This window comes from Albibacterium profundi, assembly GCF_042159835.1.
In the GTDB taxonomy this organism is placed as follows: Bacteria; Bacteroidota; Bacteroidia; order Sphingobacteriales; family Sphingobacteriaceae; genus Albibacterium; species Albibacterium profundi.
Map to the genome: position 1 here is coordinate 1,153,430 of NZ_JBBVGT010000002.1, position 57,671 is coordinate 1,211,100.

Here is a 57,671-nt window from a genome sequence, read left to right on the forward strand (position 1 = left end):
TCCTGATGACCAAGCTGAAACGATCAGCACTGTAGGTCAAGCTGTGACCTATTTAGAAAAGAATGTAAAATAACTAATTTCATTAAGCCAAAATTTATACATGGAGCTTAAAAGAGTAGTTGTAACTGGGCTCGGTGCACTTACTCCAATTGGTAATACTGTTCCAGAATACTGGAACAGTTTAGCAAATGGAGTAAGTGGTGCCGCTCCAATCACTCGTTTTGATGCTAGTAAATTTAAGACCAGGTTTGCGTGTGAAGTAAAGGACTTCAATGCTGAAGACTTTATGGATCGTAAAGAAGCACGCAAGTTGGATCCTTTCGTTCATTATGCATTAGCCTCAACCGATGAAGCTGTTAAAGATGCGGAATTGGATTTTGAGAAACTCGATACAAACCGTATCGGTGTTATTTGGGGTTCGGGAATTGGAGGCCTAAAAACATTCTTAGATGAAGTGACAAACTTCTCCAATGGTGATGGGTCACCACGGTTCAACCCCTTTTTTATACCAAAAATGATTTTGGATATAGCACCGGGGCATATCTCGATGAGATATGGTTTACATGGACCTAACTTTTCAACTGTTTCTGCATGTGCTTCATCAACCAATGCGCTAATTGATTCACTAAACTACATTCGTTGTGGTTATGCGGATATGATTATCAGCGGAGGATCAGAGGCAATCATCAATGAGGCAGGTATTGGCGGTTTCAATGCGATGCACGCACTTTCAACCAGAAACGACGATCCAGCAACTGCGTCACGTCCGTTCGATAAAGATCGCGACGGGTTTGTAGCAGGCGAAGGATCCGGAACCATTATTCTGGAGAGCTTGGAACATGCAAAGGCTCGAGGAGCCAAAATTTATGCTGAATTGGTTGGAGGCGGCATGAGTGCAGACGCCCACCATATTACAGCATCACATCCGGAAGGTTTGGGCGCACGTTTAGCCATGGTTAATGCTATGCGTGATGCACACATTTCTACGGACAACATTGACTATATCAATGTTCATGGTACATCTACGCCCGTAGGTGATATCAGTGAAACAAAGGCCATTATGGATCTTTTTGGACAACATGCATTTGAGTTGAACATTAGTTCAACAAAATCAATGACGGGACATCTATTGGGTGCAGCTGGTGCAGCTGAATCAATAGCCTGTATATTGGCAATTAAGAATAGCGTTGTTCCTCCTACAATCAACCATTTTACTGATGACCCTGCTTTGGACCCAAAGCTAAATTTCACGTTTAATACGGCACAGAAACGGGATATCCAGTATGCCCAAAGTAATACCTTTGGTTTTGGTGGTCATAATGCTTCGGTTGTCTTTAAAAAATACGAGGAGTAAAATGATCTAAAGGCTATGCCTATTTCCAGAATCTATAAACTCCATATTTCTTCTGAACGCGAATACATTCGAGCTTTAAGAAATCTTTTGGGGTTTGTCCCGGGAAATGTACGCCTTTATCGAATGGCTTTTAGACATAAATCTGCTGCCATTGTCATCAACGAGAATGAAAGCGCGAAGAATAGTAATGAGCGTCTAGAATTTTTGGGTGACGCTATCCTTGGTTCAGTAGTAGCAACCTTGCTCTTTAAAAAGTACCCATTTAAAGGTGAGGGTTTTCTAACGGAAATGCGCTCTAAAATTGTAAGTCGCGCAAACCTAAACATCCTTGCAAGGAAACTGGGTCTTAATGAATTAATAGAGTACGATATGCGAGTGATGACCTATCCGCATAGGCAAAGTTCATTATTGGGGGACGCATTTGAGGCTTTGATCGGGGCCGTCTATCTAGATAAAGGCTACGAGAAAACGCAACGATTTATTTTAACTCGGATTATAGCCCCTTTTGTTGATATCCAACAACTCGAGAATACGGAAATGAATTTCAAGAGTCGCCTTATTGAGTGGTGTCAACAGAATAATAAGGAAATCCAATTTGTGAAAGTAAAGAACAATGAGGAAGATCATTCACGTTTGTTCACTGTGGATGTCCTGATCGACGGTGAAGTGCGAGGAACGGGCCAAGATTACAACAAGAAAAATGCAGAAAAAATAGCTGCAGAGAAAGCCTACGAAGCGTTAGCCGCTCAATAGCCATACTTGTCTTTCCAATTATTCCTTAGTTTTTCACGTAGTCTATTTTCGGCTGAATTATTACCAGGCTCGTATAGCTTAGTACTGCTGACTTTTTCTGGCATAAACTCTTGCTGTACGAAATTACCCTCATATGCGTGTGAATATTGATAATCTTTCCCGTAACCAATGTCTTTCATTAATTTAGTCGGCGCATTCCGAAGATGCAAAGGAACAGGCAGATCACCTGTCTGACGGACTAAAGCTTGCGCCTTATTAATAGCCTCATACGAGGCATTACTCTTGTCGCTAGACGCTAAATAGGTGACAGTTTGTGAAAGGATAATTCGAGACTCCGGCCAGCCGATAACAGAGACTGCCTGAAAGCAATTGTTTGCTAAAAGAAGCGCATTGGGGTTCGCATTTCCAATATCCTCTGATGCCAAGATCAACAACCGACGAGCGATAAATTTAGGATCTTCTCCGCCTTCGATCATTCTAGCCAACCAGTAAACAGCTGCATTCGGGTCGCTTCCACGAATCGATTTGATAAATGCAGAAATAATATCATAATGTTGCTCTCCGGATTTATCATAAAAGGCTAGATTTTGTTGAACTAATTTCAACACGAGAGCATTGTCAACAGGAGAGGATTCGATTTCTTTCGCGTTAGACACAAGCTCTAACAAATTTAAAAGTTTACGGGCATCACCACCCGATATGCGTAATAATGCATCGTACTCTGTAATTTGTAGTGACTTATTTTTTAAAATTTCATCTTTTTTAATGGCACTATCTATTAGATGGATCAGATCTCGCTCATCGATAGACTTCAAGATATATACCTGACAACGCGATAGTAAGGCTGAAATGACTTCAAAAGAAGGATTTTCTGTAGTCGCACCAATCAAGGTCACCAGGCCACTTTCAACAGCCCCAAGGAGTGAATCTTGTTGTGATTTCGAGAACCGATGGATCTCGTCGATAAATAGAATGGGCTGCTCGGTTTGAGCTTGACGAATAGCTTTCGCTTTACTGATAACATCTCTGATATCCTTTACACCTGCATTAATGGCACTCAGGTTAAAAAATGGACGACCTAACGTTTCTGCGATAATATTTGCCAAGGTTGTCTTGCCCACACCTGGTGGCCCCCAGAGAATCATAGAAGGTATATTGCTATTTTCTATAGCGTTGCGTAATACTGCATTAGGGCCCACGATGTGTGTCTGTCCAATATACTCATCCAAGGACTTAGGGCGGAGTCGTTCTGCTAAAGGAGGTAAAGTTGCCATCTTTAAGCAAAAATAGTTATTTTTTTCCCGAAAGCACCTGTCTATCACGCGGAGACAGCGGGTAGAAAAAATTTGCATTATATTTGTAAGTATTAGTTATTATAAAACAGGTATTGGTTTAACAGGTGTATGTATGAAAAATGGGTTATGGGTTTATTGTTTGATACTTCTTTTAAGTTTATCAGCATTTGAAAGTAAGGGTCAGACGAAGTTTAGCCAACCTTCTAATTATAATGAACAATTCTCTGGCATCGGTCCCAAAGTATATATCTTACCTCCTCCTAAAACAAAAATAGAGATCATTCAAGGTCAGTATTCTGCAAAAAAGAAGGAACAAAGTGAATTGCTTTCCTTGATTGAACGTCAACAACTGTTCGAGAGGTTAAAAAAAGTGGACAATGGCGAGCTGCCCTTTAAAATAACAAAGGACACCTCAGTTGTTAGTCGCGAGGAACAAGTGACGGCAGCCATAAATTATTATAATCAGATTAATAATCTTGATTCTGTATGGGCCTGGCAGAACCACTTGGGAATCATCAAGCTGTTAAAAGGGGATCACGATTCGGCACGAGAGCTGTTTTTAGAGGTGACAATAGAATACGAGCTATTGGGTGACAATAGAAAAAACGTTGCCATCCTCAATAACTTGGCGATTCTTGAGAATGATGCGGGAAATTTAACCAACTCATTGAGGTATTACGATAAATTAATTGCCATAGCGAAAGCGAACAAAGATATTTTGGCAGAAGGTTTATATACATTGGCAATCGCTAATATCGAGGCTAAACTGGGCAATTATCAAGCCGCGCATAATGTAGTCCTAACTCGCAGCTTTCCACTCTTGCAGAAATCGAAGAGTTATCCAGATATTGTAGACGCTTTAAACACCTTGGCTTTAATCAAGGAAAACGAAGAAAAATTTGTAGAAGCAAAATGGATTTACCTACAGGCAGCGGATGTGGCGACCATGCACAAAGATGAAAAAGGATTGGCAGAGAGCTTATTTAAGATAGCTGAGTTAAAGAATAAAATCGGGGACGGAGCTTTAGCAATAGATGACTATAAGCATGCGAAAGAACTGGCCATTAAACATCAGATGGAAGCATTGTTAATTGAAATAGAAGATGGAATTGGCGATGCTTATCTTAATACAGGGAAATACACAGAGGCCGCTTTAGCTTTAAATTCTTATAATATCCTCAAAGTGGAATTTATTAACAAACAAATTCTAATGTAAAAAAGTCAATACTATGTGAGGATTCTTTTTAATCTCTCACAAATATCATAGGGCTCTCGCTAAAAGTGGATTTTATTTTGTTAATTTACAGTAGGAGCTTTATAAATTTATCAAGTTTATAAAATGAGTTACAAATCGTTTCAAGAAATGTTAAAAAAAGTATTTTTAGCCATATTTATAGCTGCGGCTATTTCATGCAGTGCGGGTGCGCGTGTAGATTTAAATGGGGAGGAACCGGGTACACTGCAACCTAACGCGGCACAAAGTGTAATCGTTAAGGACTTAGTGAGCCTGTTCGAAACTGTTCATTATAAGAAAGTTCCTTTTAATGACTCTCTCTCATCAGAAATATATGATGTATACATTAAGACGCTTGACGAAGGGAAGAACTATTTCTTAAAAAGTGATATTCAAAGCTTCGAACAGTATCGTCCAGTTTTGTTAAAGGACTTAACTGAAGGGGACCTGAGCGCTATGTTTCACATTTTTAATGTATATCAAACGCGGTATCTTGAAAGGCTGAACTATGCGGTTTCTTTAGTTGATACAGAATTCGACTTCACCAAAGACGAGGAATACATATATAATAGAAAGGACGAGGACTGGTTTGGATCTGAAGAAGAAGCTGAAGACACATGGAGAAAGCGTGTGAAATATGATATGCTTACGCTAAAGATTAGAGAGGAAGAGGGAAAAGAGGATCGGCAAAAAAGGATTGAAACCTTAACCGACCGATACAACAACCTGATATCACAAGCAGAAAAGACTAATAATGATGATGCATTTCAAATCATTATGAATGCGTTCACAGGTGCCATTGACCCGCATACGAATTATTTTAACCCTTCTTTTGCACAGGCATTCAACGAAGACATGGCTAGGACCTTTGAAGGGATTGGCGCACGCCTGATGATGGATAATGAGGTTGTTAAAATTTCAGAAGTTTTGCCGGGCGGACCTGCGTTCAAAGATAAAACGCTACAGGTCGATGATCGGATCATCGGTGTAGCCCAAGGAGATGACGAGTTTGTCGACATCGTCGGATGGCGCTTGGATAATGCTGTTTCAAAAATTAAGGGTCCGAAGGGCACTGTAGTTCGGCTAAAGATTATTCCGGCTGGACAAGAACTAACTTCACAGCCAACGATTGTATCTCTCACCCGTGACAAAATTGTAATGGAAGAGTCTTCAGCGAAGAAGGAAACAAAAACCGTTACCGGACAGGATGGGAAAACCTACAAAGTTGGAGTTATAAAGATTCCTGGCTTCTATATTGACTTCGAAGCTTATAATGCAAAGGATCCTAACTATAAGAGCACAACACGGGATGTTAAACTTATTTTGGACACACTTAAACAAGAAAATGTGGACGCAATCTTAGTAGATCTACGCGGTAATGGTGGCGGATCACTAATGGAAGCGATTGAGCTTACCGGATTGTTTATTAAAAGCGGACCAGTGGTGCAAGTTAGAGACACACGGAATCGGATCGAAGTAGATAGTGATGACGATCCAAGCATTTTATGGGATGGGCCTATGGGTGTAATGATCGATCGCTTTAGTGCATCAGCATCCGAGATATTTGCTGGGGCTATTCAAGATTATGGACGTGGGTTGATTCTTGGTACCCAAAGTTATGGAAAAGGGACTGTGCAGTCGGCAATAGACATGGCGCGTGTCATCAGTCCGGCTAACCGTCTATTACTTAAAGCACAAAGTTCCACTGCTACGAATGATGCCGAGCTGCTTGCAGACGGCGCGCCGGCCTTTGGCCAGATTAATATTACGATGGCTAAATTTTATCGTATAACCGGTAGCAGTACGCAACACAAAGGAGTAATACCTGATATCAAGTTCCCGATGATCTATCCAGCAGACAAGTTTGGCGAGAGCTCAGAACCGGCTGCCTTACCTTGGGATCAGATCAACGCAACTAAGTACTCGCCAGTGGCAGATTTAGGTCCGATCATCGACAGCTTAAATATCAGTCATGAGAGCCGTATGGAAAAATCGCCGGAATACGAAAATCTATTGGAGGATATTGCATATCTAAAGGAGAGAGAAGGTGAAACCAGCGTTTCTCTACAGGAAACAAAGCTTCGGGCCGAACGGGCAGAGAACGAAAAACGATCAAAAGCTAGACGGGAAGCACGCCAAGCATCCTTAGGCTTACCGGAGGATTCAGAAGAAGGCTCAACGACGGATGTAGATTTTATTGAAGAGGAGAGCTTGAAAGTGATGGCTGATATGATTGGCCTTATCAGCTAACTTGCTTAGAAATAATTAATCACGAATAATAAAGGGGCGGTATCGATCGATACCGCCCCTTTCACTATTAACAACAAATCAAAACATGCTTATTTGATAGGGCCAGCTTCTGAAATTTCTTTCATCAGTGCGTTATCCCACTCACCCTCAGCCTTAACTTGTGCTACTGCACCAAAGGCTACTGCTTCAATCAAATTGTGATTCAAGAAGGTATATGTTCCTGGCTCTCTGAACTTATACAAGGCTGCTGCTGCTGATCCACCCGGAATTGCCCAAGTCTCAAAATCCGTATAAGGGGTATTGCTAAATTTACCTCCTGGCCAGAACAAGTCGGCGTGGCCTCCAATTAGGTGAAGACGAGTATCTCGATTCGCTTGACCGCTAATGAATAATACATTATCCCCAACATTTACGCTCATTGCATTTTTACCTGTAAGCGAGTTTCTTCTTCCATTGAATACAATGTGTGTTGGTATCAACGTTCGGATCGATTGTTCCATTTCCGACATGCTTTCATTGGCAGTCGCTATGCTCTTAAATGAACCGTCTTCATTTTTCGGCAAATAGTAATCTTGTTCCATAACGTAGAACGCTTTATCGTATTTCACCAATTTGCCCTTCTCATCTTTCAGTCCTTCTCGTGGCAATACCATAATTGCGCCGTTCATCCCTGAGACAACGTGCATCGGTGTCATCATACCTCCAGGTGCACAATGGTATACAAACACACCTGCTCTAGTTGCTCTAAAACGGAAGGTTACTTCTTCGCCTGGGTTCACCTTCGAGATGTCTGCACCCCCTTCATGTCCGGTCGCGGAATGAAAGTCGATGTTGTGCATCATTGTATTCGTCGCAGGGTTTTTTAATGTTAACTCGACGAAGTCATTCTGATGAACGACGATCAATGGTCCCGGTACTGAACCGTTAAATGTTAAAGCCCAGATAGAGTCGCCAGGTGCTACCTCCATTTTCTTTTCTTCAATTTCAACTGTTACTTCAACTACCTTAGGTCCGCCAGTCGCAACTTGTTCGTGTTCGGGGACAAGCGGCGGCATTACCATCTCCTGCGTTATTCTTTCTAAATCATCTCCCTCACCTTCAAAGGTTGCTTCCATCACGCCTGGACCGCTGCTTTGTCCACTACACGCAGCGAACAATGCAGTCATGGCAACGATACCGATTGGAACGAGCTTTTTGACTAAATGTTGGATGTTTACTTTTTTCATAACCAATTAATTAAATTTTATTTATTGTTGCTTTTCTTTTAAGACAAAAATACCATAATAGTTAACAATAAACAGTGACTAGTATCATTTCCGTAGTTGATTTTAAGTACTAAAACCCAAGCTGTTCGCGCCCTGCCGCTGATATCTCTTCAAATGTCCATACTGGATCCCAAACTATTTCTACAATAACATTTGCATTGGGAAATTTTTCATTCACAGCATTTTTGACACCCTGTTCTATCGCATGTCCTAAAGGGCAGCCCTTCGACGTGAGTGTCATAACTACTTTGATCTGCCCGGGAATCGACAGGTCGATATCATAAACCAAACCAAGATCAATGATATTAACCATAAGTTCAGGATCATTAACCTGATAAAGGGCCGTCATGATCTCTGATTTCTCTGAGAAATAGGGATCGCTAATTTGTAATTCCATGACTAATGGGTTTGTGAAAGAAAACTTTAGCTACGTTTACAACATACAATATAGCCACGAGTATCCACAAGATGAGACTAGCTTTTATAACAACCGTGATGCTGAGAACGACGCCAATACTGAGTGAAATAAGTGCAATTATGAATAATATAAACTGGTATCGAAGATATTTTTCATTATATAGATGCTTTGGTAATGGGATGCCTTTACGCCCGTGAGAGTTTTCATAATGTTTGTTCCAAACTATGAAAGGTAAGGTCTTAAATGTCTTGCCAAATATAATACCGCTTACCCATCCAAGGATGATAAATACTCCGTATAGAATACTCCATTGGTTAGCTGAAACGTTTGCTAAAACAGGAACCAGAAAAATAGCTCCAATCAAAGATAGTAATGAAATTAACGTATACTTCATTTGCATATCAACCCGCTTTTTTACTCGATTAAGGAATACATCACCAAGATAATAAATCCATGTAACAATACCTACGACAATAATGATGAAATAAAAATACATCCTAAATGAGCTCCCAAAACATAACTGATCAATAGCGAAACCGACAAGACCTATGTTTTGAAACATAAGAGATATCTTTAGTAGATATTCTTTCTTAGATTTCCCAAATAAAAACATCGGTACGAGCTTAGAGCTAACGCCCGTAATTAGCTGAAGGAACCAACCGGCAAAACCCATATGCGCATGAGCTTTAAGAATTTCCATGTGGCTTACCGGTAGGTATGGAGTGTAAAGATTGACGGCGAGCATGAGGCCGACTGACACAGTCAAAAACAACCAAATTCCCGAAATCACAAGAAAATAACGTTGGATATTTGTTTCTGCCTTTTTCGACGTGCGTATTACATTAATATTGTACAACAAGACTCCGATGAGAATCATTGTTCCGCCGACGATCATAGGTGAACCAATTAAAAACTGCCAAAAAGAAAAAACAAGAAAAAGCGTCCCAAACAAGAGAAACCAATAAGATGCATAAGCTAAGCTCGAACTATAAAGAGGCTTACCGAAAATAACGGGAAGCAGCTGATAGGCTGCTCCAAAAATAATCATCGTCCCCCATCCTAAAACAGCTAAATGAACGAGGGCCAAAGTTTCAGCTTTAAAAAAATGATCTTCAAATCGGTCTGCAGCAATAAACATTAAAACGCTCAATAGAAAGAAAAAGATAGCCGCTGTACCATAAAATGGCAAAATAGTTGAGTAATCTGTTGTTTTTGAGTTTCCGGATATCATAGGGGATCTGTTGGCAATACTTTCGCTAAAATTCAAAATAAGCACCCCCTGTCTCGAGGATGCTTAATGGTAAATAAAACATTAAAAGGAAACCTTAAATGCCGTTAAATGTTTGATTTAGTTTTGAGTTTCTAAATCAATCGCCTTTGGAAATAAAATATTATTTTCCAAATGGATATGTTTAAAAGTATCATCTTCAAACTCTTTTAACTTTTCAAATAAATACATATACGAATTACATGCTTCAGCCGGCAATGTGTAATCATCCGTAAGTTTTCGAAGTTGGCGCAAATCTTCACCGGTATGATCATGATCTTCATGCATCATTTTTATAATCATTTCTATTGAAGGTTTTTCTGTCCGCTTGCCATTCTTGCTGAGTTCTTTTATTGCCGGAAACAATATAGTATCTTCTTTAGAAATATGATCTAATAAATCATTCATTAAGGCTTCAACTTTTTTGTTTACTGACCATAGCTCGGGATGTTGAGCACCATGATGTTGAGCTACTTTGTTTGCTAGACCCATAATCACGGTTGAATTTTCTTTTACATATTGATGGTGCGTATTAGAAATAAAGTCAGCAAGAAAATCGATTTTCCATTTGTTGTAATCTTGCGACGCTGCAGTGGTAACCGTATCGGCTTCCTCTAATTCCGTTTTTAATTCTTCTTCTGAGATTCCTGCTTCTTCACTAGCCTCTTTTAACGTCTTTTCGCCACCACAACAAAAATCTATTCCGAATTTCTTAAAAACTTCTGCCTTGCGATAATCTTTTGCGGCAATTGAGCCTACCGTTTCCGCATTGGTATTACTATCCAACTTGTTCTTAGCAATTTTTACGAGCCAAGAGGTTGGCCCTTGCTCTAGATACTCCCAGGTAAAAATCGCTCCTCGCTCTCCCAATAATTGATAATAAAGTGGTTTAGGATCATGATCATTGTGAATAATAAAGTTTTCACCGGGACGGAGGGCATCAAAATATTGAAAAATAGTCGGATGCTTTAACCTAGGCTCAATTGTTGTAACATCGAGTGTTTCTGAAGTAATCATAATAATGTCTTTTTAATTCTATTAACTTGTTGATTTAACAATTCAAAAGTAATGTATTTGAAATAATAAAAGATGTTTTTGTCTTTTATTATTTCAAATACTGCTGTTTTTTACAATAGAATGAAAATAAACCTAAAAAATACGCTGTCAGCTATCAGCTTAGTGGCTTATTGCTGGACTGAAAATACTTTATTTTGGTTTCGAACATTAAAGCCATCTTATCAGCTCTCCATTTTGCCTCATCTGCTATCTTACCCGCAAAAAGGTCGTCTACCGTTGCATTAAATAACCTAAGCCAGGCTTGAAAATGATGATGATCTACAGGTAAATTGGCATGAGGAACGAATGGGCTTCCATAATAGGTATGCTCTCCCAACAAGACTGTCTGCCAAAACGTGTACATTATATTCAGATGTTGTGGCCATCGATCTTGAATAATTCCATTAAAAATAGGTGCTAGTAGCTCATCCTCCCGCACCTTATCATAGAAGACATCGACTAATTTCTTGATGTCATCTAGGTTTTCGATATCTTTTTTTTCAACTGTCATTATACTAGCAAATTTTAGTGGGAAATAAGCGAAGGTATGCTTCCTTATTCTTAAGCAATTCGTTATAGTCTGTTATTTTAGAAGATGTTAACATAGAGGACATGTCATTTCTAATCTTCTTGAACTCGCTATGGATAGGACATGGATGAACTTCAGAACAGTACCCCAAACCCAAACCACAGTTTACAAATAGCTTGTCGCCGTCAATTGCACGAACCACGTCAGCTAATGTTACTGATGAGTCACTATCGATAAAGAAGCCACCATTCGGCCCTTTAAAAGATCTTATCAAAGTCTTACGGCTCAAGTCCTGCAGAATCTTTGCAATAAAATGCTCAGGTGAATCTATCCCTTTCGCAACCTCCTTAACGCCAACTTTGAGACCTTCATTCGATTTTTGAGAAATAAAAATCATCGCCCGAATGGCGTATTCACATGTTTTAGAAAATATCATCTTTTAAAATATAGTACAAAGGTAAACATTTTTAACAGAAGAGTTTTTTATCCTCTTTAGGCACAAAAAAAGCGACAGCCCTATAAGGGGGCTGTCGCTTAATAACATTTAAGGAAGATCGTACTTCCTGAAAACTAACTAGTTTGCATCGTTGGCGTGGAAGAAGCTGACAATAGAAAGAGCATCATCGTCGCTCAATGCCTGATCTGGCATTCTAACCATACACACTTCCAGTTGTTCTTGTAAAGCTGGATCAAGATCAATCATTTCGTCGGTATTGGTTAAGAAGTTCATGATCCATACTGGCGTTCTCCGTTCACTTACTCCTGCAAATCCAGGACCTACGAGTTGTTCATCTGTTAACTTGTGACAGCTTTGACACTTTGCACTATAGATAGCGTTACCTTTTTCAGTGAGTTGCGGTTCCATTGCAAACTCAAAATTCTCTTCGGTAAATTTGCCGTGACCGACTACTTCGTCGTATTCGATTTGAGCGGCTTCTGGAGTATCCTCTTCAGTGGCCGTTTCTGCCGTACCCGCTGTATTATCCGTGTTGTTACTCTCACTATTAGAATTGTTACCACAAGCGTAAGCAAACACCACCATAAGAGCCAAATAACATAGTTTTTTCATAATTTCGATAATTTTACTTTAGTATGATATTTAACAAATATAGAAATCAATTGTTTATTTTAATATGATATATATCACAATCTTGGATGTTTGTTTAAACTTCTACTAATTCCAAAAAGATTATATTTGGGACAAAACCATTAATTTGAAAACAAACCCACCTATTATGACTATTAAAAGATGGATTAAAATCACGGTTTTTAGTATTTTCCTCGTTGCCGTTCTTGGAGTTTTATTGCGTTACAAAATCACATTTTCCTTACCGGTCATAAACCAAAAATATCTACAGCATAGCCATTCACATTTTGCGATGGCCGGGTGGATTACGCAAATAATCATGATATTTCTGTCACACAACATTTCTACATTATTCGGCGAAGAACATTTCAAGAAATATAATTTCGTTTTATTTTTCAATCTCGTTTCCGCATATGGGATGCTGGTTTCATTTCTGTTCCAAGGCTATGGCGCTGTTTCGATCTTCTTTTCCACATGTTCGATTTTAGCCCTGTACTATTTTGCGGTTCAGCTTTGGAGGGATATGTCGAAAGCTCCCATCAAGTTGCCTAGTTTTCGCTGGTTTAAAGCCTCACTCGTTTTCGCAGCTTTGTCAACGCTAGGAATCGTGTTTCTTGTCTACCTTATGATGTCAAAGAACAGAGACATTAATGTGCAGCAAGCAACAACCTATTATTTTCTTCATTTTCAATATAATGGTTTCTTCTTTTTCGCCTGTTTTGGTCTGTTCTTAAATATACTGCGAGAAAAAGCGATAAGCATACAGAATTTGAGTAAATTCTTCTGGGTTTACAGCATTGCGACGACGATATCATACTTTCTTTCAACACTGTGGATGCACTTTACGACAGGTGTCTATTTAGTTATCGCAGTTTCAGGGATTGTATTGACCCTCGGCTGGCTGTGGTTTTTAAAGAAACTAAAACCCCACTTGACACAACTGAACAAAAGCATCTCTTCGCAAGTTAAATGGCTATTATTGTTATCGGCGACAGCCTATACAATCAAAGTAGTTCTCCAAACAGGCTCTATCGTTCCGTCATTAAATAACATGGCGTTTGGATACCGTCCCATCGTTATCGGCTACCTTCACTTAGTCTTTCTCGCAGTAATTACAATTTTTATTTTAGCCTATCTATTAGACAGGCAATATATACGCTATAGCAAATTACTTTGGATCGGAATTGTTATCTTTATCGTTGGCATTATCGCCAATGAAATAGCGTTAATGCTTCAAGGACTATCTGCTATGCGCTATAAACTGTTGCCATTTATTAACGAAATTCTGTTTGCTATAACGGCATTAATGCTGATCGGCACATGCATCATTAACATAGCTATACAAAAGAAAATAAACGAAACCGGAAAATAATCAACTTATTATACTATTAGCCTTATTAATTGCGTTATTGGTATTGATATTATCGTAAAATCTTTTCATGAAAGACAAATTAGTTCGACTACTTCTTATTATCTCGATTTCTTATACTGGTTGCTCTCCGAAGGTGGGACAGAAAGTAACTTCCCATCCAAATGAAGTAAATTTAAATGAATGGACGCCTCGAGGTCCATTGTTTTTTGTCGCACCATCCGGAGTATATAAGGGTGCCATTCCTTGCAGCGATTGTCCGGGTGTGGAGGTTACGCTAAACTTTAAGGATGATAACTCACTTGTCAAATCACAACGATACATTCAAAGTAAGACAAAGAAAACCTCTAAGCACACCGGTAGCTGGGTTGTTATTGAAGATAATATCGTACGTGTAACTTTTTCAGACAATAGTCCGCAAGAGTTTTATAAAGCTCAAAATGGAGGACACTTAATCTTGTTGAACAATGAAAAGGAGCTGAAAATTGATCCTGCACAAGCTCAGTTTTTCATATTTAACCCAGACTAAAAAGAGAAACCCGAACAAGCAAACAATCTAATCTATCTGGCGTTTAATTCATATTATAACTTTATATATTATACTATGAGTACTTCTGCTTCAATGACCCCTCTATCTCTTGTGATGAACCGGCTAACGGAAAAAGGATACGGAAATGAATTTAAAATTGGCCGAGATGGCGCCTATCTGGATGGTAAAAGTAAACGATATAATCCCCAAGAACTAACCATCGTCAAAACATATAGATTTGAAGGGACTTCTGATCCAGCAGACATGGGTGTGCTTTATGCAGTTGAAGGAGATGACGGCCAACAGGGTATGATCCTAAATGCGTATGGCACCTATTCCGATCAAGATCAGGAGTTCTACGATAAATTTATTCTTGAGGTAAAGGTAGACGAACGTGATGACTTAATTGTGGATTAATCCTTTCACTTGAAACAAGCCCAGAATAGCTTTTTAAATCCGATAATTGAATCTTGGCGAATCTCAATACGTTCGTTTTCCAAAAATTCTTGGACTCTGGTAGACCTACAACTTATCCTGCCACTGCTGCTGACTACCCTATGTGCTGGTACCGGAGGCTGTACATCGCCCGAGATACGCATAGCGTACCCTACTCGACGCGATGCTTTAGGTTCACCCATCGCTTTCGCAATAGCGCCATATGTCGTTATCCGTCCCTCCGGAACTTGACGAACAAGTTGATAAACACATTGGCAAAACTCCTCTTTGGACCTCATCTCGGTTAAAATTAAAAACAAAAGTGCTTTTTATTTTAAATCTATGTAATATTTACATTACATTTAAACATCTTGAGTAGCACTCCGTCAAAAACTCAATATTTACAATCATGAACTTCAATCTACTCTCAATTGTTTTCTCTGTTTGCTTACTAGTAAGTTCGACTGCATCTGCACAAGAACTACTTCCATGGAAGCAAGATATTAAAATCGATGCTAGTTTCGTCGACTGGCAGGAGGATAGTCTTCGCTATTTTTATGAGGAGCAAGGGCTGAAGTATGCTATCTCAAACGATGAAAGCTATTTATATATATTTATTAAGGTGCCGCACCAAGGTCAACAGTTAAAGGCCATTTATAATGGGTTTAACATTACCATCAGCGAAAGTCCAAAAGAAGAATCGGGCTCGTCTGTCATATTCCCCTTGCCCGACAAAGCAGCATTGCAAGCCGTCAATGCAGAAACAAATTTTGAAAAAGCTGCTAATCGCCGTCAATTTGGATTGGAGACCATTCGTGCCATTTACGTACGTGGCTTCGATGAGATCGTTGACGGTATGATTTCAATCCGCAACACATACGGCGTAAAGCCGGCAATAAGAATCGACTCGTCGGATGTATTAAACTACGAACTGGCAATACCTCTAAATAAACTAAAAATCGATACTAATACTTCTTTTGCGATAAACTTGCGCATTAACGAAATCATAACTACTCGTTACACGGATCCAGGATTTAGACGATATCGATATGGCTACCCCTACTACGGTCGAAGTCCGTACGGTCTGACAAGACCAAGATCGGGTATTTCCAGAAAAGAAGTTCCGGGTGTCTGGCATACGGTAAAATTGGCAAGTCACTCTAGTCAGTAATAAATGCAAAAGTGAATATATACCAGGCGAACTTCTACCGTACTCAACAAACGCTTGTCTGATCGAAATAGCCTATCATATGCGTTCAACTTTATTTTTTAACTTTGTCCGCTAATGGATCATCATATTCTCACTTTAGAAAACGGCCTGCGAGTCGTTTTTAACCCCACTCGATCAGTTATCACTCACGCTTGTATGGTCGTTAATGTTGGGACCAGAGATGAGCCGTCAGGAGAATTTGGCATTGCCCATTTTATAGAACATTTACTCTTTAAACGAACAAAAAGGAGAAACACCAACCAAATATTAAACCGACTGGAGTTAGTTGGTGCCGACTTAAATGCATATACGACAAAGGAATATACATGCATTCATGCGTCTTTTCTTCACACGCATCTAACAAGGGCGATCGACTTGTTCGAAGATATACTATTTAACTCCACGTTCCCATCAGATGAAATCGAAAAAGAAAAAAATGTAATACTTGATGAGATTAGCTCCTATCAAGATAGTCCGGAAGAAGCGATTGCAGACGACTTCGAAGATATGATTTTTTCTGAAAGCGGACTGGGTCATAATATTCTCGGTACCGAAAAAGACTTAGCTTCACTCAACAAAACTAAAATAGCAGTTTTCGTAGAAAAATATTACCAGCCTGAGAATATGGTACTCGGAATAACGGGCGACTATACCCTTAACCAAGTTAAACGAATTGTTGACCGATATTTCGGCAATCGTAAAAGCAAAAGCGTAACGCATATCCGTACTCCACCATCAGAGCCTTTATCTCAGAAAGTGACCCTAACTAGACCGATAAACCAAGCACATTATATGCTCGGCACAAGCGCCTACCCGATAAGTCATGAGAAAAAGATGCCGCTCATGGTATTAAATAACTTTTTAGGCGGCATGGGGATGAGCTCACGCCTTAATTTACTCGTTAGAGAGAAGCATGGAATCGCATATATCATTGAATCCAACTATACCGCGTATTCTGACACCGGAATCTTCTCTATATATTTTGGAACCGAACATGAGAAAGGAAGAAAGGCATTAGCCTTGGTACATGGCGAATTGAAAAAAACTCGAAACAAAAAGATGGGAAGTGTCCTGTTAAAACAGGCAAAAAATAAATTTATTGGCCAAATAGCATTAGGAGAAGAGAATAGGATGTCATTGATCATCGCAATGACGAAAAACTTAATGGATCTAGGATATGTTCAGACATTGGATGAACTTTACAATCAAATTGAGGCAGTAACAGCTGAAAATATATGGGAAGTAGCGAACGATATCTTCGCTCCGGACCGAATAAACACCTTGGTTTTTGAGCCTTCATTTGATAAAATTTAATAAATTAGCACTTTAAAAGTTAAACAATTTAATGAAATTACCGATCATTGCTTACGGCGATCCCGTGTTAAGACAGAAAGCGAAAGAAATTGATGAGGATTATCCAGAGTTGGATAGCCTTATTGCTAATATGTTTGAAACAATGTATGCAGCATCAGGGGTTGGCATCGCAGCACCACAGATAGGGAAATCAATTCGTTTGTTTGTAATAGACGCATCTCCATATGAAGAAGATGAACCACAATTGAAGGATTTTAAGAAAGTATTCATTAACCCGATTATTGTACAAGAGGACGGAGAAAAGTGGGCTTCAAGCGAGGGCTGTCTAAGTATTCCCGACATACGCGAAGATGTTTACCGACTCCCCACGTTAACTATCAACTACTTGGACGAAAACTGGGAAGAGCATGAAGAAACATTTGACGGCCTAGCCGCTCGCATCATCCAGCATGAATATGACCATATTGAAGGAAAGTTATTTACCGACAGGATTACCCCACTTCGTAAAGCATTGCTAAAAAGCAAATTAGACGCAATCGCGAAGGGGAAGGTTAACGTTGATTACAAGATGAAGTTTCCTGTTCTAAAACGAAAGAAGAGATTTTAATCCTCTTTATCTTTATTTATCTCACCGAATAGCTTATCAATGTGCTCTCGATATTCTTGACTATCGTCAACAAAAAACTCTAAGTTAGGAACACTTTTCGCTTGATTTTTAATTTTGTTTCCTAATTTATAGCGAATTTCGCTGGTTCGGGATCGAATCTGATCAATTGCTTCTTGCGAAGATTTGGCACTTAAGAAGCTTAAATAAACTCGAGCAATTCCTAAATCTGAGGTTACCCTTACGTTAGTAACCGTTATCATAACGCCAGGCAACCAACTCCCTCCTTCACGAAGAAAAATATCACCTAGGTCTTGTTGAATTATCTTACCAAATTTTTGCTGCCTTTTACTTTCTGTTGTCATAATGATAACTTATTAAGATATAGTTTTTTAATACAAAAGGTTGTCGTGAGGATAACGGGACTTGTGTATTGTCACTACCTCCTTGTAGACCAAATGTCTTAACTCTTCAATATTATCCCGCTCGGTAGCGGATATAAAAATCGCTGGGCTCGAATTCTTCTTCATCCAACTGTTTTCAAAATCTTTAATCGTATAATCTTGACCCGACTCATCCTTCCGATCGTTCTGAAAAATATCTATCTTATTAAAAACTGTAATAATAGGTTTATCTAAAGCGCCAATATCTTTCAGCGTCTCGTTTACCGCACTAATTTGATCCTCAAAATTGGGATGAGAGATATCAACCACGTGAAGTAAAACGTCGGCTTCTCTGACTTCATCTAGTGTTGACTTAAAACACTCGACCAAATGATGTGGCAATTTTCTAATAAAACCCACCGTGTCTGATAACAAAAAGGGGAGGTTATCGATGACGACTTTTCTCACGGTCGTGTCAAGCGTAGCAAATAATTTATCCTCCGCAAAGACATCCGACTTAGAAAGCATATTCATAATCGTCGATTTCCCGACATTCGTGTAACCTACTAAAGCTACACGAACTAATTGTCCCCGATTCTTTCGTTGTGTCTCATTTTGCTTATCAATAGCCTTTAGCTTGTCTTTTAGAAGCGAAACTTTGTTTAAAATTAAACGCCTGTCAGTCTCTATTTGGCTCTCACCCGGACCGCGCATCCCAATTCCGCCTCGCTGTCGCTCAAGGTGAGTCCACAAGCGGGTAAGACGAGGAAGTAGATATTGCAATTGAGCCAATTCAACTTGTGTTTTTGCCTGAGCGCTCTTGGCTCGTTTAGCAAAAATATCCAGGATCAGATTACTTCGATCGAGAATTTTAACTTTCAGTTCTCTCTCAATATTCCGTAACTGCGTGGGCGACAGTTCGTCATCAAACACAACGATGTCAATTCCCTCCGCATTTACGTAATCTTTAATCTCATCAAGTTTCCCACTCCCTACAAAAGTAGACCGATCTGGCTTTTGCACCTTTTGCGTAAAAGAAAAAACGGTCTCTCCGCCGGCAGTATCCACTAAAAATGCTAATTCTTCTAAATACTCACGCTCCAATTCTTCATCCTCTGCCGGTGTAATGATACCGACAAGCACTGCTCTCTCAGGCTGTATTGCCGTGTCAAAATATTTTGCTCTCGCCATTAATTTAATTTTTCTCGATGTCACCATCCATATGATGGTATCTTATTAGATATCTAATATCTTAACAAAGCATAAAGATAGGTGTTTTCTTAAGATATTTTTTCCCAGCCAATACCACCTGATTTCTGTGTGAGAAGTGTCTTTATCAACACATTCTCCTTCTTTTCCAAACTCGGATCTTCATCGAATATTCGCATAACCTCAGTTCTTACCATTTGTAATAGCTGTTGATCGGTTGTTAAATCAGCAATTTTCAAATCGACAATGCCGCTTTGCTGTAAACCTGCAATATCGCCTGGACCTCGTAATTGCAAATCTGTCTCTGCAATTTCGAACCCATCGTTTGTTCTAACCATCGTCTCCAATCTGATTTTGCTTTCTTTACTAAGCTTATCTTTTGACATTAAGACACAGAACGATTGTTCCGCACCACGTCCTACTCTGCCCCTTAATTGGTGCAACTGTGACAGTCCGAACCGTTCAGCGTTTTCAATAACCATAACGGAAGCGTTAGGCACATTGACCCCTACTTCAATGACCGTCGTGGCGACCAAAATCTGAGTTTCCCCCTTTGCAAAGCGATCCATTTCCGATTCCTTTTCTTTGGGAGTCAACCGTCCATGCACAATTCCGATTTTATAGGTAGGCAAAGGAAACTCTCTTTCCAAAGCCTCCATACCTGCTTCTAAGTATAATAAATCGAGCTTCTCGCTTTCTTCGATCAACGGATAGACTACATACACCTGACGTCCTTTAGATATCTCTTCTCGCAACAGGCCGAACATTCGTAAACGCTGATCTTCTTTTAAATGCACCGTTACAATCGGTCGTCGTCCGGCAGGCAACTCATCAATAACAGAGATATCTAAATCACCATATAAGGTCATTGCTAAAGTACGCGGTATTGGTGTTGCAGTCATGACCAACATATGTGGCGGAATCGTATTTTTCCTCCATAGCTTAGCTCGTTGCTGCACCCCAAACCTGTGTTGTTCATCAATGATAGCTAAACCTAGGTTATCAAACTGAACCTTGTCTTCTAGTAGCGCATGGGTACCTACAAGGATCTGCAGCTCACCCTGCTCTAAACTACTGTAGATTTCCTTTCTCAACTTCTGTTTTGTAGACCCCGTCAGCAATTCAATTGCAATATCGTTTCCCACCAGACTTTTCAATCCTTGATAATGTTGTTGTGCCAAGATTTCCGTTGGTGCCATCAAACAAGCTTGATAACCATTGTCTATGGCCAGCAACATACTCATCAGAGCCACAATAGTCTTCCCACTTCCCACATCGCCTTGGAGAAGCCTATTCATTTGAGCACCATGAACAGTATCCTTCCGGATTTCCTTTAACACACGCTTCTGTGCGTTCGTCAACTCAAATGGGAGCTTCTTTTTGTAAAACAAATTAAAATATGCTCCCACTTTTTCGAATACAGGCCCCGCGAATCGATTACTGCTCGCCATTTTAGTTTTTAATACCTTCAACTGAAGAATAAATAATTCCTCGAACTTCAGTCGATACTTTGCTAGGGCAAGGGTTGTTGGGTCTTTAGGGAAATGGATATGGTGCAATGCCGTCTTAAGAGGTACCAGGTTGTGCTTGTTAACTATCTCTGGAGGTAAGCTTTCCTCAATTTTAAGCAATTCAATTAACACGCCAATCAACTTCGATATACCTTTACTGTCTAAAGACAATCGCTTTAATTTCTCTGTAGAGCTATATACCGGTTGAAATGCACGTTCGGCTCGTTTAGCTTTATAAACTTCCACTTCTGGGTGGGAAATGGAAATTTGACCATTAAATAAACTTGGCTTACCATAAATGATGTAAACCTGACCAACCGTGAGCGACTTCTCAATCCATCTAAGACCCTGAAACCAAACTAATTGTGCTAGCCCGGTATTGTCCTTTACGGTTGCAATTAGTCGCTTGCTCCGCTTCTCTCCCTGAATACTGTAATTTATAAGACGACCAACGAACTGCACGCCGAGTGCATAGGGATCGATGTTATTAATTTTATGAAATATTGTGCGGTCTACATATCTAAATGGATAAAAGTGTAATAAATCTCCGAAGGTGAAAATATTCAATTCCTTGTTTAGGACTTCGGCACGATGCGGCCCTACTCCAGTCAAGTATCCAATAGGAGTCTTCAAATTGAATTCTGTTACCATCAATTTTATGAAGTTTAATAGGTATTTCCGAGGGAAACAAACTTTGCGAGCAATGCTAATTACTCTTGCTTGAACGCAATCGCAGATATTTCCACTCTTACATTTTTCGGCAAAGTTTTCACTGCTACAGTCTCGCGTGCGGGTGCCTCGTCATCGAAATACCCACCATACACGCGGTTAACATCATTGAAATGGCTCATATCCGATAAAAATATGGTCGTCTTAACTACATCTTGAAAGCTACAACCTGCTTTGGACAGGATTGCATTTATGTTTTCCATCACCTGCTTGGTCTCGGCTTCAATATCGTCGACGATGATTTCACCACTACTAACAGACAATGGAATTTGACCAGATATGTATAAGGTACCTCCCGCCTTGACTGCTTGATTATAAGGGCCAATGGGAGCTGGCGCCTTAGATGTATTAACTATTGATTTCATTTTGATAATCTAAAAGAATAAATACTCTATTAATTTATATAGGAGTCCTACAATAAACACGATGATTGCAATCTTATTAAAAGTATGCATCACCTTTAAGTTGAAACTTTTAGGCCTATTCTCTTTTCTCTTTCCAAAAAAATACATAGAACGAAGTTACATTTGATTGTGGAATATTCAAAGGAAGGACTCTATAAATAAAGAAGGGTTCAGCGAAATTCGCTGAACCCTTCTTTATTATTATTTAATACTACTGTATTAAAATTCAACTATTTGCTGAATTCTACACGACGGTTCTGGATACGTCCTGATTCAGTAGCGTTAGATGCAACTGGTTGAGTTTCACCGTAACCAACTACTTCTAATTTGTTAGCATCAACGCCAGAGTTTACTAAGTAGTTTTTCACAGCGTTTGCACGGTCTTTCGACAATTGCATGTTATAATCTTCAGTACCTTCAGCAGAAGCATGTCCTTCTAAAGTAAGAGCATTTCCACTGTCACGTAGATCTTGTGATACTTTATCTAACGTTGGGTAAGAAGACGTTTTCAATACATAGCTATCAAATTCAAACTGAATTGGAGAATAATCACCAACTACTGCTTCCTGAGTTTCAGGGAATTTGATTGGGCAACCTGATCCGTCAACTACAGTTCCTGCAGGAGTATCTTGACATTTGTCAAATCTGTCAGCAACACCGTCACCGTCAGAATCTCTTCCTAACTCATCAACAGTACCTTCTAATGTAGTTACACGTTGTTTTAAAGCTTCAACTTCGTTTCTCAATTCTGGGTCTCTCAACTCATCATAAAGATTAGCAACTGGGTTGTTCCACTCTAAAGAAGGTTTGTCTTTGCTTCCTAAGATGAATTCTAATCCAGCATAACCGTAGCTATAGTGGTCTAATGAACCGTTATTAGCCCATACTCCATCTAAGTTATCAGCATTTAAGAAGTTCATTTTGTAACCTAAATCTAAGTTAACAACACCTCCTAATTTGAACTTAACACCACCACCTACAGGGATTACTTGTTCAGTTCTGTCTTGTCCGTCAACATTTGGACCTTCAACAACTTCGTAATTTGCGATGTTATAACCAGCAGATAAGTAAAAACCTACTGAATTTTCACGACGCAAGAAGTCGATAGCTCCAAAGTGGAAGTTACCGGTTAAACCTGTTTGCCAGTTAAGATCTGTCTTGTAGGCGTCACCGTACTGCCAGTTATCATTAACTTCTGAAGGCTCACCAGACGCTTCCAATGATCCTCTTAAGAAATCAGCTTGCATTGAGAAGTGTGGAGAGAATTGCTTACGGATGTTAGCTCCATATCCTAATGTGATTTCAGGATGAGAGTTATCTCTCAAACCACCGATAACTACAGCTGGTGATAAAGCTCCAGCGTTAACGCCGATAGACCAAGTTCTGTATTGGCTTCTTCCGCCAAAAACTTTTGCTGGCTCCTGTGCATTAGCAACGTCAGCATAACCTATCGCGGCTACCAACGTGCAAGCTAATGCTGCTTTTTTAATTGTAGAATAGTTCATACTCTGTTTTTTTTTAAGGTTAAAAATTTTAATTGTATAATTTTTATACAAAAATAGTTAATAGTTTGATTTACGCAACAAAAACAAAATCCGTACCAATCTTCACTTTCCCTACAAAAACCTTGCTTTTAGTATGAAAAACTTAAATCAAACAAGGACGTATTTTATAAAATATACGTTAATGCCATCATTACGCATATTTATACGCCTTGAAACAATAATCATTCCAATAGACACCCACTCGTCAAAATTTTAAGAAAAACATCTATTTATGGTTAATTTGATTATATTTTATTTTTGATGGAGGTCTTTTCAGCACAAATGTCCACTATATAAGCCACACACTCTGATGAAATTAGTAATTAGCTGCAATAAAACGGTACAAATTAAAATCTGGTTCTTTGTTTTGTTCTTCTAATTTCTTGGCCAAAGCTATTTTGTCAATCGCTCTGACCTGTTTGTGTATTATAAGACGCCAAGCCCGTTCCGTCATGACAAGCAAAGCTTTCTCTCGGTCGATAATCAATGGACTTTCAATCCATTCGAACAACTCGTGTGTACCAACTTCTTCCTCTGCATTGGTTTTAAGAACTCCAATATTCTTATTATTCTGAAGCAACGCCTTTTTCAGAGACGAGAAGAAAAGATCTGCGCCCGGCCGATCAGCCTTATTTATCACAAACAAGTCGGCTATCTCCATAATGCCAGATTTAGAATGTTGAATTTCATCCCCACTCTCCGGCACCAAAACCACAACGACCCGGTCCGCTAGTCCAATAACATCCACCTCTGACTGCCCTACACCAACGGTTTCGAGAATAATGGCATCAAAATTCGAAGATCGCAAAAGGTCTACAATCTCGATTGTTTTGTAAGACAACCCACCAAGTGCACCACGGCTCGACAGTGAACGAATATAGACGTCTGGATGATTGAACAATGCTCCCAGTCGTATCCTGTCTCCTAATAAGGCGCCTTGATTAAAAGGAGAGCTAGGATCTACTGCTACCACTGCCACACGTTTCTTCTTTTTAACGTAATTTTCTACCGTCGCGCGAATTAGAGTACTTTTCCCCGCACCGGGTGGACCTGTAAATCCTATGACTGGTATTTCTGCTGATATCTTAACTTGCTCGAGTATATCCAAAGACATAGAATTATCGTTTTCCACCATGCTAATAGCACGAGCCAAAACCGAATAATTCCCCTTCGTAATACCATCTACATAATATGCGATATTAGGCTCCAAGACTACTTCCTATTAATCGATCGTATCTTCCTTAGCAAACGAACCTTCAAATAAATAAGCAGGGCTAGTCCAGGTACTATTCCTGCCAACAATATATACTGCTTGGTATTTATAGCGATAAAGCCACAGTATAAAAGTACCATTATCCCTACGTTGAGGAATGTGCTGTATAATAGTTTCTTTACCATAATTAATAAACAATCATATCAGGATCGAATTGATCCTTCCATGCAAGAATCCCCCCCTCGAGGTTCGCCAAGTTGGTATATCCCTGTCCTTCGAGCAGCTTAATAGCCTGTGCGCTGCGCTTCCCACTTCGACAATGTACAACAACCGGCTTATCCGTAGCAACCTTATCTTTTTCCAAGAGAATGTTAGCGAGGGGTATGTTGACGCCATTTAAATTAGATGTTTCATATTCAAAGGCTTCTCGAACGTCCACTAATTGAAAATCTTCATTGTCGTCAATTTTTTTCTTTAATTCATCTACTGTTACTGTCTTCATTATTTTTGGCTTTTTATCAAAGATATGTTTTTTATGTCCATTATTCTGCAACTAGAGAGACAAATACTTCTCAACCAACCGTATGTTCAAGCTTCATCACATGAACTTTCGGCGTTATAAATAAAATAATAATTGATATTACTCTCTTTTTTTATATTTTTGGTAAATCATCCTGTAAATTATTAAATTTATAATTTATAGAGTGCTTTAGTGCCAAATAATGGAATAATTACAGGAGTACAGAACCACCTTAGTAACCGTCAATTTATGGAAAAGAAAAATTCGAATTTTGAATTAGACAACTTGGATATTCAAATTCTATCGATCCTCATGAACGATGCATCAGTGCCTTACACAGAGATTGCAAAAAAGCTAGTTGTCTCGGGAGGCACAATCCATGTGAGGATGAAGAAAATGGAGGATTTAGGTATTATCCGAAGCTCAAACCTCACGATAAATCCTCAAAAGATTGGATTCGATATAACCGCTTTTCTCGGTATATATTTAGAAAGGGGTTCACAATACAATCATGCGGTTGAAGAGCTGCGTAAAGTGAAAGAAGTAGTCGAGCTCCATTATTGCACAGGCTCCTACAGTATGTTTGCCAAAATAATTTGTCGTGATACCGACCATCTTCGACAAGTACTTAACGAAGGCATACAAGGAATCAAAGGCATACAACGAACCGAAACCATTATCTCACTTGAAGAAAGTATCAGACGCCAAATCAGTCTTATCGACTAATTCAAACACAATAGTGGTTATCAGAACAGCTCGAAAATAGCTGTTTATTGAATATTTATTGCATTTCTTCACGTTCTTGTACAGATTCCTTACTCGTCGAAGCCGCAACTCTTTATCAAAGAATAGAAGTAAAATTAATCTAATGGCGAATATCATTTTAAATAAAAAGCTCGGTAACCTACCGAGCTTTCTATTTAAAATGATATAAAACTGAGAATTAGAACCCTTAAATCTTTTGCTTGTTACTTAACTTTATATAAAACTTCCTTAACAGCCTTAACCACCTTAGAAACAGAAGGCAAAGCCGCCTCTAACAAAGTCGGCGCGTAAGGAATAGGGACGTCTGCCGAAGTGATCCTCACAACGGGAGCATCCATATAGTCGAAAGCTTCGCTTTGAACCTTATAGGCTATCTCAGCTGAGATCGATGCTAATGGCCACGCCTCTTCGACAACGACTAATCGGTTTGTCTTTTTTATGGAGTTAAGAATTGCATTATAATCGATAGGTCTTACAGAACGTAAATCGATTAATTCAGCATCGATCCCTTCCTTCTCAAGTTCTTCTAATGCCGGAATCACAACTCTAGGCACCATTTTACCAAAACTTACGATGGTAACATCCTTGCCCTCCTTTACAATATTCGCTTTTCCAATTTCCAGGTAATACTCATCTTCCGGCACATCACCTTTGTCACCGTACATCACTTCTGATTCCATAAAAATAACGGGATCTGGGTCAATTATGGATTGCTTTAATAAGCCTTTAGCGTCGTATGGATTTGACGGAACTACTACTTTCAACCCCGGTGTGTTAGCATACCAGTTTTCAAAGTTTTGAGAGTGCTGTGCGGCAAGTTGCCCAGCATTTCCTGTCGGCCCACGGAAAACAATCGGTAGAGGAAACTGCCCACCACTCATTGAGTTCATTTTTGCTGCAGAGTTAATCACTTGATCTATCGCAACCAAGGAAAAATTGAAAGTCATAAATTCGATGATGGGTTTTAAGCCATTCATAGCAGCTCCAACGCCGATACCAGCAAAGCCGAGCTCGGCTATCGGTGTATCAATAATACGCTTCTCACCAAACTCATCAAGCATACCTTGACTCACTTTGTAAGCTCCGTTGTACTCAGCGACTTCCTCGCCCATTAAAAAAATCTTGTCATCTTTCCGCATCTCTTCGTTCATCGCTTCACGAAGGGCCTCTCTGAACTGTATTTCTCTCATATTATTAAGAATGTAAAGTCATATTCATGGAAGAGCAAATATAACGTTTATTTATGAAGTTTTGGTTTTAGTATAATGAAAAATAACGTTACGGGAAAAGTATTGTCTCAACGTTAGAATGGCCACTTTCGTTCTTCATTCGATCAATGCTCGTTATAACATAGGTGTAGCTAGTATTTTTTCGGACGGCATCGTCGGTGTACGTAGTATAACGGTTGTTATATGAGATATGGAGTATATTTTGCGGATCGTTTATATCGATCGGCTCGCCAGATTCGAAACGATAAATCACATAACCATACGCAGTATCACCATCAAGAGCGGAATCTGGCTTCTGCCAGTGAAGAGTAATCGCTTTCCCACCGGTTATTCGCAACGTCAAACCTCTTGGATTCAATGGCTTTATATTGTCAAGCCAAGGCATCGTTGGGGGCAAGGCTTTATACCTATAATGATTATATTGTAGAGAATCGCGAAAGTTTCTCAGGTTATTTGTTAATGACTTTGAGCTGAAAAAGATGCTCCCATTTACGTTTTCATTTTTTCTGAGATAATGAATTTGCCTAGAAAGTTGGTCTGGTTCTCTCCACCCCGTACCTCGCTCAGTTGCTCGATAAGCTGCTTGACCGATATATAAATGGCGACCGTAGCTATGCCCAGCCCACCAATCCAATAAAACCTCAAACGCGGCGGCTCTATAGTTAAACGGAAAGTAAAGTTGAGGACTATTATAGTCTACCCAACCTTCTTCTGTCCATTTTTTCGCATCTGCATATAATTGCCTGTAACCACTAAACCCAGCTGTTTCCGAACCGTCTGGGTGATCTCTTTTATTATCCCAGATTCCAAAAGGACTTACGCCGAATTTCACATAAGGCTTTACAGATTTAATGCTATCCGATACCCCTTTAATTAAGAGATTGACATTATCACGGCGCCAATCGTCGATTGATGAGAATCCTCGGCTATGATTATTAAATGTAGCTACATCAGGCAACGGGCTTTTAGTCGGATAAGGATAGAAATAATCATCGAAATGAACACCGTCGATATCGTATCCACGTACGATATCCATCACAACCGATGTTATGTATGAACGCACTTCTGGTAATCCAGGGTTAAACAGCTTTTTGCCTCCATAACTGAAAAACCACTCGGGGTGTCGATTGGTAATATGATCTCTGGCTATACTACTGCTATTGCTGAACGTAGCTCGATATGGATTAATCCAAGCATGTAACTCCATCCCCCGAGCGTGGGCCTCCTCAATGGCAAATGCTAGCGGGTCATAAGCAGGATTAGGCTCTCTGCCTTGAACTCCTGTTAAATACTCACTCCATGGTTCCCGCGACTTTGCATAAAGAGCATCTGCGGCCGGCCTAATCTGAAAGATTATAGCATTAATTCCCGCGCGTTGATGTGTATCAAAAATCTGTATGAGTTCCGCCTTCTGTTGGCCAACACTAAGCCCAGGTTTAGAAGGCCAGTCAATATTAACAACCGTCGCAACCCAAACGCCCCTAAACTCACGCTTAGGCATTAAACCACTTTGTGCCGTCGCGGTCAAATTAGAAAAGACAACTAAAAACAGACAAATAAGTATTCTTAAACTATTTTTACCCATATGTGAAATTTTATACGAGCCAAAGATAACTAAAGCTCTAATTAACAACGAAAAATGACTCCATTTATTTGGAACAATTTTTGCTTCAGTCAATTACAGTTTTCAAACGACGGTACTATGCTATGGAAATAAAGAACGGGAAATTAATCCTAGATGACGAGAAAGCGCAGGACGAGAAACCAAAAAATTCTAGTAAAATATATTTTTTTATTCTTGCTATAGTTGCTTTGTTAGCAACAAACGCATATTATGCAATAAGATATAAAAACTTGGGCAAACAAGTCGAGGTATTAAATTCAGAAAAAAGTCAGCTTGAAATAGAAATAGACCGCATCGAGGCTGAGTTGAACCGCGTTACTGGCGAAAATCTGGAATTAGCTGCTGAATTCCAAGAAGAGCATGATTCTGCTCGAGCGCTTATTGCAGAACTCAGAAGTCAATTAGATGCCGATCCGAACATTAGTCAAGACGATTTGTTAAAAACTCAGCAGGAAATCAGAAGACTACGCTCATTGGTGGAGCAATATAGCACTGACTTGGAAAGCCTAAAAGATGAAAACCGTGAACTTTCAGCAGAGCGCGACAATCTACAAAATTCTATCAGCAGTATAACGGAACGCGTTGGCGAATTGGAAGCCGAAAATAGTGGGCTCGAAGAAATGGTTAAATCCGCGTCAGTTTTAAAAGTTTCTTCCATGAATATTACGCCGCAGCGCGCAAACGACAACGAACAATCTGATGCGGAAACACGAGCAAGAAGAACAGACAAATTCCGAATACACTTCACGATCGCTAACAACCCTTTGGCGGCAACCGGTACTCATACTATTTATTATAGAATAACAGAGCCTAGCGGGAATCTTCTTACCGACGGGAGTATCTTTGAGGTTAATAACGAAGAGATTCAATACACGGAAGCAGGCATAATTGATTTCCAAAACGATGGCAAACAACATTCGATCGAGTGGGAGCCGCAGGACTATAAATTCCAAAAGGGAACCTATACAGTTATTCTATATACAACCGAAAGTATTTTGGGTAGAGCTGCCATCGTACTAAAATAAATTAGCGATTCTTGATCGGCATTGTAATATAAAATATTGTACCGACGCCCTTCTTCGTTTTAAAAGTAATTGTGCCTTTCATGGTTTCAATAGCCTGCTTTACGAAGGCTAACCCCAGTCCCGTTCCAGAGCTCTTCGTTGTAAAGTTAGGCTGGAATATTCTATCTCTAACTAACTCATCTATTCCTTTCCCAAAATCTTGAAACGTTATAGTTAAATAACCCGGCCTTTGTATCTCTACCATAATTCTAATTCTACACTGAGGTTTTCCTGCCGCCGCCTCGATTGAGTTCTTGATCAAATTATTGAACGATCTAAGTAATTGGTCTTGATCTCCATGTACTAGAACTTCACGGTCTTCTCGCACGACCAGCTCAATATTGATCCTCGGATTATCACTATATAAATCAATTGATTTTTCTATCATATCGATGATTTTGACATCATCTAGTCTAGTATCAGGCATTTTAGCGAAATTGGAGAATTCGGAAGCTATGCGGTTTAGGCTTTCAATCTGCTCTATAAAAGACTTCGTAAACCGATTGAATTTCTCATCAAAACGCGGATCTTGTTCCTTCCAAGAACGTTCTAATAATTGTACTCCGAGCCTTAAGGGAGTTAAAGGATTTTTAATTTCATGTGCCACCTGTTTTGCCATTTCTCTCCAAGCAGATTCACGCTCTGATCTCATAATCTGATCGGCACTGTTATCTAACGCAACCAGCATATTATTATACTCTTTAATAAGAGACCCTATCTCATCATTACGCTTCCAGAATATTGGCTCATTCTTTCTACCAATATTAGTTTTAGCAAGACTCTTCTGGACCATCGTTAGTGGTGCAGTTATCTTGTTGGCAACGAAAACCGCGAAAAGTCCTAATATCACTAAAACTAGAGCATAAACGTTAATAATCGTGTTGAGCAATAGCCCAACTTGTTGATCGAGGTCTTTTTGATTCGAATAGTAAGGCATGCCTAAATAGGCAATTATTTCGCTTTTCTCGTTCCGAATAGGGGTGTAGGCTATTAAGAAGACTAGTTCGCCGATATTCTCGTGATGAACAAACTCTTCACGTTTATAATCGTGCATATTTAGCCATGCATTGGCATTTATATATCTTGATATAAGTCCCAAGTCAAAAATTTTACGCTGAGTACTATACAGAATTTCTCCGTTTAGATCATATAGATTTAATTCTATCGCGTTCATCTCTGCTGCAGCGCTAAACTGCTGCTCTCCATCCAACGATTCTATACCTTGATTTCCAGCAGCAAATTGCGCTTCCATTCCTCTAGCTACTTGAGATATTTTTCTGATCATTGTGCTCTCTTGACGATCCTTATATTGCCCGCTTAGACTAAAGAATGAAATAAAACCAACGATAACCAATGTGCCCACTACGGCTAATACAACAAAGGCTTGGATACGCGTGCTATATAGAACCCTGTTCTGTAATATCATTACAGACCAACGAAAATTCCGAAGACTAAAGTCATAGTCGCTTAAAACAGAGACAACCCATTGGACGGTGTAGAGTAGAATAGAAAAAACTAAAAAGACTAAAAATAAAAAGGATAGAGAAGCCAACTGCTGCCAACCACTTTGGGCTCGGCTGCTCAGTATTAAAAGGTCATTCCCATTGGGGCTATTAAAAATATGATTATATCCTTCCGAAGTATATTGCATATATTTCCCTGCCTCGGGAGGCGAAAAGGTAGTTGAAATTGGATACTTGTAAGCTCCATGTTGCGTTCTTAAGACGTCTTGATTATAATATGCATAAGAATAATTTTCATACTCATTAGGATTGTCTACGCTACCCGCAAACAATAGTTCAAGCGAAGACGTATATCTCCCTAATGATTTATTTTTCAACTCAATGAGATAAGTACCGATCACTTCATCATCATGACGTACAGGCAACAGGGCGAAATAGTTTACATGCCCGATATTGTGCGATAGACGATAGAAATTCTTGGAGATCTTTCGTGAACCACTAATAACTCGATCTTTATAATAGGTAAACTTAGAAATTGCATCGGCGTTGTTTAATGCAGAATCGACAGAGATAGCATAACCGTTGAATTCATATTTAGTGAGGTAGCCCCCCAAATATACATTCCGGAGCTCTTTGGCTAATTGTTGTTGATCTTTCCGGTTATATAGGAAATAGTTGATTAATGTCTCGTCGTTAACGATTTCTTCTTCTATTTCCATAAACAACAGCACTGCGTCGGGGTCTTCCGAAGACTCCAGCTTTTGTAATGCAATAAGTTGTTTGCTCTGATTTTTTATGTTTTGAAAGACGCTTTGTTTTAAAGACGCAATTCCAGCAAATAGAAAAAGAATCACAACAAACAGTGCGAGATTAAATCGATTATTGATATGAGCTGTCCAGCTCTTCAGAAAAACGATTGCTATGAACAAAAATGTGGATATCGTTAATTCGTCTAATCTTAATTTCAAGGAAAGACAGAGCAATACGGTGATAGCAGAAAAAAGGAATAACTCCTTTTGGGTCATCTTCAAACGCTTAATAACTGATATGATAGCTTCGAGAAGAAGATAAAGACAGAATAATACTAAGCAAAGTAGAATAATGCCCGACCAGCTGTAGATATTGAGATTTAACAGATTATTTACCTCAAAACTTATACTGGAGTCTACGACGAGGCTTTCGAAAATGTAAACTGCGACCTCGCAACAAAAATAAAGTACCGCACCGGAAAGCAAAAAAGCGAGTATTTGAGTCAATCGCGATGTCTTCTCTCTATCTTTGAAAAGACCTAGATCAAACCGACAATAGTAAATATAACATATTATCCAAGTTGCAGCGATAACGTGTAAAGCCAAAGAACCTAATGAAGGCAGAATTTCACTTGAAGCATAGACTCTCGGATCAAAGAACCCCGAATAAAAGTTTTCGGCCAGCCACTGTGTTTTTAGATCGAAATAACGCACCCCAAAGAGATATATCGCTAATAAAACTATCGAAAGTTTAACAAAGCCTTTTTTTGCGATCCACGTGCATATTGAAGTCATCAATACAGTGGCCGTAAAGACAAAGAGCAGCCACATAATCAATTCTAAGCGGGAATAAAATGTATTGAAGGTACTCGACTTAAGTTTCAACGATAACAAATACTGTCCGTCGCTATTGCGCAAGTTATAGACAAAACGGTCGCTATAAGAAGCAACATCCAAATTTGGGCTCGTAATTAGATCGGCAGAAAACTCGTTCACTAAATATCTGTTGGACAACGCATAATTTGCCTTTATTGGAATCAAACAAAGTACAGAGAATCCACCGGAACTTTTTTTACGTGCTTCATACCAACCATTGTTCCATGAAATCACGCTGCTGCCTTCACGGATGCCTGCGTCTGACCTCGGGACAATTTGCTCAGAGCCCCAGAACACTAAGTCATTGTTCGCATAGGTATATAAATAGATATTCTGCTTGCCCCCTAAGTCATTGATAACAAAATCTTTCAATCGATAATCATCTTCAATTGACCTCAATTGATCTAGGAATGTTGGATCATCAAACAAGGACTCAACAACCGACTCCTTCCTGTGCAAGTTTTCCTCAACTTCATTTCCGTCAATAAGCAGTATCTCTTTCTCTTGATATGTTAGGTTTATCGTTATTGCTGTGCCCGCAAAACAAAGTGTTAGCAGCAGAAGAAGAATTCGTATCTTTAATATATTATTCACTCAGGTAAGATCAGTTCACATAAAAGTAATAAAAAAAGCTCCACAGAACTAAAAATCTACGGAGCTAATAAATATTCTATCGAGTGGCTTTTATAATGTCGCTGCAGAAGTATCTGCTTTCCTGTCTACTTTTTTAACTAGCCCTTGGAGTACATTTCCGGGTCCCACCTCAATAAATTTCGTTGCACCGTCTTCAATCATTGCTGACAGAATCTGAGACCATTTAACCGGTCCAGTAAGTTGTTCTATCAGGTTGCTTTTGATTATGTCTGCATCTATATATGGTCTCGCATCTACATTTTGATATATTGGACATATCGGCGTATTAAATGTTGTTGCAGCGATAGCCTTCTCCAATTCAACACGAGCCGATTCCATTAATGGCGAGTGGAAAGCCCCACCAACGTTTAACTTTAAAACCCGTCGTGCGCCGGCTTCCTCTAAAAGCTCACATGCTCGGTCGATACCCGCAATGCTACCGGAAAGCACGAGTTGTCCCGGACAGTTATAGTTAGCAGGCACAACCACGTCACTTACTCGCTGGCAAATATCTTCAACGATAAAATCATCCAATCCTAATATTGCAGCCATTGTCGAAGGTTGTATTTCACAAGCCTTCTGCATAGCATTAGCTCTCGCAGCCACCAATTTCAAACCAGCCTCAAAATCTAAAACACCTGCGCTTACCAAGGCAGAAAACTCTCCCAGTGAATGTCCCGCAACCATGTCTGGCTTAAACGAATCACCTAGAGCCTTAGCCAAAATGACAGAATGTATAAAAATGGATGGTTGAGTAACCTTTGTTTGTTTCAACTCTTCATCCGTTCCGTTGAACATGATGTCGGTAATTCGAAACCCAAGAATTTCATTTGCTTGCTCAAAGAGGTCCTTGCTCTGGATGCTATGATTATAAACATCCTGACCCATTCCAACAAATTGAGCTCCCTGACCGGGGAAAAGATACGCTGCTTTCATAATCTAGTAATTCGTTTAATCTAAACTTGCCGTTATTAATCTTAAAAATTCGTTCCTTGTTCGTTCCTTCGCAAACTCGCCTGTAAATGCCGATGTTGTGGTGACTGAATTCTGTTTTTGCACGCCACGCATCGACATACATAGATGCCGACACTCCATAACAACAGCTACGCCCAACGGCGCCAATGTATTATGAATACAATCTCTGATTTCATTAGTTAGTCTTTCTTGTACCTGCAGACGCCGCGCGAAGGCATCAACAATACGAGGAATTTTACTTAAACCAACAATATGTCCATTTGGAATGTAAGCTATATGCGCTTTTCCAAAAAAGGGAAGCATATGATGCTCACATAAAGAATAAACTTCAATATCCTTGACTACAACCATCTGACTATACTCTTCCGCGAACATAGCACCTTTAAGTATTTCTGCGGGATTAATATCGTACCCGTGGGTTAAAAATTGTAAAGACTTAGCCACTCTCTCGGGGGTCTTCAGCAAACCTTCGCGTTTTGGATCTTCTCCTAAAGCAGCTAAAATATCCCCATAATGATCTGCAATTCTATTGACCGTATCGACATTATATCGATCGATCTTCATATATCCCTCTGTATCGGCTTGCTCAACAATGATTTCTTTGTCTGTTTTATCCATTTTGTGTTGTCTAAGCTGTGTTACGTTTATTTACCAAAGTATTCGATAAAATTATTCTCTGTTTCACAGAGCTTAATAGAATGGAGTGTAGCACCTTCTTCTTGTATCTTCGGTGCCAAGATATTAAATATCTCGACAGCCATTACCTCGGTTGACGCCATCTTGCCCTGCATAAAATCTACGTCTATATTAACGTTCCTGTGATCAAGTTTGTCTATTACCTCTACTAAGATAATCTCCTTTAAAACCCTTAAATCAATTAAGAACCCCGTTTCTGGATTAATATCACCTTTTACTGTGACAAACAATTCATAATTGTGCCCATGCCAGTTAGGGTTAGAGCACTTTCCAAAAACTTCCAAGTTCTTGTCCATTGACCAGTCTGATCGATACAGCTTATGGGCAGCAGAAAAACGTTCCCTTCTTGTAATGTGAATCATAGTGCAAAGATACTATATTGAACCGAATATAGCCGGCGATTATCCATTTTTCAGAAATTCTGCCTTATATTGTATATTCGCCATAAGTTATATAATGAAGATACTGATTGTTGCTGCTACCGAATTTGAAGTTTCAGCTTATCACTCCAAAATCAAGGACGATAAGCTCCCAGTTGATATTATAATCACAGGGGCAGGCATGGTCCCTACTGCATTTAAACTGGGTCAACATTTCGCAACGGCAGCCTATACTTATGACCTAATCATTAACGTAGGTATAGCAGGGAGTTTTCGAAGAGACATTAGGCTAGGAGCAGTCGTGCGAATTAACAAAGACCAGTTTAGCGAACTAGGAGCCGAAGACGGGGATGATTTCTTAACATTCGAAGATATTGGGTTAGGGGAAAGTCAGTACGTTGACAAGTTGCCCGAGACATTCGAAAGGTATTCTTCTATAAGCAAACTTGAATCCTTCAAGGGAGTTACCGTAAACACAGTACACGGGAACAGTAAAAGTATAGAAACATTCACGAGCCGCGTCGATGCAGACCTAGAGAGTATGGAAGGAGCCGCAGTATTTTATGTTGCCAATGCACTAAATATACCTGTCTTGCAAGTAAGATCAATCTCAAATTACGTGGAAACCAGAAATCGAGACAGCTGGGATGTACGCCTCGCGATTACTAATTTGAATAATTGGTTACTTAATCTAACGAAGGACATCTATGATTAGCATTCACGGCTAAGACAACGATTATAGCTTTACTATTTAAACAATTGATAGATGACATTAACATTAGGATTCTCGCCGTGCCCCAACGATACCTTTATTTTTGACGCACTGATTCATAAAAAGATCGACACCGCCGGTCTTGATTTCGATGTAGTGTACGAAGACGTTGAAACTCTCAACAAGATGACTTTTGACAACCATCTTGACATCACAAAGCTGAGCTTTCATGCATTTGCATTCGCTTTGAAGAATTACGCTCTTCTTGATTCAGGGAGTGCTTTAGGTCATGGAGTGGGGCCGTTGCTTATTACTGCGGACGAAAGCCGTACACCGGAATTTGTGCTTGAACACGCACCAGAACTGACCGTAGCGATACCAGGAACGTACACGACAGCTAATTTTCTCCTAAATCTGGCGTTCCCATTGTTGCAACAGAAGAGGGTCCACCTCTTCTCAGACATAGAGAATGCAGTTTCGAATAACAAAGTCGACTTAGGTTTAATTATCCATGAATCTCGTTTTACTTATCAAAGAAAAGGGCTATATAAGGTACTAGATCTTGGAAATTTTTGGGAGCAAAAAACAAATTTGCCAATCCCTTTGGGTGGGATTGTAGTTAATAGGCGTATTGACCCTGAAATCCAGTATAAGATAAATCACCTAATTCATCAAAGTATAGAATTTGCCTTCCAAAATCCAAAATCTAGTCTCGACTTTATAAAAAGTCATTCACAAGAAATGGAAGATGAGGTGATTTCAAAACACATAAACTTGTATGTAAATGATTATTCACTTGGTTTAGGTACGTCGGGTCGTGAAGCTGTAACTAAACTATTTGAAGAAGCAAGGTCTTTGCAAGTGATTCCTGCCTATCAAGAAAATATTTTCGCTTGACCGACCTGTTATGAATTTAAGAAAGCGCTTCTTCCCCTTTGACACTCAAATGGGAAGACACATAAGAAGCAATGAACGCGACGGTTGTCACGGTAGCGAATACCAAAATAAAATCTGTGACCTTAATTGAAATAGGGAAAACACTGGTGACTAACGCAGCCTCGTCCATTTTTATTAGTCCGTATTCCTGCTGTAGAAGACAAAAAGAAAGCCCTAAGATCATGCCCACAACACAGCCCAATAACGATATAAACATACCTTCACTAAAGAATATCTTTTTGATAAAAGAATCACTTGCACCCAAACTTTTTAGCACAGCGATGTCCCTTTTCTTATCTATCACCAACATTGTTAGGGAGCCTATGATGTTGAAAATCGCTATGATCAGAACAAACGTAAGGATAAAGAATATCGCCCACTTTTCAGAGTTTAACACTTTGTAGAGTGTGGGGTTCTGTTGGGCACGATTTTTTATCAAAAACTGATCACCGAAAAGTCGAATTAGGGAACGTTCTATGTACTGAGGGTCCGCATCTTTGTCTACGTATATCTCAACTGCCGACATTCGATCAGGTTCATCTAACACATCTCTAGCAAAAGAAAGCGGAACGATGATTACGTTGTCGAACACAGGCTGCGCCATTAAGATTCCTGCTAGGGGAATAGATCGCAAATTAAATTCTTCAGCAGGATTCAAGGAGTTAATCACACCTTTACGCGGAGAATAGATCGATATCTCTTTTTGATCATTCTTTAAATTAATTCCTAAATAAGCTTGTATTGCTGCACCTACAACAGCATAGTTTGTCTCCTTTTCCTTTAGTACGAATTTGCCTTGGAATAATAGGCTGTCAGCCACTGCCTCAGGGACGGCACGCATATTCTCACCTTTGAGATTAGCTATGTACTGATTTTGTCCGTATCGAAGTAATACTTTTTCCTGAAGCACTTCTGTATAATGTGCAATACCTTCTTGTTGAGATAAATATTCTTCCAAGTCAGCAGGCAATTCAAAAGATTTCCCCACGTTTGGTTCAATTCGGATCTCAGGAGTGAAGCTACTATACATATTCAGAATCAGAAGCTCGAAGCCATTGAACACCGATAAAATAATAATTAATGCTGCACTCCCGATTAATACACCCAAAGTGCTTATTCCCGAAATGATATTGATTGCATTTACGGATTTTTTCGAGAACAAATATCGCTTAGCAATAAATAGGGGAGTATTCATATTATCCTCTAACAAATGGGTTGGTTCTCTTTTCCTGTCCCACTGTAGTCGCTGGACCATGCCCTGGATAAACGATGGTTTCGTCTGGTAAGACATATACGTTTTTCACAATACTTTGTATCAATTGATCGTGATCACCGCCCGGTAAATCTGTTCTTCCAATACTTCCTTTAAACAATACATCTCCTCCGATTAGGAAACCCTGATCTTTATTGTAAAAACACAGGTGCCCTGGTGAGTGCCCTGGTGAGTGCCCTGGTGCAAAAATCAATTCGAGAGAATGATTCCCAAATTCAATACTGCCACTTTCTGGCAAGAAAGTCTCAGAAATAGGGGAGACCTCATAACGTATTCCCATTTGTGGAGCATAGCTCTGAATTTCAGCATACAACGGTATCTCCTTTTCATTAAAATTGGGTAGTAACGTGTATGTATCATAAATTAGCTTATTCCCCAACACGTGATCTATATGGCAATGCGTATTTAGAAGTAACTCTAAATGGATATTATTGTCCTTAATAAAAGTTAAAACTTCCGTTCCCTCTGCAGAATCATACATTCCGGGGTCGATAATCACGCCTGATCCAGTCTCATCATATAACACATATGTATTTTCCTGATAAGGGTTACAAACAAAAGTTTTGATATGAATGCTCATATCACAAAAATACAATAAATATGAACGTTTAGTTAAAAAGAAACTAACTCTGCCAAATTTCCCAATTTTTCTCGGCTTGTAACTCAAGCATTTCCTGACCATTTTTAACCGTTGCACCATTCTCTCGGCCTCTTTTCAGGAACTCGGTTTCTTGGGGGTTATAAATCAAATCATACAATAAATGACGCTCTCCAATTCTATGAAACGGCAAATCCAAATGCTTGTGTACGTCTGGATATGTACCAACCGGTGTTGTATTAATAATTAATGGATGTTTCTGGATTATTGCATCAGACAAATCGCCATATGATAATTGTGAATGAGTTGCCTTTCTCGACACGACTTGATAGTCTATGTCCAGCTTTTTCAGCACGTACATAACGGCTCGAGCAGCTCCTCCATTCCCTAATATGAGCGCTTTGTTATGCTGCTTTTTTAAAAGGGGCTTTAGAGATTCTTCAAAACCAAAGACATCCGTGTTAAAACCTTTTAACCGTATAGGTTCAAGAGAGCATTCACCCGAAAATAGATCGTCTAACGGATTCTTATTTATAATTTTAATACAGTTGACTGCGTTAACCATTTTGGCCTCTGGGCTAATCCAGTCTAAATAATAGAGGATGCCAATTTTATGAGGAATTGTTACATTTAGACCGCACAGATCCGGTTGATTCCTGAGTAAAAGCGGGAACTCGCTCAACCTAGATATAGGATAAAGTTCGTACTGATAGTCAACTAGACCTAATTCTTTGAACTTTTTCGTGTAATATTGCTTGGAAAACGAGTGTCCTAGGGGATGACCGATCAGTCCAAACTTCTTCATCAAAAATTATTTAAGATAATGGCTAAACGTGTCACCACGCAGACCCAATCGAATTGTTTCCAGAGGGATTACCTCGGCTGGTGCAATGTTACCGAGATTAACATTAGCGCCCAAAAGTTTAATAAACCACACCTGTTGTGCCTTTTGAGGTGCTTCAAAAATTATTTTCTCGTAAGGTATCTGAGTTAAAATTTCGTCGATAAGGCCTTGCCGCACCTCCCCACTTTCTCTATAAATGCCAACACTGCCACTTTCTCTCGCTTCTGCTATCAACTTCCAAGAACCTGCCTGAATTTCTGCCTCCATTAATTCTATCCAGCGGTAAGGTGCAATAATCTTTTCCTCGTCTTTCGATCCTACCTCAGAAATAACGGTTACCTGCTTGCTTAATTGATGAATATACTCACATTTTTGTTCATGTGGGATATCGATCGAACCATCTGAAACCTCTGCGTATTCAAGTTTGTACTGGTCGAGAATGCGTCGGTAATCATCAAATTGATTGCGTATAGCAAATGCTTCGAATAATGTACCACCAAAATAAACAGGAACCTTCGCTTCGCGATAAATCGCTAGCTTCTGCTCTAAATTCGGAGTTACGTAAGAAGTAGCCCAGCCTAATTTAACAATGTCGGTATGAGGTTCGGCAACAGACAAGAAATCTTCGACTTGTCTTATTGATAAACCCTTGTCCATTACCATAGTAATGCCTCTTTCCCTAGGTTTATCGCTACGGTCAGGTATATTGTTAAGTTGAAAATTCATGGAGTGCAAATGTCCAAAAAAAAATTGAATAGAAGGAATTATCAGTCAACTAATTAGCCCGATGATTGCTCAGTGTATTTTTTTATGATTTCGATAATGATCTTATTGTCTTGTAATTGAGGAAGATATTCAAATAATATATGGTGTTTTTCAACATTCAAGTTGAGCGCCACATCCAAATAATTCAATGCATCGTTATACTTACCGGCCGCAAACATATAGGCAACCATACGGTAATACAACTCTGCTGCGTCGGGATTGCACTTAATAGCCTCTGAAATAATGCCAATCGCTTCGTCCAATTTGCGTTGTTCATATATAATAGATGAGTAGTCTAACCATGCGTCAACGTCTATTGGATTCAATTCGACGACATGTTGATAGGCTATTTCTGCTTCGGCAATTTGCTTAAGTTTATACTGCGCATCTGCAATAGCAAACCAATAGTCGGGATTAGCCTCGTCCAAATGCAAAGCTTTTCGATAATAATAAAGAGACTCAAAATAACGCGTTTCAAAGTCTAATGTAACTCCTATTCCGAACCATGCGTCAGCAAGCTTGGAATCTAGCTTTACAGCTTTCTTGTAAAATGACCTAGCTAATTGCATTTGATCGAGCTTTTCATAGCACTCACCAATTGCACAATATGTATCCGCATTAGGTGGTTCGAATTCAAAAGTTTCTTTGTAGATAACGATCGCCTCTTCGAATTTGCCTATATTGACTAACGCATTCCCTTTATTGAAATAAGCTGAAGCGAAGTTTTCTCGGATAATAATCGCATAATCATAAGCATCAATTGCCTTTTCATATTGCTCCAATTTATGGTACGCATTTCCGAGGTTATACCAAGCAGCATATGAATAGGGGTCATTATCAATATATTGCAGATAAAAACTAATACTCTCAGCCTGTTTGTCCAAAACGTCATAGCAGAATGCCAATTCGTATAAAGCGTCCTGATTCTCCATGTCGCACTCCAAACTCTTTTTTAGATGGACAATCGCCTCTTCAAAGTCTCCTTTACCTTGCAACATCATCGCTATCTGCAAATGTACTTCGATCGGATTTTCTGCGATATCCATCGCCCGATTGAGTTCGCCCATCGCCTCGTCATATCGCTCAAGGGTACTCAAAACTCCACCACGAATCAAATAAATATCTACTTCGGATGGGTCTAACATTTCGGCCTTATGAAGTGAATCAAATGCTAAATCTATCTTTGATACCAAGATATAGAGTTGAGCTTGCTTGATTAAAAAAGGGACAGCGTAGGGATGTTGATTAACAGCATAATCAACGACCTGAAGCGCCTTTATGGGGTCGTTTTTCTCAATATAAAAATCGATAATTCCCTCAAACGCCTGTGAATCAAAAAAATACTGATCTTTATTACGAATCATTTCTTCGTATCTCTCAACCGAAAATTTTGGATCTTCGGAAAAATCAAAATCATAATTTTCTTCCATGTTACACTATTTAAGAACTCGACTATACAGTATATTAATTACACTTTATACAATCAAATTAACGGATTTGAACATATCCACCAACTTATTTTGTTCACAAATTTCATTTCGTTACTGCAAAAAGCTAACTATCAATAACTTATTCCTGACAGAATGTCTAAAACTTATACATATTCCATAAATGTAGTGGAGGAGTCTGCTAGAGAGTTATTATGACAGCCTACAAAAGTATGAAATTAATTGTATATTTCGATATCCAAAAACCATATACTAACAGATATGACGACCAAAATACATTCAGTAATTGAAAGATTAGGAATTTCTCCCATCAATCCATCATGGAGTACGGGGAAAAATGACGACATCAATGTGTCGTCGAAGAAGATAACAAGTGTTTCTCCAGTAGATATGCAGGATATTGCATCAGTAGGTGTAATTAGTGACGATGACTTTGAAAAGGTAATAAGAACGGCGAAAGCCGCTTATACTATATGGAGAGACATCCCCGCTCCCCAACGGGGGCAGGTGTTACGAGATTTCGGAGACACTCTGCGTAAACACAAGAAAGATCTAGGAACGTTGGTTTCTTACGAAATGGGGAAAAGCTTGCAAGAGGGGTATGGAGAGGTACAGGAAATGATCGACATATGTGATTTCGCGGTAGGCTTAAGCCGACAATTATATGGTTTAACCATTCACTCGGAGCGACCTAATCATCGGATGTATGAACAATGGCATCCATTAGGTATCGTGGGCATTATATCGGCCTTTAATTTTCCAGTCGCTGTATGGAGCTGGAATGCAGCACTTGCATTGGTTTGTGGCAATGTATGTTTATGGAAACCGTCTGAAAAAACGCCCATATCAGCAGTGGTTTGCCAAAAACTACTAAGTTCAGTTCTTCAAAACCATGAATTACCGGATGGTATCAGTAACCTCATACATGGAGGAGCGGAAATTGGCTCTAAAATGACTAATGATAGTCGTATAGCACTCATTTCAGCGACAGGCAGCACTAAAATGGGAAAGGCAGTTGCCACCGCCGTAGCTGCTCGTTTAGGGAAAACTATATTAGAGCTTGGCGGAAATAACGCTATGATTATTACCGCGGACGCGGATTTAGATACTGCACTTCCAGCAGCTGTATTTGGAGCCGTAGGTACCGCTGGCCAGAGATGCACATCGACACGAAGGCTGATAATACATGAAGACGTATATGAAGAGTTCAAAAAGAAGCTTGTCGGTGCATATAAGCAAATCAACATCGGGAATCCATTGGACGAGAATAACCATATGGGTCCATTAATCGATAAAGATGCAATACAGTCATACCTAAACACTATCGAGGCGATAAAAACTGAGGGAGGATCTTTTTTAGTTGAAGGAAAAGTGTTTAAACCAACCGAACTGGGTTCCGACACGTATGTCCAACCTTGTATTGCGGAAGTCGATCCCTCTTTCGACATAATTAAAACAGAAACATTTGCTCCCATTTTGTATATCATGAAATACAAAACATTAGATGAAGCCATACAGATTCAAAACAATGTTCCGCAAGGGCTTTCTTCTTCTATCATGACATTGAACCTACGAGAGGCTGAGGTCTTTCTTTCACACAAAGGGTCCGACTGTGGAATAGCGAACGTTAATATCGGTACATCCGGTGCGGAAATTGGTGGTGCTTTTGGCGGGGAGAAAGAAACAGGTGGTGGCCGAGAATCAGGAACCGAATCGTGGAAGGCCTATATGCGCAGACAAACTAATACAATCAACTACTCGAAGGAAATACCATTAGCTCAGGGGATAAAGTTCGATCTCAGCTAGGTCCTGATTTAGCTGACGATTAGCTTATAACCTTTCCCGTGAACATTCACTATTTCCACATTAGGATCTGCTCTCAAATATTTACGCAGTTTACTTAGGAACACGTCCATGCTCCGTCCATTGAAGTAGTTATCATCATGCCAGATTTTTATTAAGGCTTCTTCTCTTGTCAACACATCATTTTTACGCAAACAAAGCATTTGTAATAACTCCGCTTCTTTGGTTGATAACTTTTGGTGTTCACCGTTTCTTGTTATTAACTGAGAAACGAAATCAAAATCATATGAGCCAATTTTGAAATTCGTCGGCGTTGGCTCCTTCGCCTCTGCCTCTTTATTGGACGCCCGCTTCATCAGAGCATTGATTCGTAATAGCAACTCCTCAACACGGAATGGTTTAGTTATATAATCATCACCTCCTAGGCCAAAGGCGATCGACTTATCTTCCATCATACCTTTCGCAGTAGCGAAAATGATCGGAATGCTTTCGTCTAACTTCCGTATTTCCTTTCCTAAAGTGAATCCATCCTTTTTGGGCATCATTACGTCGAGTATACATAAATCAAAGGATTCGCGACTAAATGTCCTCAACGCATCCTCACCATCTACCGATAGCGTAACTTCAAACTTACCTTTCAATTCCAGATATTCTTTCAGGATATCTCCTAGGTTCGGGTCATCTTCTGCCAATAAAATCTTAGTCATGATACGATAATTAGTTATATAAAGGTAAGGTTATTTCGAATTCCGCTCCACGGTGGAGTTCACTTTTAACTTTAATACTGCCTCCAAGTCTCTTTATAATATCTTGTACATAACTCAAGCCAAGACCAAAACCCTTGACGTTGTGAACATTACCCGTAGGTATCCGATAAAATTGATCGAAAATTTTTGACAGCTGATCTTTGCTCATACCGATGCCATTGTCTTTAAAATAGATCAATAATTTTTTAGCGTGACTAACCGTTCGAATGTTAATGAAAGGCTCACCTTCTGAATATTTAATTGAATTATCAATCAGATTGAATATCACGTTAGAAAAATGAAGTTCATCTCCCAACACTGTAGATTCTATTGCTGCCAAGTCTAAGTTGATCGTCACGTTCTTTTTTTGAAGCTGAAGACTCATACTATCGGTTACCGTTGATATCAGTTCGTTCATATTAATAGGCTCTGATTCTAGACTAAGATCTCCTTTTTCAATTCGTGCGATATTCAACACACGTTCAATATGGTTCCCTAAACGTACATTTTCATCATAAATTATCCCAGCCAATCTTTTAACCCTACCTCCATCCAAAGAAATTTCTGGATCTTTCAGTGACTCACTTGCAATCATAATCGTGGCTACCGGCGTCTTAAACTCATGGGTCATATTATTCATAAAATCACTTTTCATTTCAGAAAGCTTCTTTTGCTTAATAATCGAAAGAATAGTATAAGCGAAACATCCGATTAAAACTAAAAGTAAAGCGACTGAAGACGCTAGCATAATCTTCATGTTGCCGAGTAGCAAAGAGGACTTTTTGGGGAAGTAGACTGAAAGTACCGCGCCTTCACTTGCCATATCATTCGGAAATAATACAGTTTGGTAAGTTGCTCCCGACTCAGAAGCGAAGTCGACACTAGCGAATTTAAAAATAACTGAATCCGTAGAATTATTATTGATCTTAAAATCAAAGTCCAAATGTATATCTCTAAGGTCAAGCTCCTTGCGTAGCTCTTCATGCATAAAATCAGGATCGATACGTTGGCTGATTGACTTTTTTGACCTTTCAAACTCATTTGCAAGATCTTTAAGTGCAGAGCCATCGCCATTCGTACTTGCTTTTATTGAATCCATATAAATGCTTGCAGCACGCATTTTAGCTTCATGTTCAAGTCTTCTAATTTCCTGTTCAAGCTTAGCATCCACTCGCGGGGGCAAAGAAATAACAAACTCACCAACTACAGGATCTACAACAAAGTAACGGACGCTATCATCCTTTGCCTTCTTGACGACTTTTGCCTTTCGATCCGAATAAATTCCCCATTCTTGTTGTTGAAATGCATTACCCTTCTCATCATAAGCCGTTTGAATCGTAATCTCGTATTTAACATGATTGCGGAATGCAGGATCCTTCATATAGGTTTCATAGAAACTGTTATCTAATAAAACAGCGCCTGGGTAGCGTCGCTTCACTTGTTGTTCTAATGCTTTGAATTCTGAATTCAATTGCTGCCGCTTCATGCGCATCCGGTTAGCATACTCTAGCGACTTTTGATGTTCTGAAGATTTCTGTGCTTGTTGCTCCTTTGTTCGCCTAATTCGATTCTCATGCATCTCCTTTTCGTTCAAGAAGCGAAGGGCTTCATCTTTTTCAGCCTTCAATGCTACCGTGTTAAGTGCCGCCATTACGGACTCATCGAACAGCTGTGCCTTCAAATTAAAAGATTGTCTTATAAAATAAAACTGCATAGCCATAACTCCCAGTAGGGCAATCGCCATCAAGCCTATTATAAGACTGATACTTCTTTTATTCATATAACAAAAATACAGAAGCAAAAAGTGTTTAACATGCTTTTAACATAATTTAACACCTTAAACGCTTATTTCTTTTTAACAATTTCTGAAAAAAGAAAACGGCCCCATCCTGCGAAGGGGCCGACCAAATTTCTTCAATATCGATCTAAAAAGGAAGATCATCGTCGTCGTTATCTGACGAGATGTCCACAGGAGGAGCTGAAGGAGGTTGATTCTGATAGCTTGCATCAGCAGGCTGACTCGTAGCGGCTTTATTTACTCTCCAAGCAACTAACGAGTTGAAATAGCTCGTCACGCCTTCTTTATTCGTCCAAGGTCTGCCTCGTAAATTAAATGAAACAGTCACTTCATCCCCCGGATTCAGATTGTCAAACAAATTTACTCGATCTTGTGTCGCCTCGAACTTTATATATTCAACAAATTGCGGATTTTCAGCATACTGCACTACTAAATCACGTTTCTTAAATGTATCGGTTACTTGCTGCACCTGACCAATTTCATGTACTTTTCCGGTAATTTCCATACTATTAAATATTAATAAACTGTAAAAATAAGGAATTTAAGTTACAATAATCTGTACCTTCGTATAATATATCTATGCAAGTTTTCAACAGTACATCTAAGGTTATTATAACCTGTAACAAAAGATTAGCACCCTATCTTTCACAAGAGGTAGAAGAGCTTGGCTTCAAAATTATACGTGCCTTTTCCACAGGTATAGAATTAAATGCTAGTGTCAATGACTGCATAAGGCTAAATCTCAACTTACGTTGTGCTAGTCAAATCTTATATTCAATAAAAAGCTTCCAAGCGCAAAATGCGGATGAAGTATATCGTGAAGTCGCATCCATTGCTTGGGAGGATTTAATTGATTTTAACGGTTACGTTTCGATCAATTCCAATGTTAACAATGACACAATAACGACACCTTTGTTCGCTAATCTAAAAGTTAAAGATGCCATTGCTGATCGAATAAAAGCTAGAAAAGGCCTACGCCCTGATAGCGGACCAGAGTTACACAGAACAGTCATTCATTTATATTGGCAGGAAAACTTGGCGGAAATATTCATTGATACTTCTGGCGAAACGCTGGCAAAGCATTCTTATCGCAAGCACCCCGGGAAAGCTCCTATGCTCGAAGCCCTTGCTTCGGGTGTTGTATACGCCCTCAAGTGGGATAAAAACTCTCCCTTTATCAATCCAATGTGCGGATCAGGAACTTTGGCTATCGAGGCAGCACTAATCGCGACCAATCGAAAACCTGGCCTTTTTAGAATGAATTACGGATTTATGCACATCTTAGGTTACGACGAAGAAGTATTTTTCGAAGCACGTCGTGCACTAAAGTCTGATATTGATAAAGCAAAGTCTATAAAAATAATCGCTAGTGATATTTCCAAGGAGGCGATTGAAATAGCACGTAAGAATGCTAAGACGGCAGGGGTGGATCAACTTATCGATTTTCAAATAGGAGACTTCAGAACAACAACAATTGACCCTTCTCCTGGTGTAGTTATCTTTAATCCAGAATACGGAGATCGGCTAGGGGTGCATTCTAAATTAGAGCTAACCTACCGAGCTATGGGCGACTTCCTAAAGCAATCGTGTAAGGGGTACATGGGATATATTTTCACGGGAAATCCAATTCTAGCAAAAAAAATTGGTCTGCGCGCATCTAGAAAGACCGAATTCTATAACGGAAAATTGGATTGTCGACTGCTTGAATATGAGTTATACGAGGGGTCAAAACGCTAACTTTTATGAATTCCCCCGAATAATAAAGCAGCCCGATGGAATCACTCTATCGGGCTGCTTTATTATTTGACAGAAGTCGTTTAAATTCGTTTTGATTTAATACGAGCTGCCTTACCAGTAAGACCTCGCAGATAATATATTTTAGAGCGACGAACCTTTCCAAAGCTATTAATCACAATTTTCTCAATATTAGGAGAATTTATTGGAAAAATACGTTCTACACCAACACCATTAGACATTTTTCGAACTGTGAATGTTTCACTCGTTCCTACACTGTTGCGTTGTATAACGACACCTTGATAAATCTGAACACGTTCTTTATTTCCTTCACGTATTTTATAGTGAACACTTATGGTGTCACCTGCCTTAAATGCGGGAACTTCATTTCTTGTTACCGCTTGCTCTTCTACAAACTTTACTAAATCCATGATTTCAAGTAATTAATGACGATTTTTAACCCGTAAAAATCGGATTGCAATATTAGTTAATTTATTTTAATTTTTAAACACTTATTTTAAAATAATTGAACCCTAAAAAAATGCTCAACTATCTAATAAATCGGGTCTACGTTCTTTTGTCCGAATGACTGATTGTTCATACCGCCAATTTTCAATGGCAGCCTGATTCCCACTCAACAAGATATCCGGAACCTTGTGACCTTCCCATTCAGCCGGCCTGGTATATACAGGTCCATCTAGCAGTCCTCCTTGGAAAGAATCAGACAGCGCCGATGTTTCATCAGAGAGAACGCCTGGAATTATTCTTACGACTGAATCGACAAGGATAGCCGCTGGTAACTCTCCACCAGAAACCACATAGTCTCCAATTGAAATTTCTCTGCTGACATATACGTCTCTTATCCTTTGATCTATCCCTTTATAATGTCCACATAAAATGATCATATTTTTATATCCCGAAAGCTCATTGGCCGTATCTTGCTTAAATTGTTCTCCGTCCGGTGTCATAAAGACAACTTCATCGTATATTCGTTCCGCTTTTAGCATATCGATACAATTTGCAAACGGCTGGATAGTCATAACCATTCCACTCCCTCCACCATATGGATAGTCATCTACGCTTTTATGTTTATTGTCAGAATAATCACGCAAATTATGTATAAAGATTTCCGCCAAACCCTTACTTTGAGCTCTCTTCAATATAGAATGAGAAAAAGGACCTTCTAAGAGCCCTGGCAAGACCGTTATGATATCGAACCTCATCATATTTAATCAAGATAAATATCTACCAACCCATCAGGTAAACTAATGTATAGCTTCTTACGTTCCTCGTCAATCTCAATAATGAAATCGTCACTGAGTGGAAACATAACTGGTTTTGAATTTATTATAACTGTTGCGATAAATTGTTGTGGAAATTCGTCTATTTGAGTTATCTCGCCGAGTTTGCCTCGATTTGTTTCAATTGCTTCAAAACCTTTCAGATCCTCCATATAGAATTCGCTATCATCTCTAATCGGCTTTTTTTCGTTCGATTGAAAAACACGCTTACGAACTAAATCCTGTGCCTTATCGATATGGTCAACATCCTCTAGAAAAAAATATCCGGTTTGATTAGCTAGGAGACGATACGAATCAATAAAAAAAGGAACTAATTGACGATCTATCTCAATATAGAATGAATCAAGCTCAAGAGACTCAGGATCATCAAAATCAAAAAACAACTGAAGTTCTCCCTTTAAGCCACGGGTCTTTGTAAAATAGCCGATGTTGAAATAACCTTTATGATCCATTCTATATAAAAAAAATGTCATCCTTAAGAAATACTCTCTTAGAATGACATTTATTCCTAATTATCAAAATGCTTATTCCTCGTTAGGCGTTTCTTCAGATGCCGGATCTTCAACTTCAGTACTCACTTCATCCGCAACCTCTTCCGTTGTTTCTTCTGACTCTTCAGCTGGCGGCGTATTTTTAGCAACTATAGCTGCTGCTTTGGCTTCCTTCTTTTTAGATTCTGCAGCTAACGCAGATTTCTTTGACTCGGAAGTAGCATCAGCAATATTTTTCTTTTTATTGTTTATTTGCTCTTCTTTACCAGCCAGCCATTCTTGGAATCGTGCATCTGCAGTCGCTTCATCAAAGGCACCTTTCTTCACTCCTCCCATAAGATGCTTTTTATAAAGCACGCCTCTATAGGACAGAATAGCACGAGCAGTATCCGTTGGTTGTGCCCCTTTATTTAACCAATCTAATGTTTTATCAAAATCGATAGAAACCGTAGCAGGATTGGTATTAGGATTATATGAACCTAAACGTTCAATAAATTTGCCGTCTCTCGGTGCACGAGAGTCTGCTACTACTACATGGTAAAATGGTTTTCCCTTCTTACCAAATCTTTGCAATCTTATTTTAGTTGCCATTTTAAATAATTTATGTATCCAACATATTCCCGGAGCTGCATGCTGCGGGGCTGCAAAGATATTAATATTCAACGAGAAAAATAAAATTTTATCGTGAAATAAGTTTTTTGTTTATCTCAGCCGAATTAACAAATAAAACCAGCCAATTAAAGCTCCGACGGCGGCAAGCCAGCCGAGCCAAGCCTTCACAGTGGTCGGTATTTGATGAAACGCTTTTCTACACAGATATACACCTATTAAGGTTATCAAAACGCATATGATCATAAACCGCATATGCAAAAATGTACATTTTGATTCATAAATCACATATTTTCAAACAATTTTCCATATATTCTGTCAATTATACATATAAATTAGAAGACGTGAGCAAAACAATTATTGTATCAAATAGATTACCTGTAAAAATCAGTCGAGGTGATTCACGATTGGAGTTTAGTCCAAGTGAGGGTGGGCTTGCAACAGGCTTAGGGTCAATATACAAGGAACAAGGTAATATATGGATCGGTTGGCCTGGAATGGTAGTCGAGGAAGATATAAAAGGATTTGTTAGCGAAAAATTAAAAGAGTTAAACCTAGTTCCTGTTTTCTTAACAGAAGAAGATATTACCGGCTATTACGAGGGTTTTTCCAATGAGGTATTATGGCCCGTATTCCATTACATATCAACCTATGCACGCTTTGACCTAGATAAATGGGAATCATATAAAAATGTAAACCAAAAGTTCGCTCAGATTATATCGCAGTACATAGAGCCCGGTGATACCGTGTGGGTACATGATTACCAGTTGCTGCTTCTACCCAACATAATCCGGGAACAATTCCCAGAAGTATCTATAGCTTTTTTTCAGCATATCCCTTTCCCGTCACAAGAGTTATTTCGGATGATTCCATGGAGGAAAGAATTACTGTCAGGTATTCTAGGCGCTGACCTTGTTGGATTCCATACGTATGACGATGTTCGCCACTTTATTAGTGCAGCTACGCAATTACTAGACCTGCATATCGACGGAAGTATTATTAGGATGGATGAGCGGGCCATAGCTGTAGAGCCTTTCCCTATGGGTATAGATAGCCGTAAATTCTCAGAGCTATCCGAGTCAAACAATGTTAAAGAGATAGAAAACCGTATAAAATCTTCTTATAAAAATCAAAGGATACTACTTTCTATTGACCGACTCGACTATAGCAAGGGAATAATACAACGACTAGAGGCCTACCACCAATTCTTAGAAGATAACTCCGAATACCATGAGAAGGTTGTTTTATTTATGATCGTTGTACCTTCCAGGGATAATGTTCTTGAGTATCAAAGACTAAAAGACGAAGTGGATCGACTCGTGGGAAATATCAACTCTCAACACGGGAAATACGATTGGACCCCAGTTGCCTATTTTTACAATAGTTTCCCTATTGAATACCTTTCCGCTTTATACAATATTGCTGACGTTTGCTTGGTTACTTCAATGCGTGATGGAATGAATTTGGTGTGTAAAGAATATATTGCTAGCAGAAATGACAATACAGGAGTTCTCATCTTAAGTGAAATGGCCGGAGCGTCTAAAGAACTAAATGATGCTCTCATAATCAACCCAAACAATCTACACGAAGTTAAAGATGCGCTGGTCGAAGCACTTAATATGCCTGAAGAGGAAATGAGGGACCGTATGTCAACCATGCGGGAGCTCATCTTCAAATACAACATTGATCATTGGGTTAAAATCTACATGGCACGACTCTCGGAACTGATCGAAATTAAGACTTCGATGAAAACACGTTTGGTTAAAGAACAACTTCGAAATGAGATTGCTCAACTTTATAATCAAGCATCAAAACGTCTCATTCTATTGGATTACGATGGAACGTTGGTAGGGTTCAAAAAACAAATTGACTTGGCATCACCGGATCGAGATTTACTTGAATTACTAGACAAATTTATAACAGATAAGAAAAATACGACGACAATCATCAGTGGTAGAAAACACCAAACATTAGAAAAATGGTTCGGAAGCAGAGCCTTGTACCTTGTTGCTGAACACGGGGCATGGACAAAAGATATAAATACAGCATGGAAAAAGAAACAAGGTCTTTCTGATTCTTGGAAAGAAGAAGTACACCAGCTTATGGATGATTTCTGTGATCGCACCCCAGGCTCCTTCATCGAAGAAAAAAGTTATTCTTTAGTATGGCACTATCGAAAAGTACAAAAAGGACTCGGACCATTACGAGCTAATAATCTAATGGATAATTTACGGTACATTATTCCTAGCTACGGACTGCAATTATTAAACGGAGATAAGGTTGTAGAAGTCAAACAATCCGAGGTTAATAAAGGAAAAGCAGCCTTGCAACTGTTGGAAAAAGAAAAATTCGATTTTATTCTCGCGATCGGAGACGACTATACGGATGAAGACACCTTTAAAGTATTACCTGATAGTGCAATTACAATTAAGGTGGGAAATCACCTGTCGTCAGCACGTTTTTCCATAAAAAACCAATTAGAAGTTCGCGCTTTTCTTAAAAGCTTGGTCACATCTAGTTAGGTTTGATTCAAAAGGAAGGAAGGTTGATCTAACTTTTGTGAAATACGATATGCTGCATTCATTAGACCCACATGGCTATAAGCCTGTGGGAAATTGCCCCATTGGCTTCCGTCTTGTTCATCAATATCTTCACTAAATAACATCAAATGATTCCCGTAACTTAGCAATCGCTCAAACGTTTCTTGGGCTTCATCAATTCGACCTACGCTCGCAAGAGCCTCCACATACCAAAAAGCACAGATCAAAAAAGTTGTTTTTGGTTTACCAAAATCATCCGCGTGGAGATAACGGTAAAAAAGTCCTTCGGGCGTTTTTAATTCGCTTTCTAAGGCCTTAAGGTGATCTCTTGCACGTTGGGAATTCGGATCAAGATAATTCATCATAATTAATTGAAGTGTGCTAGCATCTAAGTGGGGACTCCCCACTGCATGCGTATAAACTTTTCGCTCTTCATCGTAGCAAGCTTCGATATATTTTTTTGCTCGGTCAATCAATCTTTTTGCTCGATCCTGAACTTCCTTATTGCCAATCAGTAACGCAATTTTCAGAGCAGCGTGACTGCCTGCCCATTGAAACAAATTACTATAGCAATGTTGGTTTGCAAAATTTCTGAACTCCCACAGCCCGGCATCTTCTTCATCAATTGTTCTTTCAATTTTATCCAGTAAGAAGGATACCCAGCGACTTGAGTCTGTACGTTCTTTAAAAACGAAACGATAATCGGTATATAATGGCAATACAGACAACATAGCTTGGCCATACACATCATTTTGAACATGTTCGTAAGCTTGGTTTCCAATTCGTACAGGCTGATTGTTCATATAACCTTTAAGGTGTGGCAAGGTTGTTTCGGTCAATATTTTAGCACCAGAGATACTATATAGCGGCTGAAATCTACCTTGTTCTTCATATGAAATATTAGCGATATAAGAAGCATACCGTTCCATTTCTTCGAAATGTCCGATATGGTTTAGTGCTGTTAATATATAAAAACTGTCTCGCAACCAACAGTATCGATAATCCCAATTTCGCCCTCCTCCGTCAAATTCTGGCAAACTAGTGGTTCCCGCCGCAATAATAGCACCGGTGTCCTCAAATTGATGAATCTTCAACGCTAGAGACGAACGGATGACTACCTTTTGATAAATCGGAGCTATTGTCGAGTGTTTTATCCAGAGACGCCAATAATTAATTGTCTCACGAAGAAAACGCTCTGCCGTACTTACTATTGGTGCTTCGAGAGGCACACCATACGTAAGAAAAATATAACGTGGTTCTGTTAATACAAATGCTTGTTCTTCCAATAAGTTCGTTACTGGAATATCTGTCGTAAGACGTATCGGTTCTGGCCCACCATGGAATTCGATATGATTACTTCCCCGATGCGTTGTGAGTTCCGTTTGCCCATAATTATAAGTGGGACGGCAACTAACTTTTATTTTAGGATTTCCCTCAATTGCTTCAATCTTACGAATTAACATTAACGGTTTAAAATAACGATCATATTGTTTAAATCGCGGACAGAAATCCGTTACACGATACGTACCATCGGATGCAGTTATTTCGGTCCGTAAGACGTTTGTGTTCTCTATATAATACTGGTCAGATTCAAAATCACCATGCTGTGGTTTAATCGAAAACGTGCCCCCACGTTCTTCATCGAGCATATTTCCAAAAACAAAAGAGCTATCGAACCGGGGCCAACATAACCAGGAAATATCCGTATTCTTATTTACATAGGCTAGAAATGCACAATTCCCGATAATTCCACTTTCGTAGGTCTTTCTTTTATTCATAATGGATTCTATTATAATGAAGTGTTTATATCACTCATTTTCGTCCAAATATCATGCCTCCAAATGAAATTTGTATTTTTGTAGAAAATAAATAATGAAGAGTTGTTATAATACGGCTTTTTATTTTAATAATAAAGATGTGAGTATACTTTCAACCGAGAAATTAGGTCATACATATGGTGATCGCTGGCTATTTCAAGATGTCTCTTTCGGCGTTCGACAAGGCGATCGAGTAGCTCTCGTGGGGGCCAATGGGACTGGAAAGTCGACGCTCCTAAAAATAATTGCAGGAAAAGAAGAAGCTAAGCAAGGAAAAGTTGTAACCGAGCGCGATTTATCGATTGGATATTTAGACCAAAATCCTGATTTTCAATCATTTAGTGATATAAACAGCTTTGTATTCAATGCCGAGAATGAACAGCAAAAACTGATCAGTCAGTATGAACGATTAATCAATAGCGACACTATTGATGAAAAAAAGCTCACAGATATTACCGATAAATTAAGTGCGTCGAACGCTTGGGAATATGAATATCAAATTAAAACAATTCTCGGCAGGCTTGGCATTACAGACCTCAACCAAAAAATTGAAAACCTTTCCGGAGGACAACAAAAAAGACTAGCATTGGCTAGGCTTTTAATTAATGAACCTGACGTATATATTTTAGACGAACCAACAAACCATCTCGACATAGAAACTATAGAATGGCTGGAAACTTTGTTGACATCCAATCAAAAAACAATTATTTTCGTAAGTCATGACCGTTACTTTCTAAATAATATATGCACGGAAATTCGCGAATTAGAAGATGGTGTAATCTATACCCATCATGGAAAATATGATCAATTTTTACAAAGCAAAGCCGAACGCGAAACAACGGAAGCTCTCACTCTGCAAAAAAATCGAAACTTATTAAAAAAAGAGTTAGAATGGATGAGACGGCAGCCACAAGCACGTGGCACTAAATCAAAAGCCAGAATCGAAGCATTCTACGATTTGGAGGACAGCACAAGGAATAAAAAATCACAAGACCCGTTAAAGCTCTCCGTCGAAATATCGAGACAAGGAGGGAAGATATTAGAGATCGAAAACGTCTACAAATCATTTGGTGGGCGACATATAATTAATGGTTTTAATTATGTGTTTAAAAAAGGGGATCGCATAGGCCTCGCTGGAAGAAACGGTACCGGAAAGTCAACTTTTCTAAACTTGATTACAGAAGAACTCCAACCGGATCAAGGTTCTATCAGCGTTGGCATGACTACCGTTTTTGGCTATTATCATCAACTAGGCTTACAATTACCGGAGGAAGTTCGAGTGATCGATATCGTAAAAAGAGTTGGAGAATTTATCAAAATGGGAAATGGCGAAGAAATCAGTGCTTCTCAACTGCTAACGCGATTTCTTTTTCCACCAGAAAAACAGTATGGGTTCGTAAATAAATTAAGCGGTGGAGAGAGAAAAAGACTGCAACTCCTTCAAATATTAATGAGGAACCCAAACTTTTTAATTCTCGATGAACCATCGAATGATCTGGATATTAACACACTCAATATACTAGAAGAATTTTTAGAATTGTATGAGGGTGTATTATTACTTGTGTCGCACGACCGCTATTTGCTCGACAAGTTAACAGACCAATTATTTATATTTACCGAGTCACCGGAAATTCAGATCTATAATGGCAACTACTCCGATTTTAAATCGGAGCAGTTACTCCAAGAAAAAAGTGAAAAAACAGAAAAGCGGAAAGCAACGGAATCGCACCAAGAGAAGGCAGCTATAGGTAGTCAACAAAAAAGAACTTTTAAAGAAAAAAAAGAACTTGAATCTCTTGAGCTTTCAATTCCTGAAATTGATTCCGAAATTAAGCGCTTAACAAAAGAAATGAACGAAATTTCAGACCACGAAGCGTTAATGAAGTTAGCTGATGAAATCAAAAATCTTACGGTTCAACTATCAGTGAAAGAAGATCGTTGGATCGAACTAATAGATAAAGAAAACTAATGTTCCACGTGAAACATTACAAATAGTGAGTATGTTTAAAAAATATAATGTAATCGTAGTAGGAGGAGGACACGCTGGTTGCGAAGCTGCAATTGCGGCATCGAATTTAGGTTCAAGTGTATTACTAGTCACAATGAATATGACTACGATAGCGCAGATGAGTTGCAACCCTGCAATGGGTGGCGTAGCAAAAGGGCAGATTCTCCGCGAAATTGATGCAATGGGAGGCCTTTCTGGCATGATCGCCGATAAAACAACGATACAATTTAGAATGCTAAATCGTTCGAAGGGTCCCGCAATGTGGAGTCCCCGTACACAAAACGACAGGATGCGTTTTTCTGAAGAGTGGCG

Annotated in this window: 57 protein-coding genes (2 of these 57 running past the window's edge); 20 read left to right on the forward strand and 37 right to left on the reverse strand. The window is 39.2% G+C overall.

All coding sequences use genetic code 11. From position 1 onward, the window contains the following. The 3 genes in view from WKR92_RS06500 to rnc are tightly spaced (at most 27 nt apart) and all read left to right on the forward strand, a layout consistent with a single transcriptional unit that may run on beyond the window. Positions 1-73: the 3' portion of an acyl carrier protein gene (locus tag WKR92_RS06500; protein ID WP_118193557.1), read on the forward strand. 164 nt of this gene lie to the left of the window's left edge; only the last 73 of its 237 coding nucleotides appear in the window; its start codon lies beyond the left edge, outside the window; the stop codon is at positions 71-73. Positions 74-100: 27 nt separating this feature from the next. After that, on the forward strand, positions 101-1,354 hold the full coding sequence (gene fabF / locus WKR92_RS06505; protein WP_375557011.1) for a beta-ketoacyl-ACP synthase II: 1,254 nt from the start codon (positions 101-103) through the stop codon (positions 1,352-1,354). A 15-nt stretch (positions 1,355-1,369) separates the two neighbouring features. Then, positions 1,370-2,107, forward strand: coding sequence for a ribonuclease III (rnc, locus tag WKR92_RS06510; RefSeq protein WP_375557012.1), 738 nt, complete (start codon positions 1,370-1,372; stop codon positions 2,105-2,107). Here the strand turns inward: rnc and WKR92_RS06515 are convergent. Beyond that, positions 2,101-3,381: a replication-associated recombination protein A gene (locus tag WKR92_RS06515; RefSeq protein ID WP_375557013.1), complete on the reverse strand. Its 1,281-nt coding sequence runs from the start codon at positions 3,379-3,381 to the stop codon at positions 2,101-2,103. The two genes, rnc and WKR92_RS06515, sit on opposite strands and share 7 nt — an antisense overlap. 133 nt (positions 3,382-3,514) lie before the next feature. Between WKR92_RS06515 and WKR92_RS06520 the strand changes: the two genes are divergently transcribed. After that, positions 3,515-4,618, forward strand: a complete 1,104-nt coding sequence (locus WKR92_RS06520; protein WP_375557014.1) for a tetratricopeptide repeat protein — start codon at positions 3,515-3,517, stop codon at positions 4,616-4,618. Positions 4,619-4,741: 123 nt separating this feature from the next. Further along, positions 4,742-6,886 (forward strand): carboxy terminal-processing peptidase, encoded by a 2,145-nt coding sequence (locus tag WKR92_RS06525; RefSeq protein WP_375557015.1) that lies wholly within the window; start codon positions 4,742-4,744, stop codon positions 6,884-6,886. An 89-nt stretch (positions 6,887-6,975) separates the two neighbouring features. Here WKR92_RS06525 and nirK read toward each other — a convergent pair whose 3' ends face one another. The 7 genes from nirK to WKR92_RS06560 form a co-directional block, all read right to left on the reverse strand. Beyond that, the gene (gene nirK / locus WKR92_RS06530) at positions 6,976-8,112 is read right to left on the reverse strand and encodes a copper-containing nitrite reductase (RefSeq protein WP_375557016.1); all 1,137 of its coding nucleotides are present in this window, start codon (positions 8,110-8,112) and stop codon (positions 6,976-6,978) included. Between the two features lie 109 nt (positions 8,113-8,221). After that, positions 8,222-8,548, reverse strand: coding sequence for a metal-sulfur cluster assembly factor (locus tag WKR92_RS06535; RefSeq protein ID WP_375557017.1), 327 nt, complete (start codon positions 8,546-8,548; stop codon positions 8,222-8,224). Then, positions 8,532-9,800, reverse strand: a complete 1,269-nt coding sequence (locus WKR92_RS06540; protein WP_375557018.1) for a hypothetical protein — start codon at positions 9,798-9,800, stop codon at positions 8,532-8,534. The genes WKR92_RS06535 and WKR92_RS06540 overlap by 17 nt, the downstream gene beginning before the upstream one ends. Positions 9,801-9,917: 117 nt before the next feature. Beyond that, positions 9,918-10,853 carry an iron-sulfur cluster repair di-iron protein gene (gene ric / locus WKR92_RS06545; protein ID WP_375557019.1) on the reverse strand — a complete coding sequence of 312 codons (936 nt, stop codon included), beginning with the start codon at positions 10,851-10,853 and terminating at the stop codon, positions 9,918-9,920. Positions 10,854-11,007: 154 nt separating this feature from the next. Then, positions 11,008-11,403, reverse strand: a complete 396-nt coding sequence (locus WKR92_RS06550) for a group III truncated hemoglobin (RefSeq protein WP_375557020.1) — start codon at positions 11,401-11,403, stop codon at positions 11,008-11,010. A 4-nt stretch (positions 11,404-11,407) separates the two neighbouring features. Then, positions 11,408-11,857: an RrF2 family transcriptional regulator gene (locus WKR92_RS06555; RefSeq protein ID WP_375557021.1), complete on the reverse strand. Its 450-nt coding sequence runs from the start codon at positions 11,855-11,857 to the stop codon at positions 11,408-11,410. A gap of 138 nt (positions 11,858-11,995) precedes the next feature. Next, positions 11,996-12,463, reverse strand: coding sequence for a c-type cytochrome (locus WKR92_RS06560; RefSeq protein WP_375557963.1), 468 nt, complete (start codon positions 12,461-12,463; stop codon positions 11,996-11,998). Between the two features lie 193 nt (positions 12,464-12,656). On the opposite strand from WKR92_RS06560, the gene WKR92_RS06565 reads away from it, so the two are divergent. The 3 genes from WKR92_RS06565 to WKR92_RS06575 all read left to right on the forward strand — a co-directional run bounded on the left by WKR92_RS06565 (position 12,657) and on the right by WKR92_RS06575 (position 14,823). Further along, the gene (locus WKR92_RS06565) at positions 12,657-13,880 is read left to right on the forward strand and encodes a hypothetical protein (RefSeq protein WP_375557022.1); all 1,224 of its coding nucleotides are present in this window, start codon (positions 12,657-12,659) and stop codon (positions 13,878-13,880) included. Positions 13,881-13,947: 67 nt separating this feature from the next. Next, positions 13,948-14,406, forward strand: coding sequence for a copper resistance protein NlpE N-terminal domain-containing protein (locus WKR92_RS06570; protein WP_375557023.1), 459 nt, complete (start codon positions 13,948-13,950; stop codon positions 14,404-14,406). A 75-nt stretch (positions 14,407-14,481) separates the two neighbouring features. Beyond that, a complete protein-coding gene (locus tag WKR92_RS06575; RefSeq protein ID WP_375557024.1) occupies positions 14,482-14,823 on the forward strand; it encodes a hypothetical protein in 342 nt (113 codons plus the stop codon). Positions 14,824-14,828: 5 nt separating this feature from the next. Here the strand turns inward: WKR92_RS06575 and WKR92_RS06580 are convergent, their stop codons facing one another. Beyond that, positions 14,829-15,140, reverse strand: a complete 312-nt coding sequence (locus WKR92_RS06580) for an MGMT family protein (protein WP_375557025.1) — start codon at positions 15,138-15,140, stop codon at positions 14,829-14,831. A 110-nt stretch (positions 15,141-15,250) separates the two neighbouring features. On the opposite strand from WKR92_RS06580, the gene WKR92_RS06585 reads away from it, so the two are divergent. The 3 genes from WKR92_RS06585 to def all read left to right on the forward strand — a co-directional run bounded on the left by WKR92_RS06585 (position 15,251) and on the right by def (position 17,972). Then, positions 15,251-16,012 (forward strand): hypothetical protein, encoded by a 762-nt coding sequence (locus WKR92_RS06585; protein ID WP_375557026.1) that lies wholly within the window; start codon positions 15,251-15,253, stop codon positions 16,010-16,012. Positions 16,013-16,126: 114 nt separating this feature from the next. Then, complete coding sequence (locus WKR92_RS06590) at positions 16,127-17,365, forward strand: M16 family metallopeptidase (protein WP_375557027.1); 1,239 nt, start codon at positions 16,127-16,129, stop codon at positions 17,363-17,365. Positions 17,366-17,396: 31 nt separating this feature from the next. Continuing rightward, the gene (gene def / locus WKR92_RS06595) at positions 17,397-17,972 is read left to right on the forward strand and encodes a peptide deformylase (protein ID WP_375557028.1); all 576 of its coding nucleotides are present in this window, start codon (positions 17,397-17,399) and stop codon (positions 17,970-17,972) included. Here def and rbfA read toward each other — a convergent pair. The 9 genes from rbfA to WKR92_RS06640 all read right to left on the reverse strand — a co-directional run bounded on the left by rbfA (position 17,969) and on the right by WKR92_RS06640 (position 25,464). Beyond that, positions 17,969-18,334: a 30S ribosome-binding factor RbfA gene (gene rbfA, locus WKR92_RS06600; RefSeq protein ID WP_375557029.1), complete on the reverse strand. Its 366-nt coding sequence runs from the start codon at positions 18,332-18,334 to the stop codon at positions 17,969-17,971. The two genes, def and rbfA, sit on opposite strands and share 4 nt — an antisense overlap. Before the next feature lie 27 nt (positions 18,335-18,361). After that, complete coding sequence (gene hflX, locus WKR92_RS06605) at positions 18,362-19,543, reverse strand: GTPase HflX (protein WP_375557030.1); 1,182 nt, start codon at positions 19,541-19,543, stop codon at positions 18,362-18,364. An 89-nt stretch (positions 19,544-19,632) separates the two neighbouring features. Next, a complete protein-coding gene (gene recG / locus WKR92_RS06610) occupies positions 19,633-21,723 on the reverse strand; it encodes an ATP-dependent DNA helicase RecG (protein ID WP_375557964.1) in 2,091 nt (696 codons plus the stop codon). A gap of 59 nt (positions 21,724-21,782) precedes the next feature. After that, positions 21,783-22,166 (reverse strand): RidA family protein, encoded by a 384-nt coding sequence (locus WKR92_RS06615; RefSeq protein WP_375557031.1) that lies wholly within the window; start codon positions 22,164-22,166, stop codon positions 21,783-21,785. 9 nt (positions 22,167-22,175) lie between these two features. Then, positions 22,176-22,313, reverse strand: a complete 138-nt coding sequence (locus WKR92_RS06620; RefSeq protein WP_375557032.1) for a DUF6728 family protein — start codon at positions 22,311-22,313, stop codon at positions 22,176-22,178. Between the two features lie 122 nt (positions 22,314-22,435). Continuing rightward, positions 22,436-23,710, reverse strand: coding sequence for an OmpA family protein (locus tag WKR92_RS06625; protein WP_375557033.1), 1,275 nt, complete (start codon positions 23,708-23,710; stop codon positions 22,436-22,438). Between the two features lie 355 nt (positions 23,711-24,065). Beyond that, on the reverse strand, positions 24,066-24,959 hold the full coding sequence (gene meaB / locus WKR92_RS06630) for a methylmalonyl Co-A mutase-associated GTPase MeaB (RefSeq protein WP_375557034.1): 894 nt from the start codon (positions 24,957-24,959) through the stop codon (positions 24,066-24,068). 2 nt (positions 24,960-24,961) lie between these two features. After that, a complete protein-coding gene (locus WKR92_RS06635) occupies positions 24,962-25,147 on the reverse strand; it encodes a DUF6358 family protein (RefSeq protein ID WP_375557035.1) in 186 nt (61 codons plus the stop codon). 2 nt (positions 25,148-25,149) lie between these two features. Then, on the reverse strand, positions 25,150-25,464 hold the full coding sequence (locus WKR92_RS06640) for a rhodanese-like domain-containing protein (protein ID WP_375557036.1): 315 nt from the start codon (positions 25,462-25,464) through the stop codon (positions 25,150-25,152). A 267-nt stretch (positions 25,465-25,731) separates the two neighbouring features. Between WKR92_RS06640 and WKR92_RS06645 the strand changes: the two genes are divergently transcribed. Beyond that, positions 25,732-26,208 (forward strand): Lrp/AsnC ligand binding domain-containing protein, encoded by a 477-nt coding sequence (locus WKR92_RS06645; RefSeq protein WP_375557037.1) that lies wholly within the window; start codon positions 25,732-25,734, stop codon positions 26,206-26,208. A 242-nt stretch (positions 26,209-26,450) separates the two neighbouring features. On the opposite strand, the gene WKR92_RS06650 is transcribed toward WKR92_RS06645, so the two are convergent. Continuing rightward, on the reverse strand, positions 26,451-27,437 hold the full coding sequence (locus tag WKR92_RS06650) for a pyruvate dehydrogenase complex E1 component subunit beta (protein WP_375557038.1): 987 nt from the start codon (positions 27,435-27,437) through the stop codon (positions 26,451-26,453). A gap of 88 nt (positions 27,438-27,525) precedes the next feature. Then, complete coding sequence (locus WKR92_RS06655; RefSeq protein ID WP_375557039.1) at positions 27,526-29,061, reverse strand: glycoside hydrolase family 10-like protein; 1,536 nt, start codon at positions 29,059-29,061, stop codon at positions 27,526-27,528. A gap of 122 nt (positions 29,062-29,183) precedes the next feature. Here WKR92_RS06655 and WKR92_RS06660 point away from each other — a divergent pair, with 122 nt between their 5' ends. Next, a complete protein-coding gene (locus WKR92_RS06660) occupies positions 29,184-30,125 on the forward strand; it encodes a DUF8428 domain-containing protein (RefSeq protein ID WP_375557040.1) in 942 nt (313 codons plus the stop codon). A gap of 1 nt (position 30,126) precedes the next feature. Here the strand turns inward: WKR92_RS06660 and WKR92_RS06665 are convergent, their stop codons facing one another. The 4 genes from WKR92_RS06665 to WKR92_RS06680 all read right to left on the reverse strand — a co-directional run bounded on the left by WKR92_RS06665 (position 30,127) and on the right by WKR92_RS06680 (position 35,918). Beyond that, positions 30,127-33,846 carry a sensor histidine kinase gene (locus WKR92_RS06665; RefSeq protein WP_375557041.1) on the reverse strand — a complete coding sequence of 1,240 codons (3,720 nt, stop codon included), beginning with the start codon at positions 33,844-33,846 and terminating at the stop codon, positions 30,127-30,129. A gap of 90 nt (positions 33,847-33,936) precedes the next feature. Continuing rightward, a complete protein-coding gene (fabD, locus tag WKR92_RS06670; RefSeq protein WP_375557042.1) occupies positions 33,937-34,821 on the reverse strand; it encodes an ACP S-malonyltransferase in 885 nt (294 codons plus the stop codon). A 15-nt stretch (positions 34,822-34,836) separates the two neighbouring features. Then, a complete protein-coding gene (folE, locus tag WKR92_RS06675) occupies positions 34,837-35,478 on the reverse strand; it encodes a GTP cyclohydrolase I FolE (protein ID WP_375557043.1) in 642 nt (213 codons plus the stop codon). A gap of 26 nt (positions 35,479-35,504) precedes the next feature. After that, the gene (locus WKR92_RS06680) at positions 35,505-35,918 is read right to left on the reverse strand and encodes a 6-pyruvoyl trahydropterin synthase family protein (RefSeq protein WP_375557044.1); all 414 of its coding nucleotides are present in this window, start codon (positions 35,916-35,918) and stop codon (positions 35,505-35,507) included. Between the two features lie 94 nt (positions 35,919-36,012). Here WKR92_RS06680 and mqnB point away from each other — a divergent pair, with 94 nt between their 5' ends. Beyond that, the gene (gene mqnB / locus WKR92_RS06685) at positions 36,013-36,651 is read left to right on the forward strand and encodes a futalosine hydrolase (protein ID WP_375557045.1); all 639 of its coding nucleotides are present in this window, start codon (positions 36,013-36,015) and stop codon (positions 36,649-36,651) included. Between the two features lie 51 nt (positions 36,652-36,702). After that, entirely contained in the window at positions 36,703-37,545 is an 843-nt protein-coding gene (locus WKR92_RS06690; RefSeq protein WP_375557046.1) for a menaquinone biosynthesis family protein, read from the forward strand. Positions 37,546-37,561: 16 nt separating this feature from the next. On the opposite strand, the gene WKR92_RS06695 is transcribed toward WKR92_RS06690, so the two are convergent. From WKR92_RS06695 to WKR92_RS06715, 5 genes are read right to left on the reverse strand one after another with little or no spacing between them, the layout of a single operon-like run. Then, a complete protein-coding gene (locus WKR92_RS06695) occupies positions 37,562-38,875 on the reverse strand; it encodes an FtsX-like permease family protein (RefSeq protein ID WP_375557047.1) in 1,314 nt (437 codons plus the stop codon). After that, positions 38,781-39,437, reverse strand: a complete 657-nt coding sequence (locus WKR92_RS06700; protein WP_375557048.1) for an MBL fold metallo-hydrolase — start codon at positions 39,435-39,437, stop codon at positions 38,781-38,783. Before WKR92_RS06700 ends, WKR92_RS06695 begins: the two co-directional genes overlap by 95 nt. A 43-nt stretch (positions 39,438-39,480) precedes the next feature. Next, positions 39,481-40,260, reverse strand: coding sequence for a shikimate dehydrogenase family protein (locus WKR92_RS06705; protein ID WP_375557049.1), 780 nt, complete (start codon positions 40,258-40,260; stop codon positions 39,481-39,483). A 6-nt stretch (positions 40,261-40,266) separates the two neighbouring features. After that, complete coding sequence (locus WKR92_RS06710; protein WP_375557050.1) at positions 40,267-41,025, reverse strand: phosphosulfolactate synthase; 759 nt, start codon at positions 41,023-41,025, stop codon at positions 40,267-40,269. Positions 41,026-41,078: 53 nt separating this feature from the next. Next, a complete protein-coding gene (locus tag WKR92_RS06715; RefSeq protein WP_375557051.1) occupies positions 41,079-42,494 on the reverse strand; it encodes a tetratricopeptide repeat protein in 1,416 nt (471 codons plus the stop codon). 279 nt (positions 42,495-42,773) lie between these two features. Between WKR92_RS06715 and amaB the strand changes: the two genes are divergently transcribed. Beyond that, complete coding sequence (gene amaB, locus WKR92_RS06720; protein ID WP_375557052.1) at positions 42,774-44,318, forward strand: L-piperidine-6-carboxylate dehydrogenase; 1,545 nt, start codon at positions 42,774-42,776, stop codon at positions 44,316-44,318. Between the two features lie 8 nt (positions 44,319-44,326). On the opposite strand, the gene WKR92_RS06725 is transcribed toward amaB, so the two are convergent. From WKR92_RS06725 to WKR92_RS06735, 3 genes are all read right to left on the reverse strand, one after another. Further along, positions 44,327-45,022, reverse strand: a complete 696-nt coding sequence (locus tag WKR92_RS06725; RefSeq protein ID WP_375557053.1) for a response regulator transcription factor — start codon at positions 45,020-45,022, stop codon at positions 44,327-44,329. A gap of 10 nt (positions 45,023-45,032) precedes the next feature. Further along, positions 45,033-46,841: a sensor histidine kinase gene (locus WKR92_RS06730; RefSeq protein WP_375557054.1), complete on the reverse strand. Its 1,809-nt coding sequence runs from the start codon at positions 46,839-46,841 to the stop codon at positions 45,033-45,035. A 145-nt stretch (positions 46,842-46,986) separates the two neighbouring features. Next, positions 46,987-47,364 (reverse strand): DUF3127 domain-containing protein, encoded by a 378-nt coding sequence (locus WKR92_RS06735; RefSeq protein WP_375557055.1) that lies wholly within the window; start codon positions 47,362-47,364, stop codon positions 46,987-46,989. A gap of 74 nt (positions 47,365-47,438) precedes the next feature. Here WKR92_RS06735 and WKR92_RS06740 point away from each other — a divergent pair, with 74 nt between their 5' ends. Then, entirely contained in the window at positions 47,439-48,596 is a 1,158-nt protein-coding gene (locus tag WKR92_RS06740; protein ID WP_375557056.1) for a THUMP domain-containing class I SAM-dependent RNA methyltransferase, read from the forward strand. Between the two features lie 80 nt (positions 48,597-48,676). On the opposite strand, the gene rplS is transcribed toward WKR92_RS06740, so the two are convergent. The 4 genes from rplS to WKR92_RS06760 all read right to left on the reverse strand — a co-directional run bounded on the left by rplS (position 48,677) and on the right by WKR92_RS06760 (position 50,976). Further along, a complete protein-coding gene (gene rplS, locus WKR92_RS06745; protein ID WP_375557057.1) occupies positions 48,677-49,024 on the reverse strand; it encodes a 50S ribosomal protein L19 in 348 nt (115 codons plus the stop codon). 114 nt (positions 49,025-49,138) lie between these two features. Beyond that, positions 49,139-49,816 (reverse strand): tRNA (guanosine(37)-N1)-methyltransferase TrmD, encoded by a 678-nt coding sequence (gene trmD / locus WKR92_RS06750; RefSeq protein WP_375557965.1) that lies wholly within the window; start codon positions 49,814-49,816, stop codon positions 49,139-49,141. 5 nt (positions 49,817-49,821) lie between these two features. After that, entirely contained in the window at positions 49,822-50,346 is a 525-nt protein-coding gene (gene rimM, locus WKR92_RS06755; protein ID WP_375557058.1) for a ribosome maturation factor RimM, read from the reverse strand. Positions 50,347-50,418: 72 nt separating this feature from the next. After that, positions 50,419-50,976 carry a 30S ribosomal protein S16 gene (locus tag WKR92_RS06760; protein WP_375557059.1) on the reverse strand — a complete coding sequence of 186 codons (558 nt, stop codon included), beginning with the start codon at positions 50,974-50,976 and terminating at the stop codon, positions 50,419-50,421. Between the two features lie 362 nt (positions 50,977-51,338). Between WKR92_RS06760 and WKR92_RS06765 the strand changes: the two genes are divergently transcribed. Next, a complete protein-coding gene (locus WKR92_RS06765) occupies positions 51,339-53,516 on the forward strand; it encodes a bifunctional alpha,alpha-trehalose-phosphate synthase (UDP-forming)/trehalose-phosphatase (protein ID WP_375557060.1) in 2,178 nt (725 codons plus the stop codon). Here WKR92_RS06765 and WKR92_RS06770 read toward each other — a convergent pair. Then, on the reverse strand, positions 53,513-55,312 hold the full coding sequence (locus WKR92_RS06770; protein WP_375557061.1) for a glycoside hydrolase family 15 protein: 1,800 nt from the start codon (positions 55,310-55,312) through the stop codon (positions 53,513-53,515). The two genes, WKR92_RS06765 and WKR92_RS06770, sit on opposite strands and share 4 nt — an antisense overlap. Positions 55,313-55,451: 139 nt before the next feature. Here WKR92_RS06770 and WKR92_RS06775 point away from each other — a divergent pair, with 139 nt between their 5' ends. Both WKR92_RS06775 and mnmG read left to right on the forward strand, forming a co-directional pair. Next, positions 55,452-57,320 (forward strand): ABC-F family ATP-binding cassette domain-containing protein, encoded by a 1,869-nt coding sequence (locus WKR92_RS06775; RefSeq protein ID WP_375557062.1) that lies wholly within the window; start codon positions 55,452-55,454, stop codon positions 57,318-57,320. A 31-nt stretch (positions 57,321-57,351) separates the two neighbouring features. Then, a protein-coding gene (mnmG, locus tag WKR92_RS06780) for a tRNA uridine-5-carboxymethylaminomethyl(34) synthesis enzyme MnmG (RefSeq protein WP_375557063.1) crosses the window boundary here: on the forward strand, positions 57,352-57,671 show its 5' portion. 1,540 nt of this gene lie beyond the right edge of the window; the window shows 320 of its 1,860 coding nt (coding positions 1-320); the start codon lies at positions 57,352-57,354; its stop codon lies beyond the right edge, outside the window.

Excerpts from the sequence above, each read along its gene's own strand:
- WKR92_RS06770 (WP_375557061.1), bottom strand. The coding sequence starts at position 55,312 with ATGAATAAAAGAAAGACCTACGAAAGTGGAATTATCGGGAATTGTGCA.
- WKR92_RS06710 (WP_375557050.1), bottom strand. The coding sequence starts at position 41,025 with ATGAATTTTCAACTTAACAATATACCTGACCGTAGCGATAAACCTAGG.
- recG (WP_375557964.1), bottom strand. The coding sequence starts at position 21,723 with ATGGTAACAGAATTCAATTTGAAGACTCCTATTGGATACTTGACTGGA.
- WKR92_RS06700 (WP_375557048.1), bottom strand. The coding sequence starts at position 39,437 with ATGAGCATTCATATCAAAACTTTTGTTTGTAACCCTTATCAGGAAAAT.
- WKR92_RS06650 (WP_375557038.1), bottom strand. The coding sequence starts at position 27,437 with ATGAGAGAAATACAGTTCAGAGAGGCCCTTCGTGAAGCGATGAACGAA.
- WKR92_RS06515 (WP_375557013.1), bottom strand. The coding sequence starts at position 3,381 with ATGGCAACTTTACCTCCTTTAGCAGAACGACTCCGCCCTAAGTCCTTG.
- trmD (WP_375557965.1), bottom strand. The coding sequence starts at position 49,816 with ATGAGGTTCGATATCATAACGGTCTTGCCAGGGCTCTTAGAAGGTCCT.
- WKR92_RS06585 (WP_375557026.1), top strand. The coding sequence starts at position 15,251 with ATGAACTTCAATCTACTCTCAATTGTTTTCTCTGTTTGCTTACTAGTA.
- WKR92_RS06740 (WP_375557056.1), top strand. The coding sequence starts at position 47,439 with ATGCAAGTTTTCAACAGTACATCTAAGGTTATTATAACCTGTAACAAA.
- WKR92_RS06640 (WP_375557036.1), bottom strand. The coding sequence starts at position 25,464 with ATGAAGACAGTAACAGTAGATGAATTAAAGAAAAAAATTGACGACAAT.
- rplS (WP_375557057.1), bottom strand. The coding sequence starts at position 49,024 with ATGGATTTAGTAAAGTTTGTAGAAGAGCAAGCGGTAACAAGAAATGAA.
- WKR92_RS06590 (WP_375557027.1), top strand. The coding sequence starts at position 16,127 with ATGGATCATCATATTCTCACTTTAGAAAACGGCCTGCGAGTCGTTTTT.
- WKR92_RS06620 (WP_375557032.1), bottom strand. The coding sequence starts at position 22,313 with ATGTATTTTTTTGGAAAGAGAAAAGAGAATAGGCCTAAAAGTTTCAAC.
- folE (WP_375557043.1), bottom strand. The coding sequence starts at position 35,478 with ATGGATAAAACAGACAAAGAAATCATTGTTGAGCAAGCCGATACAGAG.
- WKR92_RS06645 (WP_375557037.1), top strand. The coding sequence starts at position 25,732 with ATGGAAAAGAAAAATTCGAATTTTGAATTAGACAACTTGGATATTCAA.
- rimM (WP_375557058.1), bottom strand. The coding sequence starts at position 50,346 with ATGGATCATAAAGGTTATTTCAACATCGGCTATTTTACAAAGACCCGT.
- WKR92_RS06550 (WP_375557020.1), bottom strand. The coding sequence starts at position 11,403 with ATGACAGTTGAAAAAAAAGATATCGAAAACCTAGATGACATCAAGAAA.
- WKR92_RS06555 (WP_375557021.1), bottom strand. The coding sequence starts at position 11,857 with ATGATATTTTCTAAAACATGTGAATACGCCATTCGGGCGATGATTTTT.
- WKR92_RS06655 (WP_375557039.1), bottom strand. The coding sequence starts at position 29,061 with ATGGGTAAAAATAGTTTAAGAATACTTATTTGTCTGTTTTTAGTTGTC.
- rnc (WP_375557012.1), top strand. The coding sequence starts at position 1,370 with ATGCCTATTTCCAGAATCTATAAACTCCATATTTCTTCTGAACGCGAA.
- WKR92_RS06560 (WP_375557963.1), bottom strand. The coding sequence starts at position 12,463 with ATGGTGGTGTTTGCTTACGCTTGTGGTAACAATTCTAATAGTGAGAGT.
- WKR92_RS06730 (WP_375557054.1), bottom strand. The coding sequence starts at position 46,841 with ATGAATAAAAGAAGTATCAGTCTTATAATAGGCTTGATGGCGATTGCC.
- WKR92_RS06635 (WP_375557035.1), bottom strand. The coding sequence starts at position 25,147 with ATGGTAAAGAAACTATTATACAGCACATTCCTCAACGTAGGGATAATG.
- WKR92_RS06570 (WP_375557023.1), top strand. The coding sequence starts at position 13,948 with ATGAAAGACAAATTAGTTCGACTACTTCTTATTATCTCGATTTCTTAT.
- ric (WP_375557019.1), bottom strand. The coding sequence starts at position 10,853 with ATGATTACTTCAGAAACACTCGATGTTACAACAATTGAGCCTAGGTTA.
- WKR92_RS06520 (WP_375557014.1), top strand. The coding sequence starts at position 3,515 with ATGAAAAATGGGTTATGGGTTTATTGTTTGATACTTCTTTTAAGTTTA.
- hflX (WP_375557030.1), bottom strand. The coding sequence starts at position 19,543 with ATGGCGAGAGCAAAATATTTTGACACGGCAATACAGCCTGAGAGAGCA.
- WKR92_RS06760 (WP_375557059.1), bottom strand. The coding sequence starts at position 50,976 with ATGGCAACTAAAATAAGATTGCAAAGATTTGGTAAGAAGGGAAAACCA.
- amaB (WP_375557052.1), top strand. The coding sequence starts at position 42,774 with ATGACGACCAAAATACATTCAGTAATTGAAAGATTAGGAATTTCTCCC.
- WKR92_RS06705 (WP_375557049.1), bottom strand. The coding sequence starts at position 40,260 with ATGAAGAAGTTTGGACTGATCGGTCATCCCCTAGGACACTCGTTTTCC.
- def (WP_375557028.1), top strand. The coding sequence starts at position 17,397 with ATGAAATTACCGATCATTGCTTACGGCGATCCCGTGTTAAGACAGAAA.
- WKR92_RS06565 (WP_375557022.1), top strand. The coding sequence starts at position 12,657 with ATGACTATTAAAAGATGGATTAAAATCACGGTTTTTAGTATTTTCCTC.
- WKR92_RS06715 (WP_375557051.1), bottom strand. The coding sequence starts at position 42,494 with ATGGAAGAAAATTATGATTTTGATTTTTCCGAAGATCCAAAATTTTCG.
- WKR92_RS06615 (WP_375557031.1), bottom strand. The coding sequence starts at position 22,166 with ATGAAATCAATAGTTAATACATCTAAGGCGCCAGCTCCCATTGGCCCT.
- WKR92_RS06580 (WP_375557025.1), bottom strand. The coding sequence starts at position 15,140 with ATGAGGTCCAAAGAGGAGTTTTGCCAATGTGTTTATCAACTTGTTCGT.
- WKR92_RS06680 (WP_375557044.1), bottom strand. The coding sequence starts at position 35,918 with ATGATTCACATTACAAGAAGGGAACGTTTTTCTGCTGCCCATAAGCTG.
- WKR92_RS06525 (WP_375557015.1), top strand. The coding sequence starts at position 4,742 with ATGAGTTACAAATCGTTTCAAGAAATGTTAAAAAAAGTATTTTTAGCC.
- WKR92_RS06725 (WP_375557053.1), bottom strand. The coding sequence starts at position 45,022 with ATGACTAAGATTTTATTGGCAGAAGATGACCCGAACCTAGGAGATATC.
- fabF (WP_375557011.1), top strand. The coding sequence starts at position 101 with ATGGAGCTTAAAAGAGTAGTTGTAACTGGGCTCGGTGCACTTACTCCA.
- fabD (WP_375557042.1), bottom strand. The coding sequence starts at position 34,821 with ATGAAAGCAGCGTATCTTTTCCCCGGTCAGGGAGCTCAATTTGTTGGA.
- WKR92_RS06535 (WP_375557017.1), bottom strand. The coding sequence starts at position 8,548 with ATGGAATTACAAATTAGCGATCCCTATTTCTCAGAGAAATCAGAGATC.
- rbfA (WP_375557029.1), bottom strand. The coding sequence starts at position 18,334 with ATGACAACAGAAAGTAAAAGGCAGCAAAAATTTGGTAAGATAATTCAA.
- WKR92_RS06575 (WP_375557024.1), top strand. The coding sequence starts at position 14,482 with ATGAGTACTTCTGCTTCAATGACCCCTCTATCTCTTGTGATGAACCGG.
- WKR92_RS06690 (WP_375557046.1), top strand. The coding sequence starts at position 36,703 with ATGACATTAACATTAGGATTCTCGCCGTGCCCCAACGATACCTTTATT.
- WKR92_RS06540 (WP_375557018.1), bottom strand. The coding sequence starts at position 9,800 with ATGATATCCGGAAACTCAAAAACAACAGATTACTCAACTATTTTGCCA.
- WKR92_RS06625 (WP_375557033.1), bottom strand. The coding sequence starts at position 23,710 with ATGAACTATTCTACAATTAAAAAAGCAGCATTAGCTTGCACGTTGGTA.
- WKR92_RS06660 (WP_375557040.1), top strand. The coding sequence starts at position 29,184 with ATGGAAATAAAGAACGGGAAATTAATCCTAGATGACGAGAAAGCGCAG.
- nirK (WP_375557016.1), bottom strand. The coding sequence starts at position 8,112 with ATGAAAAAAGTAAACATCCAACATTTAGTCAAAAAGCTCGTTCCAATC.
- mqnB (WP_375557045.1), top strand. The coding sequence starts at position 36,013 with ATGAAGATACTGATTGTTGCTGCTACCGAATTTGAAGTTTCAGCTTAT.
- WKR92_RS06695 (WP_375557047.1), bottom strand. The coding sequence starts at position 38,875 with ATGTCTTACCAGACGAAACCATCGTTTATCCAGGGCATGGTCCAGCGA.
- WKR92_RS06735 (WP_375557055.1), bottom strand. The coding sequence starts at position 47,364 with ATGGAAATTACCGGAAAAGTACATGAAATTGGTCAGGTGCAGCAAGTA.